This is a genomic window from Pseudoalteromonas sp. N1230-9 (assembly GCF_032716425.1).
Classification (GTDB): domain Bacteria; phylum Pseudomonadota; class Gammaproteobacteria; order Enterobacterales; family Alteromonadaceae; genus Pseudoalteromonas.
The window spans coordinates 749,731-807,401 of record NZ_CP090420.1 but is presented as its reverse complement, the minus strand read 5'-3'; the positions used below and the strand labels follow the sequence as shown (position 1 = coordinate 807,401).

Genomic DNA, 57,671 nt, shown 5'->3' with positions numbered 1-57,671 from the left:
TAACATATCAATAAAATCATGCAGCTGAGATTGCTGGTTGGCTTTTAATTCTGGCGATTTTATTGGTGCCGCAATCACAGAAACAAACGCCACTGCAACAATTGCTGCAAGCAAGTAATAAACATTTAACCAGTGACTACTTTGCGGGTTATCAGCGTCTATAAATAGCGCAAAAATCCAATAGCCCGACAGCACGCCAAGCATAAACACCCCTTCAATGGTGTTTAATAACGCTGAATGTTTATTAGCATTATCAGTCACTTGACCAATAACAGAGTAAACAGAGATTTTCATAACAGCAAAGCTACAACCTATTGCAGCAAAGAGCGCTTTTAAGACCCAAAAATCAGCAATGCTCGGAACAACTAAGCACATCACTGCAACCAATAATAAAGCGCCGAGCATGGCCACTTTATAGCCTATACGAGGGATAAATGACGCCACTAAAAATGACACAATGGCAATACTTAGATCCTTAAATCCTTCAAGAACAGACGCCTGAGTTTTGCTTATATCTAAGCTATTGATTGCTTGTAAAATAACAGTGCCCACACTATTGAGCATAATAGCAAAGACAAAATAGCTGCATGCCAGCGCGATGGTTATTCTTATAGGATTCATTCACTTCAACCTATGATTATTTTTATTCAGTCTAGTTTAGCGCAAAATAAAATGCAAACGTTTGCATTTAAAATTACACATCATGCTAACATTCAATAGACTTAGCGCTGGCTCGACTGCCTATTTACGAGTTCTATTTCAACAACTTGAGATTCTACCGACTGTCCTGCTAACTGGGCTAACAACTTTTCAACAAGAATAACCGAGGCTCGTTGGGTATTTTGTTTAATACTCGACAAAGAAGGATGACTGATATCCGCCATAGCAATATCATCAAAGCCAACCAGTGCAACATCGGTTGGAATACTAATATAACGCTCTTTTAGCGCTTTCATCGCACCAAAAGCCACCATATCACTACACGCCATAATGCCATCAAAACACAGCCCTTTTTCTACCAATAACTGGTTAATTCCTTTGTAAGCAGCACTACTGGTAATATCAATAGAGACCACGTGAGGTGTAGCTTTTGCTTCAGAAATAGCATCTAAATAACCGCGGTGGCGCTCTCCTATTTCAGCATGCCCAGGATCACCTAAAAACAAAATATCTTTAGCGCCATTTGCCAATAAGTGCTCAGTTGCAAGACGACCACCTAAATAATTATCACTCCCGACAATAGGATAGTTACTTTTACTTTTAGGATCTCCCCACACAACTAAAGGGACGCCTGCATTTGCAGCAGTTTCAATATTTGCTTGGCTTTTACCTTGACCAACCACAATGATGCCATCGGCTCGGCGACTATTAATAAAATAGTTAGCCCAATCATCACTGGCCATAAATGAGTTTGATAGCAAAAGCTCAAGGCCATGCTTGTTCAAAGCAAGGTTAATCTCACCTACAACTTTAAGTAAAAATGGGTCGTTAATTGACTGTTCTGTATCGCCATCAAGATTAATGATTACAGCGACAACATTTGTTTTTTGAGTACGTAAACGACTAGCAGCTGTGTTTAAACTAAAGTTGTGTTTTTTAGCTAATCGTTGAAGCATTTCTCGCGTTTCTTTTTTTATCAATGGGTTATCATTGAGTGCACGAGATACAGTCGATGTGGAAACACCGGCCAACTTGGCTAAATCAGCTAACTTTAGTTTTTTATCATTCATGATGCTAACACAGAGCCTTACTAAATATAGAAACAAGCAATATACCATTAATCAGCGCAATCCGCTGCGCCGTAGGAAATATTATTTTTCCCAATGTATACATGAACAAACGTAGATGATGTTCAAAAATCCGACAAAGAACTGCAAAAAACAATTGCAAACGTTTGCATAACATTCTAAGGTTTAAATAAGCATTGCATTAACATCTTTAAAACAGCTGTTATCGCTTTGCACTCAACAATACAAAGAATGGGAACACACAATGACAACTACATACACACGCAGTGCGCTAGCCTCTGCAATTTTGCTAGCTTTAAGTGGCCAAACTGTTATGGCCGAAGAGCAAACTGAACAGCCAGCTAAAGAAAAAGTTGAACGTATTATTGTATCTGGTACACCAGCAGGTATTGGCGTACGTAAAATTGATGCAGGCTATGCCGTAACCAATATCGATGCTGATCAAATTGTTAAATTATCGCCAAAAAGTACGGCTGATTTGTTCAAAGCCGTACCAGGTGTGTGGGTAGAAAGCTCGGGGGGTGAATCTGGTGCGAACGTGTTTGTACGTGGTTTTCCTGGCGGTGGCGATGCTCCATTTTTAACCTTAAGCCTTGAAGGTTCGCCAATCTACCCTGCGCCTACTTTGTCATTTTTAGAAAACTCGTCGTTATTCCGTTTAGATGAAACCATCGAAACAATGGAAGCACTGCGCGGTGGCCCAAACCCTGTTGTATCTAACGGCCAACCTGGTTTAACAACTAACTTCCGCCTTAAACGTGGTAGTGAAGATACCGAAGGCGTATTCAAATACACAACCTCAGATTACGACTTACAACGCATTGACGCTATGGTTAGTGGTGAGATTTCTGATGACTTATACTTCATGGTGGGTGGTTATGTTAAACGCTCTCCAGGTATTCGTGATGCAGGTTTCACATCAGAAAAAGGCAGCCAGTTCACAATTAATATCACTAAAGAGTTGGAAAACGGCACTATTAATTTATACACCCGTCAAACTGACGACCACGGTGCTTGGTACTTACCTACGCCACTAAATGTTGACGGTGTTGATGCAAGCTACACACAACTAGGAACTTTAAATCGCCAAGCGACAATTTACACAGGCGCAAATAATGACGAGCAACAAATCGACTTAGGTGAAGGCCGTGGATGGAAGGGCCATGTTTCTGGCGGTAGCATTAAGCTTGAATTCGATAACGGTTGGAGTTTCACAGATCGCTTTAACATCACCAAGGGTGATGCAAACACGTATGGTTTAGTGCCTGCTAGTTCTGCAACAACGGTTGGCGCTGTTGCTGATAATGGTGAAACAGCAACAGGTGCGGTAACTGGCACAGAATATAATGCAGGCACAGCGGTTCAACAACTTGGCCGTTGGGTGGTTTTAAAAGAAATCAGCGCATTTACCAATGATTTAGCATTTGCTAAAAAGCTTGATAACTTATCACTGGCATTTGGTTATTACACAGCAAGCACATCAGCAAATGACTGGTGGAGCTTAGGTAACACAGCGTATCACGTACTTGAAGCGGGCGGCGAAATGCTAGACGGCATCGAATGTAATGCAAGTGTTGATGGTTGTGACTTCAACTACGATATCAACTCTACAGGTGATGCGCGCACCAATGCTTTTTACACAACGGCTCAGTATAAATTCAACGATGACTTTACACTTGATGCTGGTGTTCGTTTTGAAAACCACGAAGTAGAATACTCAGTTGATGAAGGTCTTGATGGCGTAATCGACAAGTCTGTTCAATATGACGAAAGCAAAACATCGTGGACAACGGGTATTAACTACTCAATTAACGATGACATGGGTGTATTTGCCCGCGTAAACCGTGGTTACAAAATGCCTTACTTTGACGACTTCCGCGATAACTTTGATGCATACGAAGGTGGCGAAAAGCTAATTAAAGAAGTAACACAAGCCGAGTTTGGTTATAAACTATTAACTGATAGCACCGATTTCTATGCAACACTTTTCACAAACGAAGTAAAAGGTGACACCTTTGTTCGTCGCCCAGGCGTACCAGCAGAAATCTTAACCAACGAAGCCTACGGTATTGAGCTTGATTATAACTACAACCACGAATCTGGTTTCTCAGTTAACTTAAATTCAACGCTTCAAGAAACTGAAATCACTGAAAGCCCAAGCAACGAAGGTAACGAAAGCCAACGTCAGCCAAAATGGCAAGTACGTGTAACACCAAGCTACGACTTTGAAGTAAGTGGCATGTATGCAACCTTATACGGCACAATCTCAGCGGTTGATGACCGCTTCGGCAACAACGAAAATACAGTTGTGTTAGAAGGCTACGAAAAAGTAGACTTAGGGTTAATTGTTGAGCCTATGGAAGGTATTAAAGTGCAGTTAGCGGTTGATAACTTAACTGACGAGCAAGGTATCACTGAAGGTGACCCTCGTAATGCGGATGCACCGAATGGTCGTTACATTATGCCTCGTACTACACGCTTAAGCATTAGCTACGAGTTTTAAGCGATTCTCCCAAACCCCTTGATTGAAAGAATCAATACCCAAGCCACAGTGTTTTATAACCTGTGGCTTTTTACTAATCTAAGGCGCTAAAAACAGCTCTCTAATTAATGCGCTATCGCTACTTTTAGCATGCGCTTGCAAAGCACGTATGAAATCCATAGAAGTTGCGGGTCGATTTGGGTATGCATAGTTTTTCCAAACAGACTTGAGTGCTTTTATGATCACTTCATCACCTACTTTATTCCTTAGCTTTGCAAACACAATTGTCGCTTTAGAATATTGCTCATAACTTTTTGTTGAATTTATAAATACCTGTTTAGCTGAAGTGTCTGCCCGTAAAGCTTGCTCATACCGCCTAGTTTCGTAATCAACGAGTGCATTCATCGCCGCTTTTCCGTAACGCTTTTCTATCATGACTAACTCTATGTACTTCGCCATCGATTCAACTAAAAAGGCACTGTCATCAGGAACGCTGTTACCTATATCATGACCAAACCACTGATGAGCCGTTTCATGAACTGCGCGCCGATAGCGCTGATCAAAACCAGCATCAAAGCTAGGAGATGCCCTAAAGCCAACTTTATTACCAATAAGTATAATCTCAGGCAAGGCATAACCCGTTCCACCAAACTTGGGCGCGGCAACTATGCTCAATGTTTTTGCTTTATAAGCAACAATATTATCTTTAAACCAAGTCAGTGTATCTTTCATCGCCTGCATATTAACTGCCATTGAATCTGATGACTCAGTTAAGTTTTTTCGAGGTGCATATACCTGTAATTTTACCTCATCTAGTAGCTCTGTTATTGGCGGTTCTGGGATAGAAATCCATGCAGGTAGATTATTAAATGCCGTATCCGTTTTAAACTTAAAAACTTCGCGATTATCTTCGCGCTGATGGGCTATTTGTGTGCCTTGCGTCACAACATGATAGCCAATTGCGGTTGATATCGTGCTCGACATAGTTATGCGATCATATCTCTGTGGTCTATTTCCCTTAACAGCAAACAGCTCTGACGGTACAGAAATTAACTTATTTAGCAAACCATGGTCTTTGCGTAGATGGCGGTCTGTTAGTTCGTAATTTACTTGATACCCAACCGTTGGCAATACGGGAACCGCACGAATATAGCTAAACTCAGGAGTGAGAACTTGATGCCCCACTGCGGGCCAAAGCTTTGCTTGGTGAACTTCAAACTGCGTGGTGAGCTTTGTGATTTCACCTGGTTTTATAGCAGACTCAAATTCATACACTGCTTGATTTAATGATGGATAAAAAGCAACTTGGTTTGCACCTGCAATTTTTATGTCTGCCCATTTATAAAAGCCTGCTCTGCCAACTAGGATACGTTTTATAGCAATAGAATGAGGGTTGGTTAGAGTATATTTGAGTTCAAATTGTGCAAACTGTTTATCAGGATAAAAATCAATATTAGCATCAATATGACTAATGATTGGTTGTTCTTTATATTTCCAATGAGCAAATGTGCTTTCGTAGTTGGCTTTAAATGCTTCACGTTTATGTGAGTTAGTTAACGGCTTTTCTGCCACTAAATTAAAATGCAACTGCGCAAATAAATAAACAGATAAAAGGACAGGCAGCACTAACCATGTATCTTTCACTTTTATGGCCCGTCTTCCAAGCCCAGCACCACGATGATTATAAAGCTGACTTATGACAACAAAACTCAGTACCGCGACAATCCACACTCTCATATATGGCCAATAACTGTTTACACTCGCTCGGTATCCCCAAAACTCGCTAGGAGCTTGTAACGGTGTCCAGGCTAGGCTCCAAAAAGTATGTGTGAGACCAAAGGAAGTCATTACCGGCGTAAACTTGAGTAGTAAGATAACGATAACAACTAAGCCAGCCACTAAGGAGGAGCGGAAAATATTGAAAAGACATATACTCACCCAAGCAACTAAAGTAAGTGGCAACAACATTAGAGCGAGTATATAAATATGCTGACTAGCATGGTACTGACTGCCAGCAAACCACTCAGCAAAAGAAGCTCCCAAAAAGCTCATAACAGAAAAAACAATTGCTAAAGTCGCTACCGTGAATAATTGGCTGTGTAAAAGCGTTGCCGTTTTTACTGGTGATGCAGCAATCAATTCAGCCATATGAAACCGCTTTGCCGCACAACTAACCTGCCAACTCCAAAGCACAAGTAATAAACAGCCAATGAGCAAATGCATATCAAACGCATAATGGTTAATTGCATCTATACTCGTAGGGCTAACCACGCTCATTGCTTCTGCATATTCAAAAGAGGACGCAACGCTGTTAAATACAATGACTGACCACAATACTAAAGTCAGTTGTGTTATAGGAAGCTTGAGTACATTTAAAATTGAAACTTTATAAAGTGTTAAAAATATGAAGCAATTGTGCCCTTTTGGTGCAATACCCTGGTATTGCACTTTTAAATTTAAGACTGGCTCTGAGGCCTTTGTACCTTGTTTAATATTCTTCTTAGTGGTGCGAACTGCCACAATATAGATAACAATTGTAAGTGTTACTACCATCAACCGATTTATTACAAGCGCCCAATATTGAGGCTCTAGGAAGCCCGCAATAATCGTGGAGTAAGCAAAAGGATCAAGCCAAATAGATGCCTGATATAAAGACTCACTTATAATACCACTACCTGCCAAAATAGGATTGCCGGTAATACTTGCGAAAAACAAATAACCAACCCATATGGCACCCAGAATAGTGTAAGTTACCAATGTACTTTGAAACCGCTTACAAACCCAATAAGCCATAACCACCAGAAAGCTACAATTTGGAATAAGCACCAAAAAACTATTTAAGAATAGAGAGTTAACAGCTTCCCAATCAAAGCCTTGCACTCTTAACTGCCAATACCAAACTATCAAAGATCCTATAAAAGAAATCATGATAAGACATAGTAGTAAACTCGCTACACGAAACAGCTCTCTGTATTTTGAAGTAATCGGGGTTACACCTATCAGCTCATCCATGTTGTGTAGTTGGTCCCGTAAAAAAATAGCAGGGGCAAGTATTCCCACTAATACGGCAAGCTGCATCATATGTATTGATATTAGGTGTAAAGAAAATTGTTTAAGGGTATCCCCCTCTTCAATAGCCAAACCTGAAGATAATGTAAATGCAAAAAGTGGCGCAAACACACAACATAACCAAACAATAGGTTGAGTAAAAAGGTACTTTAATTCATTACGAAGTCGCATTTTTAGCCCCTTGCGATTTCAACTCATAAAAGTATTTATCTTGTAGCGTCGCAGTTGCAGCGACTGCCTCAGGTTCTGGGCATTGAGGGGCGTAAACACGAAATATAGGCTTACCATAACGATAACTTTTGCTTAATACTAAGGAGCCTGCAGGTAGCTCTGATGGTAAGCGTTTCAATAACCAAACATTACCTGCCAGTTGATTCACTAGTTCATCAACATTGCCACTTTGAATGAGTTTGCCTTGATTGATCATTGCGACAAAGCGGCACTGATTTTCTATATCTTCAACAATATGGGTAGATAATAAAACTAAACGCTCTTTGCTAATTGAAACCAATAAGTTATTAAGGCTCTCACGCTCGGCAGGATCAAGCCCTGCGGTTGGCTCATCTAAAATAATGAGTTTAGGATTACCCAGTAAGGCTTGTGCGATTCCAAAACGCTGCTTCATACCACCGGAAAATTTACTCACTTTTTTCTTTGCAAACGCTGTTAAATTTACAAGTGACAGTAATTCATTAATTTGTCGCTTACGTTGCTCTGAATTAAGACCTTTCAATATGGCAATATGCTCTAATAAAGCATGGCAACTCATTGCAGGATAAACACCAAACTGCTGTGGTAAATAACCTAGCTGCTTACGCAATTCATCTGGGTACTCTAAAACATTTAAACCATCAAAATTAATTTGGCCTGTGTCTACATCTTGTAAGCAGGCTAATGTTCGCATTAAGCTTGATTTTCCTGCTCCATTTGGCCCAAGCAATCCCACCATTCCTTTGGGCAAATGGATTGTTATGTTATTTAATGCATGTGTGCCATCTGCATATTTCTTATTAATATTTGCGAGTGTAAGCATAGGTACATTCCTTAATTAACGAATCGTTACATTAAGTCACTGTAACCAAACCGGTTAGCCAATTATGATCAAACTATAAAAGCACAGGATAAAAGTAAGTATTTGGCGTTCATCAATAAAAAAAGTACTTTCATCATTACATTCGTGCATTAACAACGAAAATCATTAATCTTACTTGAGTATATAAGGGCATGAAGGAGCATGATTTTAACTATGCTCATAGGTCATCATGTATTAAGCTGGTTTGTTAGGTTATAAAAATAAAATGGAGTAGCGTTTGCGGGCTATTTTTTCTCTTCTATCAGGCAATTCAAATAACAAGTATTTGATTGCGTTGCTGCCAGTATTTGCGGCCATTTTGCTTGAAGGTCATACACGCTACCTGTCGTTAAGGCTTGACTCCCCTGCTTTATATTTAAAAATAAATCTGCAACTGTTATTGGAATGCCTGCCCTTTTTAATTGCCCACCTTTTAACATTCAAGGGAACATATAAAAGCCCAACCTTGGTGTGGCTTACAGGCTTCACTTTGTATCCGCTCAGCGTATATACACTTGCTCTAGTTTCTTCAACTTACGCTCAATGGCAATACTTAAGCGTGCAATGTTGGATTTTGTGCTCGTTAGCCAGCTTACTTTGGCTGGTTTCACAGCGTAATAAGACCAATAAAAACAGCTTAATTGCTAGGTGGTTTATCTCTTTTATATCATTAGATAACGTGGTGCTAATGATACTGATTTGTTGGGCTTTTTTGTTCGCAGGTATACTTAATAGCCATCAAGACCCTTTATTAAATCAACCATTCGAACTAATTTTTGATGTTGGCAAATTCTTTTCAGAGTTTGATCAGTTTTTATTTTACTTTCTTCAACTTGGCGTTTATGCCGTTATCATATACAGCTTATATTTAATAAATCGCTACATGCTTATTCGCCATTTATTAGCAAACTACGGTGTCTTCACTTTTGTGGCCTCATGCCTCATTTTTATGGCTACACTAACCCCGTTACTTGTCGCACTGGTGCTAACATTACCTATTAATGATTTACCACAACATATTGCGAATCTAACACCAAGTGGTAACCAAAATATTTTTGCTAAATATAATTATCAGTTTATGTTTTTCTTTCTGATCATTACTACACCTATCATCCTTGCTTTTGAAAGACAGCAACAGCAAAGTAAATTAAATGAAATAGCAAAACAGCAAACCAAAACCGAATTAAAACTTCTTCAACAACAAGTTAACCCACATTTTTTATTTAACACCCTAAACAATTTATATGCACTCACGCTCACAAAATCAGAGCATGCGCCACAGTTGGTTATGCATTTAGCAGATTTATTAAGATACACTGTCTATGAAGGACAAAAGCCAGTGGTTTTATTAGAAAAAGAATTGGCATACCTAAAAAGCTTTATAGAGCTACAAAAAATTAGAAGCGCAAACAAATACTTATTTAACCTAACTTGGCCTGATAGAGTCGATGATCTTCATATAGCGCCTTTATTACTGATTATAATCGTCGAAAATGCCATTAAACACGGTGTAGAACCTGCATCGGACTCAACAAAAGTAACACTCACAATTACTATAAATGACACTGTGCTAACTCTGTTTTGTGAAAACTCCATAAATACCCAAACTGAAAAAAGCCACCCAGGCATGGGGCTTAGTAATCTGCAAAAAAGACTAGAACTGTTATACCCAAATAAACATACCTTAACGGCTAAAAAACACGCGACACACTGGCAGACAACCTTAACTTTGGAGTTATCAAAATGATAAGAGCAATCATCGTTGACGATGAACCCCTTGCCCATCAAGTGATTGAACATCACCTACAGGCACATTCTGATATTAAGATTATAGCTCAATATGTTAGCGCAAAAGATGCCCTTTATGGGTTAGCTAAATCCACTGTTGACTTAGTGTTTTTAGATATAAATATGCCAGAGCTAACAGGAATCGAATTATTAAGAACTCTGGCACACCCTCCCCAAGTCATCATTGTAAGCGCGTACCAAGAATACGCTATAACAGGGTTTGAATTGAATGTGACAGATTACTTACTCAAACCCGTGTCTGCGCCAAGGCTTGAACAGGCTCTCAATAAGGTGCGTGAGCATTTAGTTAAACCAAATATAACTGAGCCTAATAACATTACGCTTAAAGTTGATAGAGAAAAACGAAAGTTTAACTTAGATTCTATTGAGTATATTGAGGCATATGGCAACTATGTGAAAGTGCATCAAGCTGAGCAAGTAACACTTGCGAGCACAACACTAAAACAGCTTAGTGAACAGCTATCCCATTCATTTACCCAAATTCATAAATCGTTTTTAGTAAACAAACAAAAGGTGATAGCTGTAAACAGTGAATTTGTTGAACTAAATACAGGTAAAACCCTGAAAATAGGTAAATCTTTTAAAGATCTTTCACAAACTCTACTTTAAAGATATTCAAATAAATAGTCGGCAAGTAACTTATGCTCTTGGGCCTGCCAATGTACGCCCTCTGTTTGGCAAGGAACAAGGAGAGCATAACCGTTTATAAAGTGACACTCATGGCGTTCTGTGACTAATTTATACTCAACTGTTAATTGCTTCGCTTTTTTGGCAGCGCCCGCATAGATAGACTGATAAGCCCCAACCTCATAAACCGCAGATGGACTCAGCACCACTATTTTAGGCATTTCTCGATGCAGATAGTGATTTTCGATGTCGACTATTAACGTATCCAGTGCTTTGGCAATATCATCGGCTGCTAATCCAAAACGACGCTTTAAATCGTTCGTACCTAGCTGAATAATGATGACATCAATATGATACGCTCGAAGATATGGCTCTAAGTACTTAACACCTAATTTATCACCACTAAATGGTGGCTCATCAGCTATCGTACGATTTGGTAGCCCTGCTTCAATAACCAAATGCCCTGCACCGAGCTTGTCTGCAAGCAAACATGGCCAACGTGTATGTTCGTCAAAGCGCTTACCATCTAGCGGTGAAATCCCATAGGTATTAGAATCACCAAAACAAAGAATATTCATTAAAATGGATTCAGGGTATAGCCCTGCTGCTGTAGTTGTGCGTGCGCTGTCATGGCAGATAATGCCATTTGCACACCTGGTATCAGTTGCTCTTGCTTAACCTGCATATGTGTTGCCGACTGACCACATACATAAACAACGGTGTTGTGCGCGAGTAATTGTGAAATCAATTGTTGGTTTTTATTATCGCTATTAAAACGTTGCTTATAAGCGCCCGTTTTGAGTACATCAACACTTGCACTGCCATGCACAACCAAAGCAAGTTCAATGTTTTCTGGTTTCACCCCATGGGCAATGTGCATATTAATAAAACGTGCTAGCGAGTTAATACTGTTATTTTGCTTACCTCTTTCTGCGGCATCGGCCACATCAAAGGCAATTTTAAACCTTGTTTGCTCATCAATAGCCGTATGATTTGGCACAGTATAATAAAAACCAAATCCTTTGATCGCGGGCTCTTTTTGCTCTGCATGACTTAAATTTGCTACCAATGCGAGAGATAAACCCAACAATGTTAATTTCATAAGTAACCCTGTTGTTTTTTATCTCTAGCCTAACCTTTTTTTCTGACTTTAACTAGCCTCAATATGCTGATGTGCTTTAAAGGTCATGCCTAAATAGTTAAAGGTATTTTTAAACATATCAATAAACGCACTTGGCGCGTTAACCGAACCTGCATTTGATAGCAGTGAGAACTGCTTTTCACGAAGCGTTCTAAGCTTAGGTCTGAGAATTTCATCGTCCATATAATCAGTAATACGGTCTAAAAATGCTTTAAATTGTGGCGTTGTGTTATACCAATAAACCGGTGATGCTATCACCCAATGTTGATAGCTTAATAGAGCTTCAAAAACGGCATAAAAGTCATCATTTTTATACTGTTTATCGTAGCGGTAAGCTGAAATAATATAATCATCAAGGCAGACGATATCTCCTCCATATTGCTTTTTATAATCATTAACTTGTAAGCTCGTATTTCCTTGTTTTCTTGCACTTGAATAGATGATTACTGTATTTTCAGTCGGTTTTTGTTGCATTATTATTGCTCCTTTTTTTATGATGTGCGCAGCGTAAAACCTCAAGCTAACTTTAGGTCAACACTTTGGAGCAAATTATGTCAGGATCAGAAAAAAAACTCGTTGATGCAAACCTATCGGTTGGCTTTGTGGCTAAGCGCAGTGGCGTTAAAGTCTCAACGCTGCATTTTTATGAAACAAAAGGCTTAATCCGTAGTTGGCGTAATAATGGCAATCAGCGTCGTTATAAGCCTGATGTCCTTCGCCGTATCGCCGTGATAAAGGCAGCACAGGCCATGGGCATTACCCTAGAAGCTATAAAGCATACGCTGAGTACTCTACCTGAGCAACGCACACCAACAAAACAAGACTGGGCAGAGCTTTCAAAACGCTGGCAAACTCAATTAGATGAAAAAATTCACTATATGCAACGACTCAGAGACCGAGTGAACGGCTGTATTGGCTGTGGCTGTTTATCCATGGCTAAGTGCCCTATTTATAATAAAGAAGATCATTTAGGTGAAGAACACTCGGGTGCTGTGCTTTTAGAAAGAGATTAGCTTTGTTATCTAGTGATTAAACTTTCTTTATCTATTACAATGTTTTAATAGTATAAATGAAAGGAGTCTAATCATGGATAACAGTAATAAAAATCCACCAAAGATCAGCAATGCCCTTAAAACAGTGGATAATAAAGAGCTAAAGAGTACCGGCTTTTGGCTCAATCAAGTTTTTTTAGTGCTATCAACTGTTTTTGGTGTTTATCTCGCAGCGCAAAGTGGTTTAGAGCAAGCGCTAAAGTTTGATACTTTTAGCAAGATGGAAGATAACTATTACCTTCGTACTTCTTTGTACGATGAAGTGAAGGATAACGCAGATAATCTTAGTAAGTTTGCAGCCTTGTTGGCTAAAAGCCCACCTAAGTCTGAGCTTGAATATAATAAGCCAACAATCGAAAAGTACATTTGGCAAACAATGCAATATTCGCCCACAACTTTAGAAACACCAAGCGAGTTTCTAACTCAAGTGCGTCGCTTTTACAGTCAGAGCCAATTTATTATAGATGCCGCAATAAACCGAAAAATGTCAGCCAAATATGCATCTGAAGAGCTGAAAAAAGCAGTAGCGATAATTGAAAATCAGACCTTACCGAACCTACAGAGCAGTGCAGCATTACTTAAAACTGAGCTAAGTAAAAACGGGATCGATATCGGCACGTTAAAAGGGAATAACAACTAATAAAAAGGGCATGCAGTGCATGCCCTTAAATATTTTAGTCTAGGCCATTTAAACCATCTCTTGCAGCTTGATATAAGGCACCAAGCGTCGAGTCGAATGCCCATTTAATCACACTGTATGTTAGCTCTACCGCCTTACCAATCACTTTCCCTGCAAAAACCAGCATATGACCAATTAAGCCCAAAGTCTGAGATGCAAATGAAGCAGACGCTTTAGCAATCTTATCTAATGTGCGAGCCAACATATCGTAAAAGGTTAAACCTGTACCAATTGCCGCTTGTGCCGCCACAGCACTGTAATAGCCCGCATCTTTTAATAAAGTGACTAACGCAGCTCCTAATTTATCGGCCCAATGGGCATTAAATGATGCTTGGTTTCTATCTTCAAAGTTGAGTCTTACAGGCGTGTTAAGGTAATGGTTTGCTTTAACGGTTAAGTTATTCCAATCACTACTATTGGCCGTATTTACGTAACCTGGGTTTCCGCTAAGCTTATGTGCCGCACCTTTAAGGCCTTGGCCGCTGTCTAGGCGTATTTCTTGACCGTTATAAGGCGCATGAGAAAATGGCCATAACGGTACTTTAGTTACCGGATCAGCACCATGCGTACATCGGTAAATGTGATCTATTCTTGAAGTAGCCGATCTTGAGAAGTCTTCTAAACCTACCCTTGGCGAACCAAATGTATAAAGTTTTACTGGTAACGAATATTCTGCTTTAATCCAATCGGCAGCCAGCGTTGCTAAAGCGCCCCCTAAGCTGTGGCCAACTAAATGAACACCCGCTGTAATTTTATCTCTTACATTCGCTGCCATAAACTCTTGAAGAGCTGGCTTCATTGTATAAAACGTTTTATTAAAACCAGCATGAACCATGCTGCCGTTAGCGCCACCACTTAAACCGAAATGTGCATCAGTTAGGCCGTCTCTCAGTGAAGCAGTCCCGCGAATGGTAATAACTGAATGCCCTTGGAATGCATTTTTACCATGTGCAACCAGACCAAAGCCTGTGCTTAAGCCAAATAGGTGAGAGAAAAAGCCGCCTGAAACGCCCTGTATAGACTTACTATTGATAGAGAAATCAAACTGGTCTCGCAAAGACGCATGCAACAGCCCATTTAAAAGTTTTGTATTTTTTAATTCTTTAGCATCATAGGCAAGTGACGCTAATTGAACTGCTTGAGTAGGTGTTAACGTATTCATTTTAAATCCCTTTATTGGTTTTAAACGTTAGAGCTTACAAGTGGTAAAAACAGCAAATGTATGCTGCTTATCTTCTTTAGCCGCTATATCATATGTTTGTGGTTCATGTGCGATATCACACACCAAATCATTCAAGTATTCGGTGAGTGTATCTTTGTGCTCATAAGGAAATACTCTAACAGCCCAAATAGTTACTTCCTCTGCATTTTCATCTAATGTGTAAATATGTTGAATAACAGATTCATTGTCGAACATGTTTGATGGCTTTGATGTTTTGATCACTTTTTCAGGAAAAGAAAAACGGCCATCAGTACCCGTTGTTACTTCATCAATATAATCATCGCCATAATTTAGTTTACGAAATACCTTTTTACCAGCAACAGGCTGCTCTTCGTATAGCAAACGACCTTCAACCGGCGCTGATAGTTCAAACTCTTCCTTACTAAAAAAACCAAACATATTTGCAAAAACCTGTGTTGTAGTAAATAAAATTAGCAACGCCACTGCTGCAATAAGCATTGGCAATTTAAATCGCTCTATTAACAATATAATCTCCTTAAAATCACAACTCACAAGCGCCATAGATTGTAAAATAATGATCTAATGCTTCTTTAATAGGCACATCATAGGTGTGTGGTTTCTTAGCAACATCACACCGTAACCCGTTAAGAAGCTCCCTTAGCGTTTCACTATTTTCATAAATTGAAATACCCGCATACCACAGCACAATGCCTTCGGGTGTGCCATTGTCAAGGTACACATGCTGAATTAATGCATCATTATCAAACATATTTGATTTCTTTGAGGTGCGAATTCGTTTTTCATCAAAGGCGAAAAAGCCGTCATCATTTGTTATTGCTTCATCTATGTACTCGTCGCCATAGGTGAGTGAACGAATAACTTTTGTATTTACAACGGGCACCCCATTATCTAATAAAATCCCCTTAATAGGAGCCGATAACAAAAAATCGTCTTTATTAAACAAACCAAAAGTATTTGCAAAAGTGTGTGAGCCAGTAAATAACGCCATAATAGCCACGATTACCCCCAACAATGAACACTTTAACCGCGACAACAGCAAAACTCCTTTTTAGCATTCAGATAAAAAATAGGCTCTGTAATTAAGCTACTTTAAACGTGAAATAAGAATCTATAATGACTTAAATACGATTTAAGCGCTAAACACACTAGTACAGCTAAAAAATATAATTATTTATTCTAATAAGGTACAAGTCGGATAACAAGCAAATTGCGCAAAAAAGATACTGCAAATTCACTTAAACTTAATTAAAAAACAGCTCATAAATAACTTTGCATATCACACTAAAGCCTATTCCCGTCATGAGTATATACCCAAAAAAAAGCCCAATAGCCCCTGCTGATGGATCCTTTTTTACATCAATTTTTAAACACAAGGAGCAAAAAACAATAAAGATAATAAAGTTAGCAATAATCCCAACAATATAGGCTTCTCCAGCTAACGGGGCGATCCCCGCCAGCGCTGCACCCAGCGTAATAAGCAGGCCGGAAGGTGCTTTTTTAAATGAACTATGATGTTCAATAACCTTTATCACAAGCGTTATAATCATGAGGACTAAAAAGTACAATGTAGGCCACAATGCGTTATATAAATAATCTACACTAAATAGCTGACTCACTGAAAAAACGCTTTCATCGTTTGCGGGGGGTATAGCAGTCTGTGCGGCCTCTGCGGGGTCATCCATAAAAAAGTACGCAATTGCCATAGCAATTAATTTTATAATCCCGAAAAAGATAAAGCCTGCAATCGTAAAGCTGATCGCATCATCCTTTGTGACAGGTTTTTTGGCTTTACTTGCCAAAATTACAGCGAGTAATAACCCCAATACCCAAACCCCACCTAGGTAAAGTAGCGCCTCAAAAAACTGGCTAAAATAGAAAACAGATACCCCAGGGGTGACAAACAAAAATAGAGCATCATCATTTTTGACCGGTGTATCTGTCATAGGGTGAAATTCTGGCTGTTTAAACAGAGCCAAATAAACAAACAACGGCTGTAAAATCACCATTAACATACATGTATTAATTAATGTCACACGTCATCCTTGAAACTAAGTTCTTTGCTAGCAAAGGCCTGTCTAAATTCCTGTTAAAGATTAATCTTTTGAAAGTAGGTTTTTAATTTTAACAACCCAGATTCAAGCTCAAACTGTTGTATTTTAGGGTTTTTAAACTTAAACCCATTGGAAATATGCGTATTAATCATAGCAGCCATGCCTTCAAAGCCTGAAGGCGCATTTGAGACTAAATCAGTCAGCAAAGGCTCAATAAGCGGCTGATGCTCTTCAATTAAATCAGGCTTGTTGTAAACATCGTTTACAAGCTGTGTGAGAGTTTGTTGGTGTTGTTGTTCCATAATATTTCTATAACGCTTTGGAGTTCGCGTTTATAGCTCCTTTTTCAGTGACGAGGATTGCGGCACTTTGTTTATTTTTTAAGATTATCTTTTTATAGCGAGGAAGAGAATACCTCAGTTTAATTAAAAGTAACTGAGGTAGAATCACAAAAATCCTCTGTAGTTGTTCCTAATACACCTGTAAAAGCTTATCAAATACAAAATGTTGACTAGTGGCTCTGTTTGCAGAGACCATGACAGAATATGCTAGCCTTATTACTAAACTATCATGTGCAAAATTCAAGTTACAACTAATTACCCACTTCCCTTTTAGTAGCCATTCCTAAAAGTTCTCAATAGAAGGTAATTTGCTAACACTTGAATCATCACAAAGCCAATAGTCTTTTTTGGCATCATGTTCAATAGTGACTGATTTCTCTTTAGTAATCATACCCAGCTCTTCACTATGGTAGTCACTCACGGTTATTTTATTACCATTGTGTGTAAACGTCATACTGTGTTCATTAACCAAAGAACGATGATAACTGGATTTACTCGCATCACTAATTGAGGTCATTTCAGTAAGCTTGACCTGTGCGGTGTTAAATTGCATAAGCTTATAATTACCATCATGTTCACTGACAACTACATCAATCGGTGTGGGTTTATCCGCATGGCATTTAAAAATAACCGCTGACTCATTTTGCGATGCGCTGCACGAAGCAATAAAGCATATTGGTAATGCAATAAAAATCGAAGAAAATTTACTTTTTATCATATTTATCAAAAGCCTTTTTTAATTTCACGTCATACTTATTTTGTGCGTATTGAGAACCATTGTAACCTTCAGCAAATGCAGCCCAATTCAATGTTATTAAGTGTTTTTCTAATCCTTTACTTTTTACAAAGTTGACAAATGCATCTAACTGTTTTCTTTGTGATGTAAACATTGTTTGAACAAACGCCTCTACACTAGCAAATCCTGCAGCACTATAGTTAAACCCCATAATTTGAAAACGCCCCCAAGAAGTCGATTTTAAAGCTTCTATTACATCTAATTCCATAGCCTTTTCAAGCCTTGCGTATTCCTGCGGACCTCCTACGTATAAACTACGATTCCAACTTCTGCTCGAAATAGACGGATGACTTGAATCATATTTATGATTCGTTAGGCGAGAGAAGATATGCGCTTCATATAGAATCTTAGGTTTGCCATTTGAGAAAAAAGCATCACCTGCGGATTCAACCTCAGCAACAGCTTTAATAGCAGCAACCTTACACCCAAGTTGATTCGCAACATCTTGAAAATCAGATTCTGACAATGCTTGTACATTCGAAGAGGCCACTGGTAATTTAAAATGAACCTGACCTATCGTTGTCAGCTTTTCATTTATTTTTCGGTGAGAACGACCATTTGGATCTATCCTGCCATCAGGACGTACCATACCTACAACTTTGCTTTGAAACTGTTTTATTGCGGCAACAGTTTTAGAGTTTTCTGGGCGAGAACCTAAACGTCCGTCTACTGCTAATGCTTTTGTTGGTGAGATAAGTTTTAGTAATTTATTTAAAGCGGTTTGTACTGTTTTTACATCGGCTGGGGTATTAACACCACCTAGCCCAACAGATTGGGGGATTCTAATTACTGACATATGAAAGTCCTTTTCCGTATTTTTATGTTTAAACGCTATTTTTTATAGCCATTTCATTTTACATCAACGAAGTGCTTATTTATTTCCCAGATAGAGGTTAATTTAATATTAACAGCCCGTAATGATTAACCTTTTAAACACTCTTTTTTATGCAGTTCAATTACTGTTCTCCGTATGCCCGCACAATAAAGTTAGGAATATTTAGCAGCTATTTTTTTCAACTCTTCTAACAACCCATCTTTTAACATGTAAATGGGTATATCCCACTTTTGAGGTGTCATGTTGGAAATATAGCTTTTCCTGTTGCCGTTCCAAATATTCAACCCTGGTAGATTTTCAGCACAACAATGAACCATTGCATTAATGCCAATCGTCTCTCCATCAAACTCAGCCGACGTACTGCGCTCGAAATTTGAAAATCCCCCTTCACTTTTCTTTTTAAAAAAGCCTTTTTCTATTCGATCAATTATCCAAGGCAATGCAGTTAATGGGTATTCAGATTGCGTATATCTTCTTATTTTTTTCATTTTAGAATAGAAGTCAGACGACACGATTAAATAATCACCTTTTTTGATAAGTAGGTTTTTTTTATCTTCAAACATTTCATAATTAAGAGTCAAAAGTACTACTTCATCACTCTGCATATTTTTATGATCAATTAGCCCTAAAGGAGACTTTATTATATCCTTCACTGTGTTTATCTTTTAATGTTGTTTAGAGATTAGCTATCATATAACAACTTTCTCAAAAATAAACATCAACCCCTGAACAAGATTTTCAAATCGACCACAGCACTTGAAATAGCCTGTAACATTGCTCAAATCACTTTCTAAGAATAAGTAGATTAGCCGGATTTACCCCAAAGGTAGTAAACTTTCATACTGCTAATTTATTTAAAAAAAGCTTTAGAGCCTGCAATGATTTTGAAGTGGCTCTGCTACTCCCCTAGCTGAAAGCATTTTCTCTAATTTATTATATCATCTATGAATAACTGAGCTTTTATATGAGAAAAGATTAGTTCTGCCTCTAGCTTTTAACCCTATTACTCTTTAATTTTGTCCATAAACCCACTTACTTTTTTAACTAGTCAGTTTTGAAGCTCACCAAACTCATAATATTTATGAAAAAATATCTGCTAGGCACCTTTTAACTTTCAGATTAATAGTGTCTCTAATAAAGATCATATTTTCTTTATTATTGAGCTCATTTTAGTTCTAAAAAATCTTGATTAGATAAACCTAAAAAATTAGATTCATTGCCTGCTTTTTGTTTTTGCATTGTCTCTTAACTCTCTCGCTAGAGCCTCTGAACCATCACCTTCACTGTGTTCAAGCACATATTCCGCATGGTTAATAACACTCGGCCAATCCTCAAGCTTTGTATAAATTTTCGCAAGATCATAGTGGATCCGCTTTAACAAACGAGGTGAAGCACCTGTTGCTTTTGTGAGGTAAAGTTCATATAAGCGGGCTGCTTCAGTCGAGTTATTTTCAATGAAAAAGCCATCATCATATAGCCATGCTAATTTACGAATAGCGTTGATTTCATCATTAGCTGCACGCTGCTTTACTTCATGAACGTAACGCGAGCCATCTCCTGTATGATACCCAATATAAAGCAACGCTTCCCAAGCTCCTAGTTGATAGGCTTTCTCACACCAGCTTTCAAGTTCGTTAACTGCATATTTCAAACTCCTCTCGCATTGGCGCATTACTGTATTCTTAGAAAGATTGGGATCATTAATATCAAGCTCTTTCCATAAAGAACTTGATACCGATTTACCCTCGACATAGGGAGTAACAGTGAATATAACTAAAAGTGCTAAGAGTTGATGTTTTACCATTTTAAAGTGCCATCTTGGTTAACCCGTTGTTCTGGAATATGAACCTGAAATGCTTTTACAGCATGCTTATAGGGGAAGTCCATATTTCCCTATCCATTTTATTAGAGCTCTTCAATGAGCTCTTTAATATCAACAATAAAACTAGTTTCGTCACTCCTGTGGAGTCACTTAGTTATGTTTATTACAGCTAGTATCAATCTAGCCGCAAGCTATTCCTCTACCTATAAACGTTGGCAATCAAGTGGAGAAAAATCTGTACTTTCTATCTTAATTGAACAATTCATATTAACCACATCTTGGCTCAACAAAGAGAGTTCTAAATCAAATGTTAGAGTCTGTGAGTTAACTTTCAAATTGTAGATATCTAAAAATGATAACTTTTTAAAATCGTGTGTAACTTTCAATGCTTCGTCATACACGTTACAAATATTCTTTTGCTTGATAAGCGCGTTACTACCTGCTTCTAAAATCTCTAGTCTTAAACAAGGGAGCTCGCTATCAGGATGAAATTTTATCCAGCGGAATAAATTATCATTAACCCTTTCAACATTCATCTCTATAACATCCAAGCTGACATACGTTTTGTCATCATTACTTAGTGCTTCAGTACAAAAAAAAGTAAAAATCAAATAAATGCTAGTAATTAGCTTTTTCATCAAACACCTATAAATTTATTAAAAACAACAGTCTTCACCAGAGGTTCAAGCTACAAAAATGATATTTTTCATAACTATAAACCAGTTGCTAATGGGCTGTTTTCAGATAAATGTTCTTGATAGCTTTTCTTAAATTGTACGAGAGAGCATTGCTATTGCGAAATGAGCATTTCCTGCCATTGTTTTATAATTAACATCCGTGTTTATTTTACTCAAAGTATTTCCCTATCCATTTTATTAAAGCTCTTCAGTAAGCTCTTAGATATTATTTACACCAACCAATATTGTTGCTTATTGTGGCTACCTCTTTTTTATGTTCGGTCAACCAAGACTCGATAGCTAATGACGATTTAAATTCAGACCCTGTACCTGGCCAGTAAAAATTTCCACTTTCATCAACACAAAGTGCTATATAGACAGGCTCTGAATTAAAAATAACATCTTCCCCAGCCTCAACATACATATCATAGTTTAAGCTCTTGATAGGTTTGCCTTTGTAAGTAAAGAGTACATCCGCATAATAAACATGCTTTTCCGAATTATCATCTTCTTGAAAAACCTCTACTTTAGTAATTTTAACTTTAGCAAGAAACTGAACATTTTCTGATGCTACTTTGAACCCATTTAGCTCTAAGCTTTCAGTAACGTTAGCTAATACAGGCTTAGTTAAAGCCAAAAAAGCGAATACAATGATAAATATTTTTTTCATTAGGCCTCACTTCCTGCGACTGATGCATTTTGTGTATAAATAGGCAAACTCGCTGACAATGAATCAAAGCTAGTCGGAACTACAAAGTCATCCCATACATCCTTTTTATACTTTGCTACATTAACACTGTTACTTTGATTGCCACCCAACATATATAAATAATTGCCATCAACACTTTGACCTACTACAAACGCAACATGACCCCCACCCTTTCTAGATTTTATACCTATAGCGCCGTAAACTGGTTTACTAATAGGTTTGCCAAAGTTGATCCACTCTTTAGCTCTGAAAGCATTTTTTACCGGGTCCATGTTATTTTGCTGCATAACCCAAGCAACAAACGAGCCGCACCAAGCATTTTGCCCACCACTATCATCAGGACCCCAAAACTTTGATGCCTTGAAATACTCTAAAATACGCGGATTTGCTTTTTTGCCAGCGACTTCTGTCTCTCCAACTTCAGCATAAGCTGTTTTCATCCAAAATGCAGTTGTCACTGGCATAATTGGAGGCGTTTTAACTTTACTTAGCAAAGCCAAACCCGCTAGTTTCTCGTTGATCTTTTTGTGAGTTCGGCCATTTGGGTCTATTTTTCCATCTGGACGCACCATACCTACAACTTTGCTTTGAAACTGTTTAATTGCGGCAACAGTTTTAGAGTTTTCTGGGCGAGAACCTAAACGTCCATCTACTGCTAATGCTTTTGTGCCTGGGAGAAATTTAAGTAATTTATTTAAAGCGGTTTGTACTGTTTTTACATCGGCTGGGGTATTAACACCACCGAGTCCAACGGATTGGGTTATTCTTATTGCTGACATGTGAAAGTCCTTTTCATGTATTTTTTTCAAAGCCATTTCATATTAACGTTCAACGAAATGGCTTATTTACTTCACCGAGGGATACTCAATTTATTATTAATTAAAGTAGTTAACCGCCTGAAGCATTAATTCTTATGTAATTCATTAGACATAGAGACAATATCTGCCATTATGCGTTTCTCGCCTAATTCAGCGAGAAAATTCAAATGCTCAATCGCTTTTACTTTTTGCAAATTTTCAAGCTTATTTACCCCTCCAAGTGCAAGGGCAGGGAGAAATACATAATGAGTAGCCTTTCATGTTTATGCTGCACTTTTCCAGATTAAGCATCAACCATTCATAATTGAAGTTCAGAATTAATCTTCAATTATGTTCATTATTTTATCGTAATCAACATCTACTGGTTCAGGATCAGGACTGCCAGTTACAAGGTAAGATAAATAATCTGTAAAACTCTTAAATTTTGAAACTTCTTGACCGTATGTTTCAGTCAAAAAGAGCCCAACCTCACCAGCTCGCTCAGATTCTTGTGAAAATAAAAAGTAGTAACCTCCGCCATCATAGGTTCCAATAACAATTCCTTCACTCGGTACAGATTGGTAAGCAGGATCATCATTGTATAGGCCTTGATAGTAAGTATTTTTCCTAATAATACCGCATAGTTTTTCATACCTTTTATTTTCACCAACTAAACCACATATTACCTCTCCAAACCAAAAGCAATACCCATAATTCAAGAGGAAGTACTTAAAATCACTAGGTAAAGTAATACTCAGCTCAGTTTCTAACTCCCGTACTTCTTCATTAGCTACATTGCCTCTTTGAGTAAAATTCTTCTTACTTGCAGCTTGAGATATTAACCTTTCTATTACTTCAAACATTTTTACCCCTTTTTAATATTTGATAAGTTTGGGCCGTTTCCATTATGGTCGTAGGGGCATTGCCCCTCTTCATACCAGTGTAAAGCCTTATTTTCTTCATTATGATAGTGATCAGGCAACAACTGTAGGTTATCAGATTCATTAGGATCTTTGTCTATTTCACATCTGAATATAGGTTCTTTATGATGAACATTATAACCCTCAGGAACCTTGCCGGTCATCTGCATATCAATTAGATCATCTTCATCAAAATGGCTATGAGCTTCATGGGTTTCATCACTCAAAGCATCAGCAGCATAGCTTGAAATATAGTCTTTTCTCTTAGGTGGAAACGCTTTCCTAGCTTCCTCTACTTCACCCACTGTACGCTTATGATACTTAGTGGGTTTAGAGTCTGGATTAAGCTTTACACGTTCACTATTAATGATATGCTGCTCAGCAAACTGAGCTGTGCTGACAACTTCTGTAGTGATCTTACCTGATTCACTCACCTTATTAAGCTTAATTAAACCATTTTCTTCATCTAAACCCGTAATGTCATATTCATGCTCTTTCCTATACTTTGCACCTTCTGGTGTATATTTAAGAGTCGATTTGTGCGGCTCATTAATAACAGCACTTGCAATCGCTATTTCTAATATTTTATTTTTTGTTGCTTCATCTATACCACCAGAAGAGACCAGATTACTGAGCATTCTATCAAGCTTTTTTTCGCCTTCTTTGCATAACAACCCAAACGGATCCACCCAATTAACTGGGTTCGGCGCGTATTGGTAGTGGTTTATGCCACCTACTAAGCCAATTGGGTCTTGGTTTATAAAGCGTTGTTGTTTTGGGCTGTAGTAACGATAGCGGTTGTAGTGAAAGCCGCTTTCTTCATCAAAATACTGCCCTTGAAAACGTATTGGCTGAGTGAAGCTGTTTTCTTTATTAAAGTCAGTATCGGCTTCTGGCTCTTCATAGCCATACACATCTGCATGGTTTTGCCATACCACTTCTACGTTTTTATTAGTTACAAAACGAGGGGTGTTTAGTTGGTCTAGGTGGTAGTAATACACCTCACCCTGTTTAATCAGTGCGACTGGGTGAAATTGATTTGGTAGGTTGATGTACCAAGTATACTCGCCGTGCTGGTATTCACCAATTAATTGGTCGTTATCCCAAATGTAATCAATCTTGCCATGCTCGGTATGCTTAGCAATACGACGACCGAGTGGGTCGTAGTCGCAATGAGTGAGCGTACCATTGTTTTAACAACGCATTGTATTCACGGTGTTTTAATACCTTTATCGGTTTCACGAATTTGGTTACCACATTCATCGTATTCAAAATCGCTATCGCCAAAATGGGTTAGGCAATAAGAGCCAAAATATCAGCAAGGCTAAAGCCAAATCGCCCAAGCCTTTATAACATCCGTATTGTTAAAGAACGATTTTAAATAGTATTACTAATTATGAAAAAGCTTTTCGTATAAGTGCATCATGATCAAGCACTTCGATTTGACCAAATTGCGCCAATATAGATAAGTGAACAAAAATATTTACCTTGTTAATATTGTCAAAATTAGCTTCTCCACCAACAATTAAGCTCGGTTCAAAACCAAACATTTCATTTGGAGCTAAAGCTCCGAATTTTTTAATGCAAGATTCAAACAAAACATTTCCCGCTTCATCCTTAAAGTCATGAGATGCTGTGTCTAAAAAACCAAAAAAGTATTCAATCGCAGTATTATGATCTTTTTTTACTTTACCTTTTTTTTCTATCACCCAGCCTCTTGCAACCATTACTTTATATTTATAACCAGTTTCTTCACCCCAAAGAAATAAATCACCAAAAGCATTTCGAGCAAAAACATGATAAACATCATTGTCAGGTATATCTGTAGGCTCTAACCATTCACCTAATAAGTCTTCATAATCACTAGGATTGACAATCCGAAATAAACCTTGTTTAAAGCTACAAAACCCATATTCTTGCCAATATTCTAATAAACGCTCTGGGAGCTTATTTTTAAATTTTTCTAATGTTATTGAAGAACAGCTTTCTTGCTGCTCTGGCATTCCAAAATCCTCTAAAAAGCCCTCAAAGTCCTCATCTAACTTAAATTCGAGCATCTTTCCGCCTTATTTACATCGTGATAATTCTACATTCATTTTTGCATCTGGCCCATGTAAATCCATTGCCTGTTGGGCTGCTTTATCCATCCCATCAACTCTATCTGCTTTAGGCCGTTGAGGACCAAAAGAAGAATTAACATTTGTATTTCCTAATCATAATATTTGATCACTTCGGGATCATGTAATGCTGCAAGGCCTTCTAGTGTACTAAGATTTAGACATTGAATTTTGAGCGGTTTTAGAGTTTTCTGGGCGAGAACCTAAACGCCCGTCCACGACCAATGCGTTTATAGCAGGGAGCAATTTAAGTAATTTATTTAATGCTGTTTGTATTGTTTTTACATCGGCTGGGGTATTAACACCACCGAGTCCAACAGATTGGGGCATTCTTATTGCTGACATATGAAAGTCCTTTTCATGTATTTATTTTCAAAGCCATTTCATATTAACGTTCAACGAAATGGCTTATTTACTTCACCGAGGGATACTCAATTTATTATTAATTAAAGTAGTTAACCGCCTGAAGCATTAATTCTTATGTAGTTCATTAGACATAGAGACAATATCTGCCATTATGCGTTTCTCGCCTAATTCAACGAGAGAATTCAAATGCTCAATCGCTTTTACTTTTTGCAAATTTTCAAGCTTATTTACACCACCAAGAGCCAACGCAGGAACGAATGCATACATTTCATCGGCTTCTAATGGACCTAGTTTTTTTAGTGTTTGCTCAAACAAAGGCTTTTCATCAACACCTTTTTGATCAAGAGGCTCTTTCCTCATGGTAGCAAAAAATAATTCGATCGATCGCTCTTCTCCTCTCTCCCTTAATTTTTCTGAATAATCGGTTGGGAAAATCATGCCAAAATTTGAATTAATTTTAATGCTCAAACCTGATGTTCTGCCCCAAACGATTAAATCTCCAAAGGCACCGCGGCCAATAACATAATAACTGTCTGACCCACTTTTTTCACGTTCAGCAAACTCTGTGCCTTCAAGCCAAGTTTGTAAAATATCATGGTAATCTTGTGGGTTAACAATCCAAAAAATGCCATCACCCCAGCCACAAAAACCGTACTCTTGCCAGTATTCAAGCAAACGTTCAGGCAGTTTGCCTTTAAAGAAGTTAAGCGTCTCTTTGGTTGGCATTGTCGCTTTTATCGCAGGGCCAAATCCCTTGAAGTTGTAAAAGTTATCAAAAAATTTATTCATTTATTTACACCTATGTAAATCTACATTCATCTTAGCATCTGGCCCTATCTCTTCGAGTGCTTTTTAAGCCTGTGCATCCATCACCTCAACACGGCTTGCTGCTAACTTATTGCCTACATCATCTTTACCATTATTCTTCCACTGTGAACCTATTGATTTATTCACACTTGCATCGCCTAAATCTACAACGTTATCATAACCACCCGCTATCATATCAGGATTATGAAGAGCATTAAGAGTGTTCATTTCATTACTCGCAAGCTCTTGGGCTTTTTGAAGTGCTTCTTCACCAAAGTACTCTCCACGTCTTGTTAGCTCTTTTTCATATTTATCGATCAATTTACTTCTAAATTGCTCTCTCGCTTCTTGTTGCGCAGCCCCTGTTCCTTTACGACCAATTTTATTGTATGCCTCACGGTTATCTAAGTATTCCTTAACAGTCATATCATTAATGCCATCTTGCTGGCCTTTTAATTGACGATCATACTCAGCATCTGTGCCTTTTTTATTCTTTTTGAAACAGGCTACTTTATGTAAGTCCATTTTTCTAGCCGCTTTTTTAGCAGCTTGAGTCACCGTTGTTTGTGCAGCATCGCAATGTCGTCTAACTTTTTAACAGCAGGCTCGAGCGCTCTGTCAGCTACTCTCCCAGGTATAAGTGCAATACCCGCTGTCGCAACCCCTGCGGCTGTTACGCCTGTGTCTACCATTTGGGTTATTGCCTCGGCAGCATCTGCAAGCCCTTCTACGAACCACTCTACGGGCACAATTGCAACAGGGGTTATTGCATCAGCCATAGGGTCGTTATGATCATACGCAGGCACTTCAATTGTTTTAGTTTCTTTACAACTAAGTCCTAACAGATCCACCCAATTAACTGGGTTCGGCGCGTATTGGTAGTGGTTTATGCCACCTACTAAGCCAATTGGGTCTTGGTTTATAAAACGTTGTTGTTTGGGGCTGTAGTAACGGTAGCGGTTGTAGTGAAGGCCGCTTTCTTCATCAAAATACTGCCCTTGAAAACGTATTGGTTGAGTGAAGCTGTTTTTTGTACACGCTTCTGGTTCTTCATAGCCATACACATCCGCTTGGTTTTGCCATACAACTTCTGCGTTTATATTAGTTACAAAACGTGGGGTGTTGAGCTGGTCTAAGTGGTAGTAATACACCTCACCCTGTTTAATCAGTGCGACTGGGTGAAATTGATTTGGTAGGTTGATGTACCAGGTATACTCGCAGTGCTGGTATTCACCAATTAGCTGGTCGTTATCCCAAATGTAATCAATCTTGCCATGCTCGGTATGCCTAGCGATGCGTCGACCCAGTTCATTATAAAGTGTCTTTTAAACCTAACTTAGCAATTTTATTGCTTCGTAAATTAACTTTATCAAGACACTCGCACCAATACCTATTATTAGAATATGCCCATAAACAATAGCAACTCCTGAGCTTGATGGGTCAGACTGACGACTAACGCATAAGGTGCAGGAAAATAAATAAATGAAAAAGTTCAAAAACATACAAAAAATATAGTTTCCACCAAATAAAGGTAACAGGCTTGCTAAAAATGCCAATGGGAATAGCAACAAACTAACAATATCAAAAAGTGAACCTGATAATCGGCTTATTATGTAGCAAGTTAGCATGACACATAAACAATAAAAGCTTGGCCACAGCTGATGGTACAAAAAGTCTATATTTAAGTAATTTTTAAAGATAAATTGGGTATCTTCGTCTATCTGATTTACTTCTGCTGTGGTTGCTACCGTTGTATCATTGAAAAAGTAAGTTGTTACGATAAACATAATTACCTTTATAATGCCAAAAAATAGAAAGCTAGAAAGTATAAAACCTATTGCATCTTTTTTTGTTAATGGTTTTTTTGCTTTCCCTTCAACAATCTTAGCCACTAAAATACCTAACGCGCAGATACACACGAGGAAAAACAATGCTTCTATGAACTGCTCAATATAAAAAACCGACAAACCGGGGGCAATATATAAATAACTAGCATCTTCATTATCGACTGATTTAATACCACTGCCAGTTGATTCCTTAAATAATGCGATATATACAAACATAGGCTGTAAAACAAGCATTAAAATACATGTACTAATTAATGTCACACATCATCCTTGAAACTAAGTTTTTTGTTAGCAAAGCCTGCTTAAATTCCTGTTAAAGGTTAATCTTTTGAAAGTAGGTTTTTAACTTTAACAACCCTGACTCAAGCTCAAACTGTTGTATTTTAGGGTTTTTAAACTTAAACCCATTGGAAATATGCGTATTAATCATAGCAGCCATGCCTTCAAAGCCTGAAGGCGCATTTGAGACTAAATCAGTCAGCAAAGGCTCAATAAGCGGCTGATGCTCTTCAATTAAATCAGGCTTGTTGTAAACATCGTTTACAAGCTGTGTAAGAGTTTGTTGGTGTTGTTGTTCCATAATATTTCTATAACTCCATGTTATTTAATTTTTATGTTGTTTTGTTCAGCAAGTGCAAGTAACTCCGCGGCACGCTCTTTGTGATAGTTAATCATCGTGTTTTCATAAACATAATGAGCATGTTCACCCATTGCAGCCCAGTTCTGCTGGGCCTTATATAAATATGCTAATTCCAAATGTGCAGCAGTTATTAAAGAGTTCGGCCGCTCGATATCTAATGTGATAAGCTCTTTATAAAGTGACATGGCATAATTTATATCTTGCTCCACGAACGTACCTGTCCTATATAACCATGCAAGTATTGAGTATGCTTTGGGTTCTTTTTTTTCCATTCTTTTTTTGGCTTCAGCAATTAAACGAGAGCCATCACCAATATGCATACTTAATGTTACTAAAGAATTCCAGTGCCCCATCTCAATCGCTTTCTCACACCAAAGCTCTAGTTTTTCAGGTGCATTAATCAAACTTTTGTGGCATTGCTCTGCGGCTACTTCTCCCGTTAAGTCTGGATCATTAATATCTATTGAATTATCCCACCTTGGGCCTGCGGCATATAGGAGGGGCGAAAATACACACAGTAAAAAAAGAATTCTAAACATATTACTTCTCAAGCAACTTTTTTTTCGGGAAGATGTACTGTATAAGAAGGAAAAGGAGAAGGTATGAAAGATCCCTTTCTTGAAAAGTAAACTTTTCTCAAAGATTTATCAGCATTAGACTGGCCTTCACAAACCCCATTATTAAAGCACGTTACTCCACCAATATACTCTATAAGACTAATGCTACTTACATTTAAACTTAGCATTATTGAATCGATACCAATATGTTTATTACCTGCGTTAAATGCGTGATATCGATGCATAAATGCAACAATACGGGTACTTTGAGTTCGTTTTAATTCGGCATTAAAAATATTCGCCCACATTTGATTTCTTTGGATATGGGAATCCATACAGGTACTGTTGTCTGCTTGCTCCCAGTTACAGCGTCCATCGATTTCATCCATCATTTCAGTTGACATATCTAATGGAACAATCTTCATCCCTAATGAGTTGGCCGCTCTCACTAATTCACTGTAGCCAGTACTCGCAGCATCATTCCAGTTCCAGTCTTCTTGGAAATGTTTTTTATAGCATCAAAACCCTTTCCAGTTCGCTGATAGAACTCTATTTTATCTTTAATGTATAAAGGCAGCATTTCCATTGCAAAGTGAGTAAAACCTGCAGTTTTTAGCTGTTTAAGTGCCTTAACTGCCTCATATTTATACGATAGAGGATTGTGACTAGACTCTGCAATTATGACCAAGCGGGCATTTCCTGCCATTGTTTTATAGTTAACATCCGTGTTTATTAATTTATTACTTGTCTTTGCTTTTATCTAAATTTTCAAAGCACCATCTATAAAATTCTATAGCGTTGTTATTTTCAGAGCCATAAGGAGCAACTGCGTATTCATAGCTCATAGCGAATAACAACTCATCTGGAGTAAAATTACACTCTCCTCTTTTTGAGTAACAATGCTTCACCTTTCTCCACAATTTCATAGCACAGTTTACATACTCATCACCCCACTTATCTTTAAACTGCTTGCTCGGATTGTTTTTGAGTGTAAATTCAGCAATATAACGAAAGGTTAAGTCAGTCATGATGAAGGCTCCACAATAAAAATTAGCTTATAGGGGACTTGCAATATATTTTCCCTAAAGCTGAAATAACCAAGTCGTCGGGTACTAAAGAGTGTACAGATACCAAATGTAGGATAGATGAATCTACAATTAAATTTGTTTCCCCATTTGGTATTCTATATTCATATTTGGGTATAACTTTCTTTTCTTCTAATAATAAAAAATTTTCTTCGTCACATATAGGACAAATAGCTATATGACGTCTTTTATTAACAACTTCAGCTTTCTCGAGTGCGCTAAGAAACCACTTTAAAAAAATTTCTTTATCTGAGTTTGATTTGAACTCGTTGTTCATCAAATCTAAGTTAACCTTTCGGTCATTAGGCTTTCGTGAAATCACTCACAACTCCTTGTAAAATTAGCTTCAACTAATCTGAGGCAATTAAGATAAAATAAACATGATACCTAGCTATAGTTTTATTTTCGAAGACAAAAAGTCATAATAAAATTTGCCTTCCTCTTCATGTTCATCAAAAATTTCCTTACCAGCAAGCATATAAGCCTTTAACAGCGAGTTCTGACTACTTTCTATATTACCTAATTGATATTGGCATTGTCCGACCCTGAAATGTATAAATGCGTTTTCATTTGCTTCAGGATAATTCAAGGCATCCAATAAAGAGTCCAAAGACTTTTCATATTCATCAATCATGTAAAAACTATCACCAATCGAAACCTTGAGCCACAATACTTCATTCCAATCTTCATTAGGATCAACGATTAAATCAAGCGCTTTTTGCCAAATGGCTATAGCACCTAAAAAATCATCTTCATCGAATAAGTCATTACCTTGTTCGCAATACTGCTCTATTTGATCATGAATATCCATTATTTATACTCACTATAGAAAGTTTTATACTTCTTCGGCTGACTAACAAAGCAACGCCCTTTAGATATTGTATTCGCTTTATCAAACCACACTTTTGCTAGATCTAGTTCACCTTGCTCAAAATAAATGGCTCCCTTTAAGAATATAGGCCCATCTTGGTATGACTTTAGATTCCCAAATTCAAAAAGCTCATCCAAAATTACATGAGCTTCTTTATAAAGCTCTAACTCTTTGTACATATCACAGATATCACTAACCAAACTAATAGTAACATCCCAATCGTATTTAGGAGCAGGCAATAAATGCCATGCCTTTTCAGCAATACTCTGAGCTTCATTTAATTTATTTTCATCAAGCTTTTTAAATGCTTCAATAAATAACTCATTAATTTCATCATGTAATTTTGGTGGTAAACTTTTCATATAAAAACCTATTTTGAAGGGGGTTTATAACCTTCTTTTAACTTGGCTCCCGCGGAGCGATTTAAACTGTAATGGTCTAGAGTATAATTATTTGAATCCAACATCCACTCCCGAACTTCTTTAGATTTAGCGCCATATTTTCGTCCAGTCGTATTCCAGTATTTTACCGCATCCATTGGTTCATTAATCAGTGCGACTGGGTGAAATTGATTGGGTAGGTTGATGTACCAAGTATATTGACCGTGCTGGTATTCACCAATTAATTGGTCGTTATCCCAAATGTAATCAATTTTGCCATGCTCGGTATGCTTGGCGATGCGTCGACCCAGTAGGTCGTAGTCGTAATGCGTGAGCGTACCATTGTTGTTAAAGCTGCTTAATTGGTTGAACGCATTGTATTCACGGTGCGTTTTAATACCTTTACCGGTTTCACGAATTTGGTTGCCACATTCATCGTAATAAAAGTCGCTGTCGCCAAAGTGTGTTAGGCAAAAAATATCAACAAGGTTTGAGAAAAACTGCCTAAACCTTTAAAACATCCGTGTTGTTAAAGAGCGTTGTTGTTAGAATAAAAATTTATAATTGCTGTTTATGTAATGCTAGGTATTCTCGAAGTCAGAATTTAATCCCTTTGGGTTTTGTAGAATATTTATCACTCATTTGAATCATCGAAGTCAACCTCAGTGCCAAATGGCACCATTATGGCTTTCTCAACCATGTGCTCCACTTTCTCATCATTTAACCCCGAGAATGAATTAAATTGCTCTTTACTAAAAAGTGATGGTTTTTTGGCCTCATCCCTACTGAACTCCGCAAAAGGTGAATTATCATAGTTCTCTGACACTTTAAAACCTTTCAATTTACTTACTTGAAATTCGAGGCTTTTTAAATCACCCAGCTTTTTAACATAGTTAGTTATCTCTTCATCATCTTCCGGAAAATGGTATAAAAAAACGCCGTTTTCTGGTAAGTGATACTTTTTAACACATTCATCGCAGTACCAAGTTAAATCATAGCTATCATCAAGAAAATCAATTGCATATGGAATTGGTTTTATCTTACTTTTATTTACAATACTTTTTGCTAAATGACTGCAAACTTTTTGTGCTGTAATGAATTTATCTATCTCTTCTTTTGTAGGCATTATGTCCCCGCTCTCACCTAACATACATATAAAGGAATCTTTGCAAAATAAACAATGTAGATTTTACTCTTCAATCAATACCACGATAGATTTATTTTGCTCTGCGGCATCCCTAAACGTAACAAAGTAGCGGTCGCGGACTATTTCATAAGCTTGCGGGTCAAGTTCACCCGCTCTATGCTCAATGCTATCTACTAACGCTTTATTTTCACTGCTCTCTATATCGACTTCAAAATACTTTTCTAATAAAGGGAATAGGTCTTGCACCATTTCACTCGAAAAGAAGCCAAATGAACCACTTATGTTAGCATCTGGTCCAATTAATTGATGAGGATAATAATGAAAAGTACATACTGGCAGTAACCCTTGACCACCCACAACAGCATCAAGTAACTCGATAGCAGGAATAAATGCTCGCATGTTAAGCTCTATTGATTGCCATCTAGTAGCCTCATCGTGGGTTATATCTAACAACTCTTGGTATTTTTGCTCATCACTTGTATCTAATGTGTTTGGGTATACTGTTTCATCTACGATGAATAAATGAATTAAACTACTCATTACAATTTTTCCTTATCACAAGCTTATTCATTAATCAGGTATAGAGGTAAATATAAGGAATCAGTTTTACACTCCCAGCCATGTATATCTTTACCCAACTTTGCCATGGTTAATGCGTTTAACGACATAGTTCCTTGTTTATCTTCTTTGTAGTCGCCAAACTTACATTCATCAGCATGCCATGCAATGACTTTATCAATACTTGATTGCCACAATAAATCATCACCAATAGTAAGACCTTTAATCGCCTCAACAAGCGGAACAATGCATTGTTGAACATCTTTGTCTTTTGTTGATTTAGCCTCAGTCAGTGCGCTTTCAATTTCGTTCGTAGAAAGCTCCTTCCCTGTACCTATTTTTATTAGTAGATGGTCATATAAAAAGATAGCTTTCTTGGTCACACTACTTATTGTAAAGTCATCTGCATGTTCACGTAATTTGCTTATTATTGATTCATCACCAAACAGCAAAGCGACATTAAGCTTATTTTGGATAGTCCATTCGTTGCTATGCCCTTTTAGTTCCGAGTCGAAGCCAGTTAAGTATGCAAATGGCGCTGCTTTTTTTAAGTATAGTTTTGCTTCATTATAGTTTTCTAAAACGTAATGTGCGTATGCTAGATCCTGATATTTATAAGAAAGGATCCATGCTGCATCCTCCCTTTCTTCAAGAGGAGCCTCCCTGTTGTCCATATCAGCTAATCTAATATCAATAGTAATGGGAGCTTTTTTAAATAGTTTTTCAAATTTAAAATCGTAGTTATTTAGTTTTAACATTATTTACCCTTCGGAAGAGGCTGAAGTTTACCACCAACAATCTTACCATTGACTTCATCGGCTTCAATAACGAGCTTGGTAACTTTAGGTTTTTTATTCTCGATGGCATCTAAAATATCTTCGCCCAATTGATTCTTTTCTTTGTACTTTTTTGAGTTTTCCATCGATTGTAAGCTATTATCAATCCATTCATCTGTCATCTGGTTGCCTTTTTTGGCACCAGTCGTTAATTTAGCACCTGGACCTTTAGCTTCAACAACAAAGTACTCTATCACTTTGCCATTTTCGTCTCGTTTGGCCCACACCTGATCAACTCCTGGGCCTGGACCAAAGCCCATTTCCATTGTGGCTGGAGGAGGAGGATCTGAAAACTCTTTTTCCATGTACATTGAAGCACCAAGCTCACCTTTAGCCTCTGTAATCTTTGCTTTAAAAGCACCTTGCCTCCTAGCTGAATCTCCTGCCGCAATTGAGTCTTTTAGCCGCGTTTCATAATGTTTTTTATACTCTTCAACTGCTTTGGTATGTTTTTCAAGCGTCGCATCTTCGAATTTAGACTCTTTCTTATCTTTATCTGGCTTTTTATTAGAAGAATCTAGCTTTCCTTTCATTAACTTGTGCGTAAACACCTTAACTTTCCGATCTTCAATGTCGGAATTATTGGGAACGTTCTCAACACCCCCAGCTTTTAACACATCAAATACATGGGTTAAACAACTTTGATTAACAGGGTCATATAATGGTGTGTCCAAGTTATCTGGATTCCAATCAGCCCTATCGAGAGCCATGTCGCCCTCTCTAAGTAGCTGCCTTTGTAAGTCACTTGCAGCTATCGCATTTGGTAACTTAATAGTTGCCTTTTCAATCGATTTACCTGCAAACTCTTGCTCATCGTAACCGATGATAAGCGTGTTAGTTCTCGTGCCATCAGCCTCAGTACCACCATGTTGGTGAGTTTTAGTCGTATCAAACTTTGTTTTGACCTGAATCGCAAAATGCATGTCACTACCATGACCGATTTTTAAAACAGTGGCAGACCCCTCCTTACAACTTAACCCAAACGGATCCACCCAATTCACTGGATTCGGCGCGTATTGGTAATGGTTTATACCACCTACCAAGCCTATCGGGTCTTGGTTTATAAAACGTTGTTGTTTTGGGCTGTAATAGCGGTAACGGTTGTAATGTAAGCCGCTTTCTTCATCAAAATACTGCCCTTGAAAACGTATTGGTTGAGTGAAGCTGTTTTTAATAGATGCCTCAAGCTCTTCATAGCCATACACATCCGCGTGGTTTTGCCATACAACTTCAGCGTTTTTATTTGTTACAAAACGTGGGGTGTTTAGTTGGTCTAGGTGATAGTAATACACCTCACCTTGTTTAATCAGTGCGACTGGGTGAAATTGATTGGGTAGGTTGATGTACCAAGTATATTCACCGTGCTGGTATTCGCCAATTAATTGGTCGTTATCCCAAATGTAATCAATTTTGCCATGCTCGGTATGCTTAGCGATGCGTCGACCCAGTGGGTCGTAGTCGTAATGAGTGAGCGTACCATTGTTGTTAAAGCTGCTTAATTGGTTGAACGCATTGTATTCACGGTGTGTTTTAATACCTTTACCGGTTTCACGAATTTGGTTACCACATTCATCATAATGAAAGTCGCTGTCACCAAAATGTGTTAGGCGGTCAGCCTCGGTTGTGCTTTGAATAACAGTATCATTAGTTAAGTTACTATCTGATGCTGCAACCGAATCACTATATTCGCTGTGAATAACATCATTTGTATACGCTGAATCGTTATTTTCAACGTGATTAATTGCATCGCTGGTATCAGCTTGCTGCTCGGTTAATTCGCCATTTTTTAGTTTTGACTGGCTAACAGGATTACCAAAGCTGTCCCACTGGTATTGGGTAGTCGTATCAACCTCAGAGCTTGCCAGGTTTTGCTTAATTAACTGGCCAAGGCTGTTGTATTCAAAATTAATGTTATGACTACTAACCCCTTCTTCTTTACGCGCAATTAACTGGTTAACACTGTCGTAATTGTATGTACAGGTATCGAATAGTGCTTGCGCAGAATGGGTTAACTGCTGCTGTGTTAAGCGGTTGAATACATCAAACTGTTGAGTAAGGGTGACCTCATTACCAAAGTGCTGTGTTTGAATGTTATTTTGGCTGTCGTAACCAAGTTCAACCAGTTTTGTTAAATCACCATTCGCCTGCTTTACTTGAATTGCACTAAGCTGACCAAATTCATTGTAGTGATAATCAAGCGTTGTTGAGTCTGGCAGAGTGAGTGACTGTCTTCTACCATAGTCATCGTAGGTGTATGCAAGTTTATGTGTTTGATGTTGATTATGAATTTGCTCAACACTAATTAATCGCCCGCCCTTATCAAACGCTTGTTTTATTGTTGATTGCGCATTATGAGCGCGAGCTATTTTACCTTCTGCTGTGTAGGTGTAATGGTTAGCGTTATTAATGATTTGTTTGCCTGTGGCAAGACTTGCGTGCTGCGAAATTATGCGGCCTAGTTTGTCACGCTTAATTTTTACATGGCGTTTATCACTTTGTGTTACTGACACTAAGCGATTACAAGCATCATACTTGTATTGTTGTATCGTGCCATCAAACCCCGTTACTTGAGTCGGGTTTTCATTTGCATCGTAGTTTATACGGTATACATGGCCGTCACTGCGCTCGATTGCCGTTAAGTTGCGCTCTTTATCATAAGTTAAATGCAGTGCGCTGCCGTCGGGTTGAATAACACAATGCGGCTGGCTTAGCCCTTCAAAGTGTTGCTCTGTAGTATCGCCGTTGCTGTTTTGTGAGCTAACTAACCTACCCGCTTCATCGTATGTGAAGTATTGCTGTTGTTTATTTTCTGAATCATTTTGAGCAAACGCGGTGGTTTGCACAAGTTGCCCCTGCTCATTGTATTTATACTGAGTAAGCAGCCCTGCTTGGTTTATTGTTGCATTAATGCGGCCTAAGTTATCGTAGCTATAACGAATAAGCTCATTATTATGCTGCTTAGCAAGTAGCTCACCATGCTCGTTCCACGTATATTTTAAAACATGGCCGTTAGGCGTGATATGTTGCGTTAAGTTACCTTGTTGATCGTAGCTATAAAGCGCAATTCGACCATCTGCTAGGGTTTCGCTTTGCAGTAATCCAGAGGCACTGTACTTACGTTGGATTTTGTCGCCATTTGGCAAGATAGTTAACACTTGTTGGCCTAGTTGGTTATAGCCAAATTGAGTGCGAGTACCGTCAGGTTGAGTGACAGAGGCAAGCTGACCATAGTCTGTATAGGCATATTGAGTTTGATTGCCCAAGGGGTCTGTTTGTGTCAGCTTTTGTCCAAGCGTATTGTATCCGTAGGTTGTGGTGTGACCGTTGGCATCCGTATGCTCAATCAATTTACCTTGTTCGTTATGAACAAAATGCTCTTGATTACCGCGAGAGTCGATACTGGTTGTTTTATTCCCTTGATACTCAAACTCATAGCAATAGGTATTGTCATCACCCCATTGTTTTATACATTTGGCATCGTAACCGTATGAATCCCATTCAAAATGATGGCTAAAACCACTTGCTCTGGTCCGCTTTATTAATAAATGCGCAGCATTGTACTCATAGCGCTCTTGCTCACCATGTTGGTTTGTTGCAGCAACTAAATTTTGCTGTTCATCATATTCATAACGTGCCAGAGGCTGATCAATCAGAACAAGCTTATTTTGTTCATTTGTTCTATAAGCGTGAACTGTTTTTAGCAGCCCTTGTTTATTATATTTTAAAACGCAACCACGTGCTTTATTCACCTCTATGCGCTCTAAGCGCTCTTGAGAGTCATAATAAAAACGTGTGCTCTGGCCTTTTTCGTTAATGATTTTTTCAAGTAACCACGCAGACTCACTAGGCATAAACGTTAAATGATGGTCATTCGGTGTTACCAACACTTGTTTGCCGCTTGTTTTGTAATGCAAGGCAAGGTTACTGCTGAGCTGGTAGCTAGACTGGCCTGGTTTTACTTTTTCAAATCGATGAGTCGCGCCATGTTCATCATGGTACTCTAACCAGTAAGTGCCTTTTTGCTTAGGGCCAACTTTTGGGGGTGGTAAGTAATGCTCTGTTAATTTCACCATGTAATCATGGCGCCAACCATTACCAAGCAATGAGCGTTGATTACACTTTGATGAGCGATACAAACGTCGCCAATTAAGTGGCTTATTCGCAGCGAGCGTAAAATCCACTAACGGCAATATTTCCTCGCCCGTCAACATTGAAACAGGGTCTGAACGACACTCTTGCTCTGTAATTGGGGTTTCACTGGCAGTGGCATTGCTTGCCCCCCCGCTATTACTTGCAGGTGCTTGCGTTGCCTTTTTACCACTACTTGAGCTGCTTTGTGATTGTGATTTTTTGGCTTTCGATGGACGAGTATTATCGCTCACTTGAATAACTGTTTTAGCTTTTTGTCGGTAACAGCTCACTGCGCCAGAGGTAAGCGCACTCACTAAGGCGGTGGCGGTTTCACGCGCAGATGCTTGCCTTGGACAATGAATACCCGCAGCTTGTAGTAGTTGAATGAGATCTAAACGTTTCGATGCATCGCCACTTAATGCCGTGCCTAACTCAGCAACGTACTTGTACGCACTATCCGGCGTGCTCGTCGAAACAGGCTCAAAGCCACTAGGGGCTTTTTGCTTAGCTAACACCACACAAATTGGGTAGCTTATTCCTTGTAAAACAACTGCTCTGCTATCCATTAGTTGCACACTTCCTTACTTGTCCATAAGTATGACGCGACGGCTTGGTACTTGTTACTTTCTTGAGTTATCACTAACGCCTGAGACAAACTGTCATTATAAAATGGGCTATTTGTCAGCGTTGCAAGATTGATAATCCCTTCTAATGCACCTAGTTTTCCTAATTTATAATTAGGTAATTGAAAAATCGTCTGTTCATTAATTTTGTTACTTAACACTGGTAAATAATTTAACCAGTCATCACTTTCTACGCCATTTCCTGGGGCGAAAATTATGTCTATTGGCTGCTCATTAAGCGATAAAACACGCTTTAGCTCCCCTTGAATAGGGTTATGCTTAGCAAGGTCTATCGAAGCAACCATCTCTGCTGATTGTAACACCCAACCAGTATTTATAAACTCAATATTAGCCGTGCTTGCTGCAACACCTAAATAATCAAATTGTTCGCGCTTATTTGCTTTAAAAACACCATCAATGGCAATCACTGTTACATTTTCAAGGCTGCTCTCTTGAGCCAGCATTAGTGCTGAATGTATACCATGGCAACCTTCAAAAAACAGATGTTCTAAGGGCGTGCCAAAGCATTGCTGTAAGCTCGTTGCAAAAAGTGTTTTTAATTCACTTTGGAACGGCAACGCAGGCAAAAGCCACATTACAGTACCATTTTGCGCGAAATCCGTTTTAAAAACAGACTTAGCTTTCATGATGCAGTCGTACACAAACGCATCAGTTGAATGCCAAGGAACTACACAACCTTCACTAGAACCACCCTCTAATAGTAATTCTTCAGGACTGAGCTTATAAGGCGTTTCAAACTGATCGATGTTAATTTTAAATGCACTCAATGAACACTCTCTTGATAGTTTTTACTATCCATCTTAAGCGCATTTAAAATTGCTAATACTTGCCAGCTTTGTTGATCAACACCTTGCTGTTTTACTCTATCAATCGGTTGATTTAATGCATAGCCATATACTAAAGTTTTGCCAACGTAATATGACTCGTGCTCAGGCCAATACTGGTTAAACTGATGTTGGAAATCAACGATTGCTTGTGCATCTGTTTGTGCTTGCACTTGAGTTTCATAGGTCACTAAATTATCTAATTCAGCCCCTAAACAACGCTTTATACCATTAATAAGTGGCTCTGCATCCTCAACATCCGATAATAACGACACAACTAACGGAACATATTTAGGCATGCCTGTATGCAGCATCACTTGTAACGCCTCTTCTCGAGACAGCGCTTGGCTTGCAAAGTTGCATACATGATTCACGCGTTGTTGATCTAGCAATAATAAATAAGCAGACATTAACGGTGAATTAATTAAATTTAGCTCAGCAAAATCGTTCGTGGTTTTAAACAACGCCTTTGTTGTTGGTAATTCTATAACGGCTTGTTTAAATGCTTTAAATAACTCAACATGCTGAGCAGACTGACTAAAGTAAATCGGCTTAAGTGCATCAAATGTCTGCGCATAAGCCATTTGTGTACGACCACAATAAATTGCTAACTTTTCAACGAGTAGCTGTTTAACTGGCAGCTCTTTTTCGTCACTTTCATTTAACTGCGCTACGCACTCATGAGTTAACTTTTTAGGTGACGTTAATAACGTGACCAAGCATGCTTCAGCCAATGTGCTTGCTAATACTTCGCCAGTATTCAAGTCTCGAAGAGCTTGCAGTAACTGGGCGGCTGACAATGTAACTTGCAGAATCTCAGAATTATAAGCATGAAGTTTTAATATGAGTTGCTGACGAGCTTGCATCAAATAGTCAACAGAATAAAAAGGATTCTGTTGTGCACTGTGTAGTTGATTTAAAGTATTTGAATGCGCTTTTAGCAACATAGTAAGCATGATTAACCACCGATCAACACGGTGGGATTACCAACGATAATTTTGCCGCCATGAGACGTTCCGTCGCCCATTCTAGCCGCTGGTTTTCCGTTTATTTTAACGGTAGATGATCCGCTATTGATGCTATCAGGAGGGCCAACACAAATCAGCATATCGCCTTTTCTTGCTGCTGGCATACTACCAATTAATACATTTGATGAACCCGCCACAATAGGGCCACCAACGTGAGGAACTTTTGCAGTTACTTTAGGACAAAGGTGCATATGACCAATTGTTGAAGCGGGTTTACCCATAACCTATTCCTTGTTTTCGCATCCATTAATCGTACAGAGGGATAACTTGTAACTTATTAACACTCACAAGCTTCGCTAGCTCTTCTACGATATCATCATAAGATAAGTCGTTTATGATTGAGCTGGTCTGTGTCGCATATTGATATACATAAGAAAGCACATTACTACTGTTCAAATTAGGATGAAGGTTATAAAAAAATTGCTCAGCAAAATAACCATCATGGCCTTTAAAGTAATCAATTGGCAGACTCAAAAAAGGATCATCCGGACGGTTTACCGATAAACACACTAAATGCGGTAAACCATAGCGACAATACACTGTAAAGCCGCTGCTAGCAGCTCCATGAACAGCACCTGTTTGAAAAGTTGTAATCAGTTCCATAGCTTAATTCAGCTTAATCATGCCGGCAGAGAGTGTAATTGCACTGCCATCTACTTTTACATTACTGCCTTTGATATCAATATTTGTGCCTTCAATGGCAATATTACCACTGCTGCTCATCGTTATTTTTGCTGAGCCCGTTTTAATAACAATTTCTTTTCCAGCTTCAATATTAAGTGTTTTACCCACTTTTAAAGTGTCATTATCGCCAATATCAACCGTACGATTTACTTTTATTTTCGCGTCATCGTTGTTGCCAACTTCTAGAAAACGATCGTTATCAATTTTTTCTTTTTGATCGTTCTTTACATACAATTGTTTGTCTTTTTCTGCTTGCATGTAAACTAATTCGCTGCCTTTTTTATCTTCAAAACGCAGCTCATTAAAGTTATCGGCCCCACCTTCTTTTGTAGAGCGAGTTTTTATACCACTTTGTGTTTTTTCAGCAGGTAAAGCATACGGAGGCATTAGATCGGCGTTATAAACCGCGCCGCTAATAATCGGTTGGTCAGGGTCACCATTTATGAAGTCAACCAACACCTCTTGTCCAACGCGAGGGAAAAAGAATGCGCCCCATTTTTTACCGGCCCAATTTTGAGCAACCCTAATCCAACACGAGCTTTGAGAGTCTTTTTTACCTTCACGGTCCCAATCAAATTGCACTTTTACACGACCATACTGGTCGATCATAATTTCATCGGCACTATCACCCGTCACGATGGCCGTTTGTACACCGTTTATAACAGGTTTATTTTTAATATGGGCTGCACGGTAAGGCACATCTTTTGGAACACACTCAAAGTGGTTAGAAAAAACTTCTTCAGTTTGAGATTGTTGTCCGCCAGATTGGTTTGGCACCGTGATCGCGGTTAGCAATGAGGTAATTGCAAATGTTTTGCCCTCTAGGCGCGGATCTTCATGCTTTTTAAAACTGAACAGTTTACCAACAGAAAAAGATCGGCAGTCACTTCGACCACTGCTTAATTTCATATTTCGCTGGAGTGACTCTAGCTGCAGTGCCGCTAAATTTGCAGCACGAGGATGCGTTTCTGCTTCGCCTGTGTATTCAAATACTTCTGCAACCGACTGAGTGGGTAAATCAGCTTTAGCGTGATCACCATCTGGGTATCTTGGCGGTTGCTTAAAATCATAACCAATTCGTTTGTAGCTGCCTGGTGCTAAACTTAAGCCACCTTGCCATTTATTGACATGAGACTCGCTTAAATGGCCAGAGCTAAACACAACTTTAGCCTCTGCGCACTCTTCATAGGCAGTGATATCATCGGCAAGAACCAAAGTATGATTACTTTTACTGTGTTCGAAGAAGTAAAAAATCCCTTCTTGTTGTAGTAATCGCTGAATAAAGTCAAAATCAGATTCTTGATATTGAACACAATATTCATACTTGGGGTACGTTTTAGTGGTGTTATCTTTGAATGCAACATTATGCTGACCAAATAAATCAGCAAAAATATCTTGAATGGTTTTCTTTTGAAAAATACGACTGTTTTTTCTGTTACGCATTGACGCTGCGTAAGGAACAATCGTTGCGTGATAATCAATATAATTCTTTTGTTCGTCTACATCAGCCGTGCGGCTTCCGTTAGATACCAACTGGCTAACAATACCATGAAAGTATCGCTCACCTGCACCGTCGGCATTTCGAACTTTTATGGAAACAGGCTTACCAACAAGATCTTCATGTGCGATTTGCGTCCCAATAGTAAACATATTCACTGACATCACAAACAAATCTGACATCGATTCTTGTGCGACGAGTCGAGTCAAATACAGTGCGTCTTTGCCTGCTGGGGTGTTTATCTGAATTACATTTTTATCTTGTGTTGCTTTTTGCATTCCTTGCTTCCTATTCCTACAGATCAAAAAAGCTCTGAGTAAAACTCAGAGCTAGTTGGTTTTGCAAAAAATTACATTTGCTGACCTTTAACGCCACTGTAACCATAAACAAGTGGTGCAGTGATGTTGTTTTTATCATCAGTAGGCGTCACTGTCATCATCATTTCAGTGTAGCTGATAGTGATAGTTTCAATTGGGCGATCGTTTTGAACTGATACAGAGTAGCTAGAAATCATTGCATCTGTTAATTCGATTTTCATGATTTCTTCAACTTTATCACCTTGTTTAGTGATATGGAAAACAGCTGGTAAGCCTTTACCAATAGTTGCTTCTTTGAATAAGTCCGGAGACGCTTTATCTTGAAGTTTAGTGATAGTTACATCGCCTAAACGAGTTGAGCTAGACTCACGGTCCATTGCTGTACCTGTGTGAGCTGAAATTTCACGACTTACATTCCAATCTAGTGATAAAACCGTGATTAAGTCTTTGAAAGACTCAGCTGTAGTTTCACCTTTAATTGAACCGTATTTTAAATATGTATTTGCTTGCATATGATAATGCTCCTTTTTAATTTATAAATTTTATCCATTAAACTGGATTATTTACTTTTGGTTACCCAAAATTCCTTTGAAATCACTATCTTTAACTGCGCAACGAAAGGGTCTTCTCAATCCTTTCCCTAGACGAAGACAATGTCTCAATGTTCCATCAATTAATGAAGACGGAGAAATTATAATCCGACTCAAAAAAAGAAACAAGAAAACTTATGATTAATAATTAACTTACTTTAAAATCAAAGTTACCATCATTAATAAATAATGATATCTCATTTAACTGCTCACCTGAAACTATGTTATCAAGTAATCTCTTCGATAAAAGTGGCAATACATTATTTTGCAACAATGTATGTATATTCCTAGCACCCGAACCAGAGTCATTGCAATTACTAACTATATAATCAATAACGCAATCAGAGTATACAAGCTCAGAATTATAATTATTCTTAACTCGCTTACATATTTTATTCAATTGCAGTCTTGCTATATCTGCAAGAGTGCTCTTACTTAATGGAATGTAAGGAATAACATTTATGCGACCAAGAAATGCTGCTTTAAACACATCTAACAAATCATTTTGTAATGCTTTTTGCAGACCGGCAATGCTTGGTGCAGTCTCCTCGTCCTCAAATAAGCTCATTGTGGTGTCGGTACCCACGTTTGAAGTCATGATTATGATGGTATTTTTGAAGTCGATATCTCTACCTTCACCATCTTTTATTGTACCTTTATCAAATACTTGATAGAAAATATCGTGAACACCTGGGTGTGCTTTTTCTATTTCATCTAACAAAATTACGCTATAAGGTTTACGACGAATAGCTTCTGTTAATACACCGCCCTCACCGTAGCCAACATAACCAGGAGGAGAGCCAAGCAACAGCGACACTTTATGCTCTTCTTTATACTCAGACATATTAATGATGGTGATATTTTCTTCACTACCATACACTTCGTTCGCTAAAGAAAGCGCAGTTTCTGTTTTACCTACCCCACTTGGGCCTGCCAACATAAAGATACCATTAGGGCGGCTTTCATCGGCTAAGTGTGCTTTCGATGTTTGCACAACTTTTGCAATTAGATCGAGCGCATGGTCTTGGCCTACAACACGTTGTTTCATGGTATCAGCAAGTTTTAAAACACTGATAACTTCATCTTCATGCATTTTACCTACAGGAATACCAGTCCAATCAGAAATAACTTGGGCAATTAATTCATCATCTACTTGCCAATGCACCATATTCGAATCAAATTGTGCAAGGTTCTCTTTATACTGCTGCAGTTTCTGAATTTCCTCAGCGTTGTCATTGTCATCATCGTTAAGCGCAGTAAGTACTTCTTTTACGTCTTTAATTAATGACATTTCACTCTCAAATTGCTCTTTTAGAGGTTCAAGCTGCTGAGAGATTTGCTCACTTTTTTCGTTTAGTGTTGCAAGTATCTCGCTGTGATCAAGGCCTGTACGCTGTTCACGGCTTAACATAGCAATTTGAGATTTAATTTCTGACTGCTCGTTTTCTAGCTTTTCGATCGAGTTAGGTTTAGATGCTTGGCTCATAGCAACGCGCGCGCATGCAGTATCCAGTAACCCAACCGCTTTATCTGGCAGTTGTCTGCCAATGATATAACGGTGAGATAAGTTAACAGCGCTTTCTAATGCTTGCTCAGAAATAAATACATTATGGTGTTTTTCCATCACTGGCACTAAGCCACGTAACATAGCAATGGCTTTTTCTGGTGTTGGTTCTTCCACCTTAACGACTTGGAAACGTCTTGCTAATGCAGCATCTTTTTCGAAAAACTTCTTATACTCAGCCCATGTTGTTGCAGCAATCGTTCTTAACTCACCACGCGCTAGTGCAGGCTTTAATAAATTTGCCGCATCATTTTGACCCGCTTGGCCACCGCTGCCGATCATAGTGTGTGCTTCATCAATGAAAAGGATAACTGGGTAAGGGGCATTTTTAATTTCTGAAATAAGTGACTTTAAGCGATTTTCAAACTCACCTTTCATACCTGCGCCAGCTTGTAATAGCGCAAGATCTAAAGTATGTATTTTTACATTTTTTAATACTTCAGGAACACTTCCTTGCGCTATACGCAGTGCTAAACCTTCAACTACCGCAGTTTTACCTACCCCAGCTTCGCCCGTTAAAATTGGGTTATTTTGCCTGCGGCGGGTAAGAATATCGACCATTTGGCGGATTTCAAAATCGCGACCTAAGATAGGATCAATCTTGCCTGCTTTAGCTTGCGCCGTTAAATCAACTGTAAACTGATCCAGATTAGGTGTTTTCGATGACACATTTACCGGCGCATCTTGTTGTGTCTGTGAAGCAGGGTTTACCTCATTCGACTTAGTAACCAGTTCTGGCCAAGCATGTAAAAGTTGCCCTGCATCTATTTTATTGAACTCTTTACTACAACGGCTGACAACGCTTGCTAACGTATCGTCTTTCACTAGCGTATAAATAATGTAGGCACTGCGTATTTGTGTGTCTGTAAACTCAATACTTGTACTTAGCCAAGTTTGTTTCAATAAGCTTGTTACATGAATTGATAAACTAGGTGATGAGTTACACCCTGTTTTATGCGATTCAAGTGACTTATTTAAGTCGTGCTTCAGTTTATCTTCATCAATATCGTAAGCACTTAAAATGAGTCTAAGGTCATCAACTTGCTGTTCAAGCAATGCTAAAATCCAATGCTCTAGTTCAACAGTAAAATGGCTGCGGCTATTACAAATAGCAACAGCTAGCTCAAGACTTTTTTTACATTCAGGACTTAGCTTTTCAACTAGTTTATTTAGTGTCATGGTAGACATAATATTTCCTTGTATTTATTTATCCTTTAAACGACAACTCAGTGACGTTTCCCTTACGAACACCACTTTGCGGTAAAAGAAAGCTATTACAGCCTAATTGAAAACGCTCTTCTTTTAGTTGTGTTGCATCTAATTCATAAAAATTCGACTTAATAACCAGCTCATGTTGAACTTGATTACCGAGAAAATCTTTCGTTATTTTGTGTGCCAGATCGTATAAATCTCTGCGCGGCAAAAGACGCGTTGTTTGCTTTGCATCTTTTGGTTTAACAATCACTTTCACTTTTGTAGAAATATCCCATACTTGCTTTCCTGCCATTGCATCAACACCTAAACGCGCATGCTTTGCATTAAAACCCGTACTGGTTATTTGTGTTTGTTCGCTTTGTTTTAATGGTTGCCACTGGCCAACAAACTGCGCGATTTCAACATCACAATCGAGATAGAAAGCGAGAATATTTCGCAAATCAGCAGCATTACGTGCTCTTCGGCTAAATAAGCCACCAAAATACAACTGATGCGGGGCACGACCACCGCTTAGCAAAGATAAGATCTTTGTATGTTGATCATGCTCTTTATTGGCAAAGTTAAGTGTGGGCTTATACTTCTTCCAAGCACGATAATATAAAGAAACTAAACGATGATTAAACATGTCATAGAAATCACGCATGGTTGTGTCTTTAAAGCGCAACCTTTGCATCACCAACTCACTATAAAAATGAGGCAACGCACCAGAGCATCCCGTCATTCCCATAAATGAGACTTCCATATTAAATTTTGTGGCGCCTTCGTATGTTCCTGATGACTTTAGATTTGTGATCACATTACCGGCAAAACCAAACTTTTGAGTGGCCGAAAAACGAATAAGTTCTAGCTTAGGATGACTATCATAGCCAACCTTACGATACTGCTGCGCAGATTCTTGTAACTGTGATTCAATAATGAACACCGCTTTATAAAAATCAGTTTGAGTTGCACTGTGCAGTAACTTATCAATCATAGTAAAACCCCAGAACCAACCCGAGCAGGCCATTGATGGTAAACTCGATCTTGCTCTTTGAGTTTTAAACTCAAACGGGTGAAGCTATTAATTGAAGCAAATTGTGAGAAAAAACAATCTAAAACAGATGCAAAAAAGAATACACCACTGCCCGAGAAGTCATCATTTGCAAAGGTAATTTCGATATCTGTGCCAGATGCAAACGCCACTCGACCATTTTGCACTACACGCGCCGTTGCAGGCTCAATTTTTACATTGTAGATATTATCGATCATGCCTTTTGATTGTGGCGTTGCTTTGAAATCATATAATCTAAGTGTTTCTTTCAACTTATCGACTGCGTTTTCACCGCTAAATGAATCAATGGTGAGGTGATTAATTAGCTGCCAACGCGTGCTACTTCCTAATACTGGTCTGACTGCGTGAGTAGGTGCCACTAAACACCTAATTTTTTTAATTACATCACCCCGTTTTGGCATAGACAAACCAAGCTCATCATCACCAAACGGTAAGCTTGCTGGCAGATTTCGGTTACTGCATTGAGCGCGCACGGTTAACACACTATTACCTTCACTCAGCTCTTGGGCACTATTTTCAAAGCCACCATTAACCAAAGATAAATAGGTTTCTGTCCCCGCCTCTGCATAGCCGCCAGCCCATAAAGCGGTTTCACGGCGTGTATGCCAAAATAGATCTTTATGTTCTTGATATTTAGGGTGTGTTTGCCCATAAAAAGGCGTAACGATTTGTTTATTACCCTTATGGTCAAATGCCACGACTTCTTCAATGCTTATGATTTCAGATATTTCAGAATCGATATAACGTGGTGCAAGCTTGTACTCGTACTCACTTAGCTCAGGTCTGATCGGCTCAATTTCTTGTTCAAACATATTAATAATGGGTGTGCATCCCAATAAGAACATGTCTTTATCAACTTGTTTTTCTAACTCTGTAGACTCTGTGTCTAAATAAAAATACAAGGTCGTTGTGTTTGAATCACGCGGCAACACATGGCGAATATTTTGTAATTCGAAAAATTTAAACTTTTCAGGAAAAATAAAGTGTTCAACCAATAACCTAAAGCCAGATGAAGAGCGTAATGAATAAGGCACTACAGCCTCATCGTGCTCAAAACCAACAGGCTTTAAATGCTCATTTGACAGATAGTGAACACCTTCATCGCCATTATCAACGGCAATACCAATACAGTGTTTGAATAATAATTCGTACACTTTTAATGAAAAATGCCACTGCCCATGTATAAATACTTTTAGATTATTAAGCTCAGTCTCATGCAGCGGTACTCCTTCATACTCACCTGTGAGCTGTACTTTGAAAATGGCTTTTGCAGGCTCATTCCAAGTTGGTTTTGGTGCAATAAACGGACTATTATCAAATTGAGCCGCCGTGATTTCAACTGGCCAGAGGTTGGTGTCAAAGCAGCTTTTAAACTTACACTGCTTCATGTTTTCAACATTGGTTTCGACTTCACTTCCTCTCGGTATGACGATGCCTGTTGTCGATAAATTTTCTGACTCAAGCTTAATAACAGACAATGAAGGGATAGGTGCTTGGTAATCAGGATAAAGCTGACCTAATAGTGCATCCGTAAGTTCAGGAAAACTATCATCAAGCTTTTGTCTGATGTTAGCTGTCAAAAACGCAAATGATTCAACCAACCTTGAAACATGAGGATCTTCAATCGTTTCATCACTGAGTTTTAGTCTTCCAGCAACCTTTGGGTATTTCTCAGCAAAGTCTTTACCTAAGTGGCGAACATACGCCAACTCACGGTTATAATATTTTAATAATTCATCATTCATAGTGAAGACTCGAAAATTTTCATGCCAAGGCTAACCGGCTCAACCTCAGAGTTAAAACTAATAAACTCAGGCTCAGGATCGGCATATAACAATGCATTTATTCTTAGGTTTAACACACGATTAATTGGCAACTCTTCGTCAACTAACACTTCAACTTCAATGAAACGCGGCTCAAATCGTAAAATGGCATCGCGTACTTTTTCGCACAACACGAGTCGCCCTTCATGAGAGCTCACAGACATACTCGAAAAGTCGGGGAGCCCATAAGATAAGCAAGATGTCGCAAGCTCAGTATACTGACTAGGCCATGTATGCCATTGAATACGAGCATTAAGCAAAGCTTCCATATCTCGTCGCACTGAATTTTTTAACTGAGATAGACTAATTCCATCCGTTCTTTGTGGCGACTCCTGAATTTCAGGTTCATCGTCAATTAAACGGTCTAGAATCGAAGCTTTGAGCGACTGTTTGCTTTCAATCATGATTATGCGAACACTCGTTAAGCGATGAAACGACCAAGGTCAGAAATAAGAATGGCTTCATCATTTGCATAAAACATTTTCATTCCTTTACCTTGAATCAAGTTTTCGCTTAATTCTTGCCATTCAGTCACTTGCCCTAGCTTCTCAAGCTCCGTTTCAGAATACGGGTAAACGAGAGGGATATGAGCTGTACCACTTGGGCCATTTTTGATGATAACTTCAGCGCGCAACCAAATTTGTTCAACAATTGAATCAACAGGTTCGAACTCAAGCTTTTCAATTTCATCAAAGCGAGCTAAATAAAACTCACCGTTCGTTCCAAGTATCTCTAAATACGGATTAATCGAATCATCTAGGTCACGGATGGCAGCTTGTTGATCTTCAACTGTGTTAGTACGAAGCTGCTCAACTTGCGCTGCAATTTCAGTTGCTTTATCAATATCGTTAGCTAGTAAGTTGATGTGCATTTCAAGAAAAGCTTCATCTAGCTCATTTGCATCATGAAATAACTTGGGGGCAGCTTTACCCGCGTAAAAGTCTTGTCTTGCCTGCTCTGCTCTAATCAGGTGTCTTAAATTAACAGCGCCTACAGCAAACTCTGGTGACTTGGTTACCATAAAATCAAGCTGTTTATCTGCCTTTTCTAATTCACCATTTACACATAACAATTCCGTGTAGGCACTTCTGATATCAAAATTAAGCGGATCATCTTTTAATTTTTCAGCACAATACTCAAGTGCTTCTGTTAATTTTCCGTTTCTGATGAGTGCATGGATCTCTCTCATTTTTATTCCTTTATTTGGTGGTGAGGACTGAGCTCAGTCACTAATTTGATACTCGATATCATTTGATCAAGTTGAAAATGCGGCTGTAGTTGCAAAACTGAAAAATAATGCCCTGGCCTCGATTTATTTTCGGTCACTCTCACTTTTGCATTCGCAAGAGGGTATTTACTACGAATATGCTCCGACGCGGAGTCAGACGCCGTAGTGTAATTATTCACCCACGATTGCAACCCTTGCTCACATGCTTGTGCTGTGCTGTACGAGCCAACACGGTCGCGGGCAAGTAATTTTAAATAATGGGCAAACCGTGACACACATAAAATATATTGCAGCATGGATGACAGGCGCGCATTGACTGTTGAAACTTCACTGTCATAGTACTTAGCCTGTTGCACCGAAGCATTACTATAAAAAACTAAGTGCTCAGTATTCGTCACAGATGATGCAGGGATAAAACCCAGCTCTGAAAATTGCTTTTCTAATTTACTCGTTACAATTAAATCCAGCGGTGGTTTCGCTTCTTTTCTGTAAACATCTGTCGAATAATAGTTTTTTGTAAGCCCTGTAACGATGCCTTTGGAAACCTTACCTGGCTCAATGCCACGAATTTGACCAAACCAGCCACTTTCTGAGTAAGCACGAACAAGCGTTAATACAAACTGATAAGCTGCATTGCCCCAAAGCATTTCGGTTTCAGGGCTGGTTATTCGCTCTTGATAAGCAAAATCTTGGTTGCGAGTGCCATCATTTTTATAAGGGGCACGCGCCAGCACATGGGGTAAAACAAGCCCTACAAAGCGTGAATCTTCCATCTGCCGAAAACTTCGCCATTTAACATATTCAACTTGTTCGAATTGATTATACAAATCGAAGTAATAGCCAAGATCAGCAAAACTATCGGCACCGAATAAGTTTGCCGAAGCTGAACTTATAAAAGGTGAAAAAGAGGCAGCGGCTACTTTAGATATTTCTTTTAACGTATCTATGTCGTTATAAATCGTCCCTTTTGTATATCCATTGGTAATTTCATAATCACCAATAAGCACACCAAATGGCTCTCCACCTGGGCGGTCAAATTCATTTTGATAAATAAGTTGAAAGAAACTACTTTGATCAAAGTCGATCGCTTTATTTACATCACGAGATAGCGTAATCCAATCGCAATTAAGTACACGCAACTTCACTTTTTTTTCTTTGTCGTGAAGTTCGGTTTGTCCTACTAACCACCACAAATTACGCCAACTTGCTTCTAAGCGTTGTAATTGTGGGTGATGTAAAATTTGATCTAATTGCTTAGATATAAGTGCATCTATTTTGACAATGGTATGTTGTAAATATGAACCAACTGATTCTTTGTTCCATATTAATGGTGAATCTGATGAGCCTTCAAGCCATAGCAACAGTGCCTTATAGGTGTCTTTCTCATTGAGAAAACGTTCCAATAAAGCACTGTTATCACAAATATTAGATGCTGTATTGCGATTCAATACAGCATCTGATTCTATGAATGAAAACTCTTCAGAGTTCATTTTGCATCATCCTTAATGCACATAGGTATTAGCCAATCTCAGGGATCTTCGCTACTAATCTTAGTGACGAAGTTAGCTCTTCCATTTGCAACCATGGGCGTAACCACGCAACTGCGTTGTACGCACCAGGTTGACCTGGTATTTCTTTTACAGATACTTTTGCATCCGCTAATGGATAACGCGCACGGATATCTTGACCACCACCCTCAGTCGCATTCACGTATGACAGGATCCAACGGTTTAACCAAGACTCAACGTCTTCTGCTTCCATGAAGCTACCAATTTTATCGCGTGCCATTACTTTTAAGTAATGAGCAAAACGAGATGTTGCCATCAAGTATGGTAGACGTGCTGAAATTGCAGCATTTGCTGTTGCATCTGGCGTTGAGTAAACTTGTGGCTTCTGACAAGATTGGCCACCAAAGAATACCGCATAATCAGTATTCTTATAATGACAAAGCGGTAAGAAACCAAGTTTGCTTAGCTCTGCTTCACGACGGTCAGTAATACCGATTTCAGTTGGACATTTAAGATCCGGATCACCATCATCACTTGTGAAAATATGGGTTGGCAAGCCTTCAACTTTACCGCCACCTTCCGCTCCGCGGATAGCTGTACAGAAGCCATACTGAGAGAACGCTTTTGTCATGTTGGTCGCCATTGCGTATGCCGCATTACTCCAACAGTAATCACCATTATCAGTATTAACAGAACGGCCATCAATCGGATCAACAGTGAACTCTTCAAAGTTAAACTCTTCTACTGGCTTAGACGCCGCACCGTAAGGTAAACGAGATAAGAAGCGTGGCATAGTAAGCGATACAAAGCGAGAATCATCGCTGTCTCTGAACGAGCGCCATTTAGTGTATTCAAGTGACTCAAATACTTTTTCTAGATCTCTCGGCTTTGTTAGCTCTTCCCAGCTGTCAAAACCGAATAAAGAAGGTGATGACGCAGAAATAAACGGACAGAAACCAGCTGCTGCAACATTAGACATTAAGCTTAATGTTTCAACATCTTCTGGGTGATTTGTGAATTCAAAGTCACCAACAATCGTGCCGTAAGGTTCACCACCTGGTGTACCAAACTCTGATTCATAAATCTTTTTAAATGTCTGGCTTTGGTCAAACTCAACCGCTTTACTTAAATCTTTATGAAGTTCTTTTTTCTTCATGTTAAGCACGCGTATTTTAAGCGTTGAGCTGGTCTCTGAGTTCATCACTAAGTGACTTAGACCACGCCATGAACCTTCAAGTTTTTGGAAGTCTTCGTGGTGCATAATGACGCTGAGCTGTTTTGATATTTTTTGATCAATCAGCTGAATGGCTTCATTAAACGTCACTGTCATGTTTTTATTCCATTGCACAGTGCCCTTCAATGCTTCTTCAGTTAGCGTACGTAATAACTCTTCAGCTCTGCTTGCATCAGTTTGTTTTGTTGCGCCAATCGCTTGCGTTAATAACGACGCCGACTCAGTTGTTGCTGTATTTTCTACATCTTGTGCTAACGTTTCGGTGCTCATTTTTCAGACTCCTCAACTTTTAATTCCTTCGCAATAGAGTCAAGACTCGCTGTGTTGCTCAGTACTTCTTCTAACACATTCTCTAACTCTTCAGAGCGGTCAATCTTTGTCATTAAGTCACGTAACTTGTTGCGTGTTTCCATTAGGTTACGTAGTGGTTCAACTTGGTTAACAACAGCCGCAGGCTCAAAGTCATCAATCGTTTTAAAGTTCAGATCAACACTGAATTGTGAGCCATCATCCGTTAAAGTGTTGTCTACATTTAACTGTAGCGAAGGGCTCATTTTCTTTAAAACATCATTGAAATTGTCACGGTCAATTTGAATAAATCGTCTGTCTTTTAATGGCTTTAATACTTCTTTATTGTGGCCAGAAAAATCACCCATTACACCAACAACAAAAGGGAGTTCTTTTTTTACAACTGCGCCTTCAGTTTCTACATCATAGGTAATGTGGACTCGTGGTTTACGAACACGTTTTAATTTGTCGTGGATACTCATTCAAAACTCCTTTTACTCGGTTTCTGTTTCGCTAACTTTGATGCCAGACAGCTTAAAGTATCCAGTCCTAGCATCACTATCGGTTATTAATTCATTTAATAGCTCTGGTAACGACAATTCGCTCCATCGAATAACTTGCTCAATGGTATAAGACATAGGTGAATGTGGTTCTGTCTTTCTAAAGTAGAGAGCTATTTCTTGTAATTTTTTAATTGCGCCTTCACGGCTGGTGATTGCACCATTATCACTTTTGCTGGTGCTCGCAGAAGATGACTCTTGAGACTCATCTTCCTCAGCAATATCTTGTTGTTCTTCTAAAACTTGCTGTTCAAGCGCAGACAGTTTATCTGCACCAAGATGAAGTACAGCATTTAAGCATTGTTCAAGCGCTTGTTTAATATAAGAAGTTGGCTGTGATTGGTTTGTTGCTTTATCAAGTGATGCACTCAGTTGTAAAAACTCTGTCAGCGCATTTTCAATGCCATTCTTTAAATCAACAAAATACTCAACGGGCGTTTCTTGGGCGCCTTTTTCGATGACATCAAAATCAATAGCACCTTGCGCTATTTTCTTTTCACGTTTTTCGTCACTTAACCTAGAGGTGTCATAAGCTTGTTGATATTCCCAGAAAGTAAATGGTTCATAGTTATGGCTTTCTGTCAGTGGAATACTTTTAATAGGGATAATTAGCGCACCTTCACTCGCGACACCATTTAAACCTATTAATGCAGAGACTTTATCGGATATCTCGTCGTCTTCATCCAGTAATGGGTATAATTCATCGAAATGATTTTCGATTAGCTCATGCGCGGCACGAAAAGCAAAGGCTAAGCCTTTGAAACCGTGTACTCTACACATTGCTTCAATAAACCAAGCTAAGTATTCAATATCTTTACTTTCGGTTTTTAACGCATTGCTACATTGGTCAAGTAATGGCAACCAATCACGTGCTATAGATGCAATTCCTTCATCATCAACCAGCGCTAAGCGCTCAGCTGCACGCAACTGATTTCTTAAATCTTTCAGAGAATAATACGTTGATGTTGGAGACACATCTGAGCGAGGTTCAATACCCGCAAAATGCTCTTCTGAGATGGGGGCTATATATTCTTCAAGTGTGAACATTCCATTGCCTTTATTACCTTCCATTTTACACCTAAAAAAGAAACGATATGGTATATTACATTTCTTATTTAAGATTACAAGAGAACATCGCTCTTATAAATACACAATTTCAATTATAACAACCAAAATAAATAATAAAACCATATTTATGATGGAGTTAATAAAAATAACAAAACTTACTTTCTTGACAACATCGGGATAGTCAAATCATCAAGCGTTAACTTTTGATTAGCACAAGAGTTAACCCCTTCATTCTTCACTAAAATAAATGTCACATTATCTTTTGCGCCACGCACAAGCGAAGAGTGAATTAGTGCCATGCCAGAATCAATAATATTTTTTGGTTCTAACGCAAGACTTATCTCCGAGTCGTTCAATTCTCCAGTTAAGCCATCCGAACAGAGCAAAAAAATGTCTTCGCTGCGCAAATCACCTTCTTTAAAATCAACATCAACTTCATCTTGCACACCTACAGCACGTGTTATCACATTCGCTAAAGGGTGATGCCTTGCTTCTGCTTCAGATAAAACACCCTCATCGATAAGGTCATTGACTTGACTGTGGTCCCGAGAGACTTGTGATAAGCCGCCGTTACGGTATAGATAAATGCGACTATCACCCACCCAAAGTACATAGTATTTGTCATCCTTCAAAAGCAAAACAGTGACAGTGCTCCCTGCGGTTTTATTCGATAGGTAGTCAGTGCTGTACTCAAACAACTTTTGGTTTGCTTTTTTTATCGCGTTAATAAGGATGATTGTTGATATGGAAGAAGCTGGTAATGATTCAACTTCATTCTTAATAACATCAACAACCATTTGGCTTGCAAAATCACCCGCCTCATGGCCACCCATACCATCAGCGACAACCCAAATATTAAACTTATTTAGCTCAACATAAGCATCTTCGTTTAACTGCCTTACTGCACCTCGATGAGACACCGCATAACTTGTATAATTTTTATTCACGCTCTCTTACCTGAGTATAATTCCACTCCCAATGCTGCCATCGGCCATCTAGCATTGCTGCAACCTGATTAACAGGCGGTAATCCAGCAGTAATAAATACCACTGGTTTAATGTTTATCGAACCATGTGTCCACCAAACACTGTAATCGCCATACTTACTTGTGAGTAAGCTATGTAAAACGTCTTCTAATGATTCGTCGCCAAGCTCAACCCCTTGAAACTCAAAAGCTATCGCTGATTTATTCTCATCTGGTGAAGTATGCTTACTAAAACGTTTTTTCACCACAGGCGTATTTTGTAATGTACCCAGCACTTTTTTACGCCACACACTTAAGTCAACGCTCTCTTCAAGCACTGATAGCACCGCATCTTCGTACTCCAATGAAAGCAAGTTTGAATGTAAAGCCTTCATTGGTAACTGCTGCGT

The 57,671-nt window shown here is 38.6% G+C and carries 61 protein-coding genes and 1 pseudogene (2 of these 62 only partly in view); 5 read left to right on the top strand and 57 right to left on the bottom strand.

Annotated elements, in window-relative coordinates:
- Nucleotides 1-621, bottom strand: the start of a protein-coding gene (locus tag LY624_RS20970) for an MFS transporter (protein ID WP_341804591.1). 630 nt of this gene lie to the left of the window's left edge; 621 of the gene's 1,251 nt are visible here — the first part of the coding sequence; it begins with the start codon at nucleotides 619-621; the stop codon falls past the left edge of the window.
- A 101-nt stretch (nucleotides 622-722) separates the two neighbouring features.
- A complete protein-coding gene (locus LY624_RS20965) occupies nucleotides 723-1,730 on the bottom strand; it encodes a LacI family DNA-binding transcriptional regulator (protein ID WP_130151780.1) in 1,008 nt (335 codons plus the stop codon).
- A gap of 262 nt (nucleotides 1,731-1,992) precedes the next feature.
- Here LY624_RS20965 and LY624_RS20960 point away from each other — a divergent pair, with 262 nt between their 5' ends.
- On the top strand, nucleotides 1,993-4,251 hold the full coding sequence (locus LY624_RS20960) for a TonB-dependent receptor (RefSeq protein ID WP_341804590.1): 2,259 nt from the start codon (nucleotides 1,993-1,995) through the stop codon (nucleotides 4,249-4,251).
- Between the two features lie 78 nt (nucleotides 4,252-4,329).
- Here the strand turns inward: LY624_RS20960 and LY624_RS20955 are convergent, their stop codons facing one another.
- The 3 genes from LY624_RS20955 to LY624_RS20945 form a co-directional block, all read right to left on the bottom strand.
- The gene (locus tag LY624_RS20955) at nucleotides 4,330-7,470 is read right to left on the bottom strand and encodes a M1 family aminopeptidase (protein ID WP_341804589.1); all 3,141 of its coding nucleotides are present in this window, start codon (nucleotides 7,468-7,470) and stop codon (nucleotides 4,330-4,332) included.
- Entirely contained in the window at nucleotides 7,457-8,332 is an 876-nt protein-coding gene (locus LY624_RS20950; RefSeq protein ID WP_341804588.1) for an ABC transporter ATP-binding protein, read from the bottom strand. The genes LY624_RS20955 and LY624_RS20950 overlap by 14 nt, the downstream gene beginning before the upstream one ends.
- A 284-nt stretch (nucleotides 8,333-8,616) precedes the next feature.
- The gene (locus tag LY624_RS20945; RefSeq protein ID WP_341804587.1) at nucleotides 8,617-8,811 is read right to left on the bottom strand and encodes a hypothetical protein; all 195 of its coding nucleotides are present in this window, start codon (nucleotides 8,809-8,811) and stop codon (nucleotides 8,617-8,619) included.
- Nucleotides 8,812-9,059: 248 nt separating this feature from the next.
- Here LY624_RS20945 and LY624_RS20940 point away from each other — a divergent pair, with 248 nt between their 5' ends.
- On the top strand, nucleotides 9,060-10,118 hold the full coding sequence (locus LY624_RS20940) for a sensor histidine kinase (protein WP_341804586.1): 1,059 nt from the start codon (nucleotides 9,060-9,062) through the stop codon (nucleotides 10,116-10,118).
- Entirely contained in the window at nucleotides 10,115-10,789 is a 675-nt protein-coding gene (locus tag LY624_RS20935) for a LytR/AlgR family response regulator transcription factor (RefSeq protein WP_341804585.1), read from the top strand. Before LY624_RS20940 ends, LY624_RS20935 begins: the two co-directional genes overlap by 4 nt.
- Here LY624_RS20935 and LY624_RS20930 read toward each other — a convergent pair.
- From LY624_RS20930 to LY624_RS20920, 3 genes are read right to left on the bottom strand one after another with little or no spacing between them, the layout of a single operon-like run.
- Complete coding sequence (locus tag LY624_RS20930; protein ID WP_341804584.1) at nucleotides 10,786-11,385, bottom strand: GDSL-type esterase/lipase family protein; 600 nt, start codon at nucleotides 11,383-11,385, stop codon at nucleotides 10,786-10,788. The two genes, LY624_RS20935 and LY624_RS20930, sit on opposite strands and share 4 nt — an antisense overlap.
- On the bottom strand, nucleotides 11,385-11,909 hold the full coding sequence (locus LY624_RS20925; protein ID WP_341804583.1) for a DsrE family protein: 525 nt from the start codon (nucleotides 11,907-11,909) through the stop codon (nucleotides 11,385-11,387). The genes LY624_RS20930 and LY624_RS20925 overlap by 1 nt, the downstream gene beginning before the upstream one ends.
- A gap of 48 nt (nucleotides 11,910-11,957) precedes the next feature.
- Nucleotides 11,958-12,422 carry a flavodoxin family protein gene (locus tag LY624_RS20920; protein WP_341804582.1) on the bottom strand — a complete coding sequence of 155 codons (465 nt, stop codon included), beginning with the start codon at nucleotides 12,420-12,422 and terminating at the stop codon, nucleotides 11,958-11,960.
- A gap of 77 nt (nucleotides 12,423-12,499) precedes the next feature.
- Between LY624_RS20920 and soxR the strand changes: the two genes are divergently transcribed.
- Nucleotides 12,500-12,961 carry a redox-sensitive transcriptional activator SoxR gene (gene soxR / locus LY624_RS20915; RefSeq protein ID WP_237115415.1) on the top strand — a complete coding sequence of 154 codons (462 nt, stop codon included), beginning with the start codon at nucleotides 12,500-12,502 and terminating at the stop codon, nucleotides 12,959-12,961.
- Nucleotides 12,962-13,034: 73 nt separating this feature from the next.
- Nucleotides 13,035-13,640, top strand: coding sequence for a hypothetical protein (locus LY624_RS20910; RefSeq protein ID WP_341804581.1), 606 nt, complete (start codon nucleotides 13,035-13,037; stop codon nucleotides 13,638-13,640).
- A gap of 34 nt (nucleotides 13,641-13,674) precedes the next feature.
- Here the strand turns inward: LY624_RS20910 and LY624_RS20905 are convergent, their stop codons facing one another.
- From LY624_RS20905 to tagF, 49 genes and pseudogenes are all read right to left on the bottom strand, one after another.
- On the bottom strand, nucleotides 13,675-14,841 hold the full coding sequence (locus tag LY624_RS20905) for a lipase family protein (RefSeq protein ID WP_062567636.1): 1,167 nt from the start codon (nucleotides 14,839-14,841) through the stop codon (nucleotides 13,675-13,677).
- A 27-nt stretch (nucleotides 14,842-14,868) separates the two neighbouring features.
- Entirely contained in the window at nucleotides 14,869-15,387 is a 519-nt protein-coding gene (locus LY624_RS20900) for a DUF6795 domain-containing protein (RefSeq protein WP_062567637.1), read from the bottom strand.
- Nucleotides 15,388-15,403: 16 nt separating this feature from the next.
- Entirely contained in the window at nucleotides 15,404-15,916 is a 513-nt protein-coding gene (locus LY624_RS20895; protein WP_130151789.1) for a DUF6795 domain-containing protein, read from the bottom strand.
- A gap of 208 nt (nucleotides 15,917-16,124) precedes the next feature.
- Complete coding sequence (locus LY624_RS20890) at nucleotides 16,125-16,916, bottom strand: hypothetical protein (RefSeq protein WP_130151790.1); 792 nt, start codon at nucleotides 16,914-16,916, stop codon at nucleotides 16,125-16,127.
- Between the two features lie 53 nt (nucleotides 16,917-16,969).
- Nucleotides 16,970-17,236, bottom strand: a complete 267-nt coding sequence (locus LY624_RS20885; RefSeq protein WP_130151791.1) for a hypothetical protein — start codon at nucleotides 17,234-17,236, stop codon at nucleotides 16,970-16,972.
- Between the two features lie 322 nt (nucleotides 17,237-17,558).
- Nucleotides 17,559-17,993, bottom strand: coding sequence for a hypothetical protein (locus LY624_RS20880; RefSeq protein WP_341804580.1), 435 nt, complete (start codon nucleotides 17,991-17,993; stop codon nucleotides 17,559-17,561).
- A complete protein-coding gene (locus LY624_RS20875; RefSeq protein ID WP_341804579.1) occupies nucleotides 17,980-18,867 on the bottom strand; it encodes an N-acetylmuramidase domain-containing protein in 888 nt (295 codons plus the stop codon). Before LY624_RS20875 ends, LY624_RS20880 begins: the two co-directional genes overlap by 14 nt.
- A 191-nt stretch (nucleotides 18,868-19,058) precedes the next feature.
- Nucleotides 19,059-19,559 (bottom strand): hypothetical protein, encoded by a 501-nt coding sequence (locus LY624_RS20870; protein WP_341804578.1) that lies wholly within the window; start codon nucleotides 19,557-19,559, stop codon nucleotides 19,059-19,061.
- 560 nt (nucleotides 19,560-20,119) lie between these two features.
- Nucleotides 20,120-20,710, bottom strand: coding sequence for a hypothetical protein (locus LY624_RS20865; RefSeq protein ID WP_341804577.1), 591 nt, complete (start codon nucleotides 20,708-20,710; stop codon nucleotides 20,120-20,122).
- 221 nt (nucleotides 20,711-20,931) lie between these two features.
- Complete coding sequence (locus LY624_RS20860; protein WP_341804576.1) at nucleotides 20,932-21,366, bottom strand: hypothetical protein; 435 nt, start codon at nucleotides 21,364-21,366, stop codon at nucleotides 20,932-20,934.
- Between the two features lie 265 nt (nucleotides 21,367-21,631).
- Entirely contained in the window at nucleotides 21,632-22,075 is a 444-nt protein-coding gene (locus LY624_RS20855) for a hypothetical protein (RefSeq protein ID WP_341804575.1), read from the bottom strand.
- Nucleotides 22,075-22,929, bottom strand: a complete 855-nt coding sequence (locus LY624_RS20850) for an NlpC/P60 family protein (RefSeq protein WP_341804574.1) — start codon at nucleotides 22,927-22,929, stop codon at nucleotides 22,075-22,077. The genes LY624_RS20855 and LY624_RS20850 overlap by 1 nt, the downstream gene beginning before the upstream one ends.
- 89 nt (nucleotides 22,930-23,018) lie before the next feature.
- Nucleotides 23,019-23,132, bottom strand: a pseudogene (locus LY624_RS20845) (GAD-like domain-containing protein); the annotation flags it as partial.
- A gap of 117 nt (nucleotides 23,133-23,249) precedes the next feature.
- Nucleotides 23,250-23,774: an SMI1/KNR4 family protein gene (locus tag LY624_RS20840; RefSeq protein ID WP_341804573.1), complete on the bottom strand. Its 525-nt coding sequence runs from the start codon at nucleotides 23,772-23,774 to the stop codon at nucleotides 23,250-23,252.
- 2 nt (nucleotides 23,775-23,776) lie between these two features.
- Nucleotides 23,777-24,832 carry an RHS repeat domain-containing protein gene (locus LY624_RS20835; RefSeq protein WP_341804572.1) on the bottom strand — a complete coding sequence of 352 codons (1,056 nt, stop codon included), beginning with the start codon at nucleotides 24,830-24,832 and terminating at the stop codon, nucleotides 23,777-23,779.
- A 393-nt stretch (nucleotides 24,833-25,225) separates the two neighbouring features.
- A complete protein-coding gene (locus tag LY624_RS20830) occupies nucleotides 25,226-25,888 on the bottom strand; it encodes a GAD-like domain-containing protein (RefSeq protein ID WP_341804571.1) in 663 nt (220 codons plus the stop codon).
- A gap of 210 nt (nucleotides 25,889-26,098) precedes the next feature.
- Nucleotides 26,099-26,293 (bottom strand): hypothetical protein, encoded by a 195-nt coding sequence (locus LY624_RS20825; protein ID WP_341804570.1) that lies wholly within the window; start codon nucleotides 26,291-26,293, stop codon nucleotides 26,099-26,101.
- A 126-nt stretch (nucleotides 26,294-26,419) separates the two neighbouring features.
- Nucleotides 26,420-27,103 carry a GAD-like domain-containing protein gene (locus LY624_RS20820; protein WP_341804569.1) on the bottom strand — a complete coding sequence of 228 codons (684 nt, stop codon included), beginning with the start codon at nucleotides 27,101-27,103 and terminating at the stop codon, nucleotides 26,420-26,422.
- 63 nt (nucleotides 27,104-27,166) lie between these two features.
- On the bottom strand, nucleotides 27,167-27,646 hold the full coding sequence (locus tag LY624_RS20815; RefSeq protein ID WP_341804568.1) for a polymorphic toxin type 15 domain-containing protein: 480 nt from the start codon (nucleotides 27,644-27,646) through the stop codon (nucleotides 27,167-27,169).
- Between the two features lie 29 nt (nucleotides 27,647-27,675).
- Nucleotides 27,676-28,272: an RHS repeat-associated core domain-containing protein gene (locus LY624_RS20810; protein WP_341804567.1), complete on the bottom strand. Its 597-nt coding sequence runs from the start codon at nucleotides 28,270-28,272 to the stop codon at nucleotides 27,676-27,678.
- Between the two features lie 180 nt (nucleotides 28,273-28,452).
- The gene (locus tag LY624_RS20805; protein ID WP_341804566.1) at nucleotides 28,453-29,229 is read right to left on the bottom strand and encodes a hypothetical protein; all 777 of its coding nucleotides are present in this window, start codon (nucleotides 29,227-29,229) and stop codon (nucleotides 28,453-28,455) included.
- A 52-nt stretch (nucleotides 29,230-29,281) separates the two neighbouring features.
- Nucleotides 29,282-29,548 carry a hypothetical protein gene (locus tag LY624_RS20800; RefSeq protein WP_130151791.1) on the bottom strand — a complete coding sequence of 89 codons (267 nt, stop codon included), beginning with the start codon at nucleotides 29,546-29,548 and terminating at the stop codon, nucleotides 29,282-29,284.
- 20 nt (nucleotides 29,549-29,568) lie between these two features.
- Nucleotides 29,569-30,147, bottom strand: coding sequence for a hypothetical protein (locus LY624_RS20795; RefSeq protein ID WP_341804565.1), 579 nt, complete (start codon nucleotides 30,145-30,147; stop codon nucleotides 29,569-29,571).
- An 8-nt stretch (nucleotides 30,148-30,155) separates the two neighbouring features.
- Complete coding sequence (locus tag LY624_RS20790) at nucleotides 30,156-30,590, bottom strand: hypothetical protein (RefSeq protein WP_341804564.1); 435 nt, start codon at nucleotides 30,588-30,590, stop codon at nucleotides 30,156-30,158.
- Nucleotides 30,591-30,905: 315 nt separating this feature from the next.
- Nucleotides 30,906-31,193 (bottom strand): hypothetical protein, encoded by a 288-nt coding sequence (locus tag LY624_RS20785; RefSeq protein WP_341804563.1) that lies wholly within the window; start codon nucleotides 31,191-31,193, stop codon nucleotides 30,906-30,908.
- A gap of 22 nt (nucleotides 31,194-31,215) precedes the next feature.
- Nucleotides 31,216-31,572: a hypothetical protein gene (locus LY624_RS20780; protein WP_341804562.1), complete on the bottom strand. Its 357-nt coding sequence runs from the start codon at nucleotides 31,570-31,572 to the stop codon at nucleotides 31,216-31,218.
- Nucleotides 31,573-31,641: 69 nt separating this feature from the next.
- Nucleotides 31,642-32,061, bottom strand: a complete 420-nt coding sequence (locus LY624_RS20775; RefSeq protein ID WP_239408317.1) for a hypothetical protein — start codon at nucleotides 32,059-32,061, stop codon at nucleotides 31,642-31,644.
- Entirely contained in the window at nucleotides 32,061-32,483 is a 423-nt protein-coding gene (locus LY624_RS20770) for a hypothetical protein (protein WP_341804561.1), read from the bottom strand. The genes LY624_RS20775 and LY624_RS20770 overlap by 1 nt, the downstream gene beginning before the upstream one ends.
- 652 nt (nucleotides 32,484-33,135) lie before the next feature.
- The gene (locus LY624_RS20760; RefSeq protein WP_341804559.1) at nucleotides 33,136-33,627 is read right to left on the bottom strand and encodes a hypothetical protein; all 492 of its coding nucleotides are present in this window, start codon (nucleotides 33,625-33,627) and stop codon (nucleotides 33,136-33,138) included.
- A gap of 63 nt (nucleotides 33,628-33,690) precedes the next feature.
- Nucleotides 33,691-34,188, bottom strand: a complete 498-nt coding sequence (locus LY624_RS20755) for a hypothetical protein (RefSeq protein WP_341804558.1) — start codon at nucleotides 34,186-34,188, stop codon at nucleotides 33,691-33,693.
- A 23-nt stretch (nucleotides 34,189-34,211) separates the two neighbouring features.
- A complete protein-coding gene (locus LY624_RS20750; RefSeq protein ID WP_341804557.1) occupies nucleotides 34,212-34,964 on the bottom strand; it encodes a hypothetical protein in 753 nt (250 codons plus the stop codon).
- Nucleotides 34,964-39,739, bottom strand: a complete 4,776-nt coding sequence (locus LY624_RS20745) for an RHS repeat-associated core domain-containing protein (protein ID WP_341804556.1) — start codon at nucleotides 39,737-39,739, stop codon at nucleotides 34,964-34,966. Before LY624_RS20745 ends, LY624_RS20750 begins: the two co-directional genes overlap by 1 nt.
- Nucleotides 39,739-40,584: a hypothetical protein gene (locus LY624_RS20740; protein WP_341804555.1), complete on the bottom strand. Its 846-nt coding sequence runs from the start codon at nucleotides 40,582-40,584 to the stop codon at nucleotides 39,739-39,741. The genes LY624_RS20745 and LY624_RS20740 overlap by 1 nt, the downstream gene beginning before the upstream one ends.
- Nucleotides 40,581-41,597, bottom strand: a complete 1,017-nt coding sequence (locus tag LY624_RS20735; protein ID WP_341804554.1) for a hypothetical protein — start codon at nucleotides 41,595-41,597, stop codon at nucleotides 40,581-40,583. The genes LY624_RS20740 and LY624_RS20735 overlap by 4 nt, the downstream gene beginning before the upstream one ends.
- Nucleotides 41,598-41,599: 2 nt before the next feature.
- A complete protein-coding gene (locus LY624_RS20730; RefSeq protein WP_130151802.1) occupies nucleotides 41,600-41,890 on the bottom strand; it encodes a PAAR domain-containing protein in 291 nt (96 codons plus the stop codon).
- 25 nt (nucleotides 41,891-41,915) lie between these two features.
- Entirely contained in the window at nucleotides 41,916-42,272 is a 357-nt protein-coding gene (locus LY624_RS20725) for a hypothetical protein (RefSeq protein WP_062567649.1), read from the bottom strand.
- A gap of 3 nt (nucleotides 42,273-42,275) precedes the next feature.
- Nucleotides 42,276-44,129 carry a type VI secretion system Vgr family protein gene (locus tag LY624_RS20720; protein ID WP_130151803.1) on the bottom strand — a complete coding sequence of 618 codons (1,854 nt, stop codon included), beginning with the start codon at nucleotides 44,127-44,129 and terminating at the stop codon, nucleotides 42,276-42,278.
- A 71-nt stretch (nucleotides 44,130-44,200) separates the two neighbouring features.
- Nucleotides 44,201-44,680: an Hcp family type VI secretion system effector gene (locus LY624_RS20715; RefSeq protein WP_062567651.1), complete on the bottom strand. Its 480-nt coding sequence runs from the start codon at nucleotides 44,678-44,680 to the stop codon at nucleotides 44,201-44,203.
- A 226-nt stretch (nucleotides 44,681-44,906) separates the two neighbouring features.
- Nucleotides 44,907-47,510, bottom strand: a complete 2,604-nt coding sequence (gene tssH / locus LY624_RS20710; protein ID WP_341804553.1) for a type VI secretion system ATPase TssH — start codon at nucleotides 47,508-47,510, stop codon at nucleotides 44,907-44,909.
- 19 nt (nucleotides 47,511-47,529) lie between these two features.
- Nucleotides 47,530-48,510 carry a type VI secretion system baseplate subunit TssG gene (gene tssG / locus LY624_RS20705; protein WP_341804552.1) on the bottom strand — a complete coding sequence of 327 codons (981 nt, stop codon included), beginning with the start codon at nucleotides 48,508-48,510 and terminating at the stop codon, nucleotides 47,530-47,532.
- The gene (gene tssF, locus LY624_RS20700; RefSeq protein ID WP_237119167.1) at nucleotides 48,507-50,333 is read right to left on the bottom strand and encodes a type VI secretion system baseplate subunit TssF; all 1,827 of its coding nucleotides are present in this window, start codon (nucleotides 50,331-50,333) and stop codon (nucleotides 48,507-48,509) included. Before tssF ends, tssG begins: the two co-directional genes overlap by 4 nt.
- On the bottom strand, nucleotides 50,330-50,815 hold the full coding sequence (gene tssE / locus LY624_RS20695; RefSeq protein WP_062567655.1) for a type VI secretion system baseplate subunit TssE: 486 nt from the start codon (nucleotides 50,813-50,815) through the stop codon (nucleotides 50,330-50,332). Before tssE ends, tssF begins: the two co-directional genes overlap by 4 nt.
- 17 nt (nucleotides 50,816-50,832) lie before the next feature.
- Entirely contained in the window at nucleotides 50,833-51,600 is a 768-nt protein-coding gene (locus LY624_RS20690) for a type VI secretion system accessory protein TagJ (protein ID WP_062567656.1), read from the bottom strand.
- 2 nt (nucleotides 51,601-51,602) lie between these two features.
- Nucleotides 51,603-53,129, bottom strand: a complete 1,527-nt coding sequence (gene tssC, locus LY624_RS20685) for a type VI secretion system contractile sheath large subunit (RefSeq protein WP_130151807.1) — start codon at nucleotides 53,127-53,129, stop codon at nucleotides 51,603-51,605.
- A gap of 28 nt (nucleotides 53,130-53,157) precedes the next feature.
- The gene (tssC, locus tag LY624_RS20680; RefSeq protein ID WP_062567658.1) at nucleotides 53,158-54,651 is read right to left on the bottom strand and encodes a type VI secretion system contractile sheath large subunit; all 1,494 of its coding nucleotides are present in this window, start codon (nucleotides 54,649-54,651) and stop codon (nucleotides 53,158-53,160) included.
- The gene (gene tssB, locus LY624_RS20675) at nucleotides 54,648-55,151 is read right to left on the bottom strand and encodes a type VI secretion system contractile sheath small subunit (RefSeq protein ID WP_062567659.1); all 504 of its coding nucleotides are present in this window, start codon (nucleotides 55,149-55,151) and stop codon (nucleotides 54,648-54,650) included. Before tssB ends, tssC (LY624_RS20680) begins: the two co-directional genes overlap by 4 nt.
- A gap of 12 nt (nucleotides 55,152-55,163) precedes the next feature.
- The gene (gene tssA, locus LY624_RS20670; RefSeq protein WP_130152420.1) at nucleotides 55,164-56,276 is read right to left on the bottom strand and encodes a type VI secretion system protein TssA; all 1,113 of its coding nucleotides are present in this window, start codon (nucleotides 56,274-56,276) and stop codon (nucleotides 55,164-55,166) included.
- A gap of 176 nt (nucleotides 56,277-56,452) precedes the next feature.
- On the bottom strand, nucleotides 56,453-57,244 hold the full coding sequence (locus tag LY624_RS20665) for a Stp1/IreP family PP2C-type Ser/Thr phosphatase (RefSeq protein WP_130151808.1): 792 nt from the start codon (nucleotides 57,242-57,244) through the stop codon (nucleotides 56,453-56,455).
- Nucleotides 57,237-57,671, bottom strand: the 3' portion of a protein-coding gene (tagF, locus tag LY624_RS20660) for a type VI secretion system-associated protein TagF (protein ID WP_130151809.1). The gene runs 294 nt beyond the window's last position; only the last 435 of its 729 coding nucleotides appear in the window; its start codon lies off the right edge, out of view; its stop codon occupies nucleotides 57,237-57,239. The genes LY624_RS20665 and tagF overlap by 8 nt, the downstream gene beginning before the upstream one ends.

Coding starts and splice junctions, on each gene's coding strand:
- LY624_RS20690 (WP_062567656.1), bottom strand. CDS start 51,600: ATGAGAGAGATCCATGCACTCATCAGAAACGGAAAATTAACAGAAGCA.
- LY624_RS20815 (WP_341804568.1), bottom strand. CDS start 27,646: ATGGACTTACATAAAGTAGCCTGTTTCAAAAAGAATAAAAAAGGCACA.
- LY624_RS20930 (WP_341804584.1), bottom strand. CDS start 11,385: ATGAATATTCTTTGTTTTGGTGATTCTAATACCTATGGGATTTCACCG.
- LY624_RS20910 (WP_341804581.1), top strand. CDS start 13,035: ATGGATAACAGTAATAAAAATCCACCAAAGATCAGCAATGCCCTTAAA.
- LY624_RS20960 (WP_341804590.1), top strand. CDS start 1,993: ATGACAACTACATACACACGCAGTGCGCTAGCCTCTGCAATTTTGCTA.
- LY624_RS20770 (WP_341804561.1), bottom strand. CDS start 32,483: ATGAAAAGTTTACCACCAAAATTACATGATGAAATTAATGAGTTATTT.
- LY624_RS20775 (WP_239408317.1), bottom strand. CDS start 32,061: ATGGATATTCATGATCAAATAGAGCAGTATTGCGAACAAGGTAATGAC.
- LY624_RS20715 (WP_062567651.1), bottom strand. CDS start 44,680: ATGCAAGCAAATACATATTTAAAATACGGTTCAATTAAAGGTGAAACT.
- LY624_RS20945 (WP_341804587.1), bottom strand. CDS start 8,811: ATGTTAAAAGGTGGGCAATTAAAAAGGGCAGGCATTCCAATAACAGTT.
- LY624_RS20850 (WP_341804574.1), bottom strand. CDS start 22,929: ATGGCTTTGAAAAAAATACATGAAAAGGACTTTCACATGTCAGCAATA.
- LY624_RS20745 (WP_341804556.1), bottom strand. CDS start 39,739: ATGGATAGCAGAGCAGTTGTTTTACAAGGAATAAGCTACCCAATTTGT.
- tssH (WP_341804553.1), bottom strand. CDS start 47,510: ATGTCTACCATGACACTAAATAAACTAGTTGAAAAGCTAAGTCCTGAA.
- LY624_RS20795 (WP_341804565.1), bottom strand. CDS start 30,147: ATGTTTAGAATTCTTTTTTTACTGTGTGTATTTTCGCCCCTCCTATAT.
- LY624_RS20820 (WP_341804569.1), bottom strand. CDS start 27,103: ATGAATAAATTTTTTGATAACTTTTACAACTTCAAGGGATTTGGCCCT.
- tssE (WP_062567655.1), bottom strand. CDS start 50,815: ATGATTGAAAGCAAACAGTCGCTCAAAGCTTCGATTCTAGACCGTTTA.
- LY624_RS20950 (WP_341804588.1), bottom strand. CDS start 8,332: ATGCTTACACTCGCAAATATTAATAAGAAATATGCAGATGGCACACAT.
- LY624_RS20785 (WP_341804563.1), bottom strand. CDS start 31,193: ATGACTGACTTAACCTTTCGTTATATTGCTGAATTTACACTCAAAAAC.
- LY624_RS20720 (WP_130151803.1), bottom strand. CDS start 44,129: ATGCAAAAAGCAACACAAGATAAAAATGTAATTCAGATAAACACCCCA.
- LY624_RS20750 (WP_341804557.1), bottom strand. CDS start 34,964: ATGTTAAAACTAAATAACTACGATTTTAAATTTGAAAAACTATTTAAA.
- LY624_RS20885 (WP_130151791.1), bottom strand. CDS start 17,236: ATGGAACAACAACACCAACAAACTCTCACACAGCTTGTAAACGATGTT.
- LY624_RS20955 (WP_341804589.1), bottom strand. CDS start 7,470: ATGCGACTTCGTAATGAATTAAAGTACCTTTTTACTCAACCTATTGTT.
- LY624_RS20940 (WP_341804586.1), top strand. CDS start 9,060: ATGATACTGATTTGTTGGGCTTTTTTGTTCGCAGGTATACTTAATAGC.
- LY624_RS20935 (WP_341804585.1), top strand. CDS start 10,115: ATGATAAGAGCAATCATCGTTGACGATGAACCCCTTGCCCATCAAGTG.
- LY624_RS20825 (WP_341804570.1), bottom strand. CDS start 26,293: ATGTCAGCAATAAGAATGCCCCAATCTGTTGGACTCGGTGGTGTTAAT.
- LY624_RS20730 (WP_130151802.1), bottom strand. CDS start 41,890: ATGGGTAAACCCGCTTCAACAATTGGTCATATGCACCTTTGTCCTAAA.
- LY624_RS20880 (WP_341804580.1), bottom strand. CDS start 17,993: ATGATAAAAAGTAAATTTTCTTCGATTTTTATTGCATTACCAATATGC.
- LY624_RS20830 (WP_341804571.1), bottom strand. CDS start 25,888: ATGCTCGAATTTAAGTTAGATGAGGACTTTGAGGGCTTTTTAGAGGAT.
- soxR (WP_237115415.1), top strand. CDS start 12,500: ATGTCAGGATCAGAAAAAAAACTCGTTGATGCAAACCTATCGGTTGGC.
- LY624_RS20965 (WP_130151780.1), bottom strand. CDS start 1,730: ATGAATGATAAAAAACTAAAGTTAGCTGATTTAGCCAAGTTGGCCGGT.
- LY624_RS20905 (WP_062567636.1), bottom strand. CDS start 14,841: ATGAATACGTTAACACCTACTCAAGCAGTTCAATTAGCGTCACTTGCC.
- LY624_RS20790 (WP_341804564.1), bottom strand. CDS start 30,590: ATGAAGATTGTTCCATTAGATATGTCAACTGAAATGATGGATGAAATC.
- LY624_RS20760 (WP_341804559.1), bottom strand. CDS start 33,627: ATGCCTACAAAAGAAGAGATAGATAAATTCATTACAGCACAAAAAGTT.
- LY624_RS20840 (WP_341804573.1), bottom strand. CDS start 23,774: ATGTTTGAAGTAATAGAAAGGTTAATATCTCAAGCTGCAAGTAAGAAG.
- tssC (WP_130151807.1), bottom strand. CDS start 53,129: ATGAACTCTGAAGAGTTTTCATTCATAGAATCAGATGCTGTATTGAAT.
- LY624_RS20875 (WP_341804579.1), bottom strand. CDS start 18,867: ATGTCAGTAATTAGAATCCCCCAATCTGTTGGGCTAGGTGGTGTTAAT.
- tssF (WP_237119167.1), bottom strand. CDS start 50,333: ATGAATGATGAATTATTAAAATATTATAACCGTGAGTTGGCGTATGTT.
- LY624_RS20920 (WP_341804582.1), bottom strand. CDS start 12,422: ATGCAACAAAAACCGACTGAAAATACAGTAATCATCTATTCAAGTGCA.
- tssG (WP_341804552.1), bottom strand. CDS start 48,510: ATGATTGATAAGTTACTGCACAGTGCAACTCAAACTGATTTTTATAAA.
- tssA (WP_130152420.1), bottom strand. CDS start 56,276: ATGTTCACACTTGAAGAATATATAGCCCCCATCTCAGAAGAGCATTTT.
- LY624_RS20925 (WP_341804583.1), bottom strand. CDS start 11,909: ATGAAATTAACATTGTTGGGTTTATCTCTCGCATTGGTAGCAAATTTA.
- LY624_RS20725 (WP_062567649.1), bottom strand. CDS start 42,272: ATGGAACTGATTACAACTTTTCAAACAGGTGCTGTTCATGGAGCTGCT.
- tssC (WP_062567658.1), bottom strand. CDS start 54,651: ATGAGCACCGAAACGTTAGCACAAGATGTAGAAAATACAGCAACAACT.
- LY624_RS20755 (WP_341804558.1), bottom strand. CDS start 34,188: ATGAGTAGTTTAATTCATTTATTCATCGTAGATGAAACAGTATACCCA.
- LY624_RS20865 (WP_341804577.1), bottom strand. CDS start 20,710: ATGGTAAAACATCAACTCTTAGCACTTTTAGTTATATTCACTGTTACT.
- LY624_RS20860 (WP_341804576.1), bottom strand. CDS start 21,366: ATGAAAAAGCTAATTACTAGCATTTATTTGATTTTTACTTTTTTTTGT.
- LY624_RS20800 (WP_130151791.1), bottom strand. CDS start 29,548: ATGGAACAACAACACCAACAAACTCTTACACAGCTTGTAAACGATGTT.
- LY624_RS20735 (WP_341804554.1), bottom strand. CDS start 41,597: ATGCTTACTATGTTGCTAAAAGCGCATTCAAATACTTTAAATCAACTA.
- tssB (WP_062567659.1), bottom strand. CDS start 55,151: ATGAGTATCCACGACAAATTAAAACGTGTTCGTAAACCACGAGTCCAC.
- LY624_RS20855 (WP_341804575.1), bottom strand. CDS start 22,075: ATGAAAAAAATATTTATCATTGTATTCGCTTTTTTGGCTTTAACTAAG.